Source organism: Secundilactobacillus yichangensis, from assembly GCF_016861565.1.
GTDB classification, from domain to species: domain Bacteria; phylum Bacillota; class Bacilli; order Lactobacillales; family Lactobacillaceae; genus Secundilactobacillus; species Secundilactobacillus yichangensis.
The window spans coordinates 57672-115342 of record NZ_BOLK01000001.1 but is presented as its reverse complement, the minus strand read 5'-3'; the positions used below and the strand labels follow the sequence as shown (position 1 = coordinate 115342).

The following is a 57671-nucleotide window of genomic DNA, read 5'->3' as shown; positions in this document are numbered from 1 at the left end:
TCTGCACGGTGAAGGCGGCTATTCTCACCAGAACCGGCCAATGCTCTACGTTGTTGTCAGTCCCAGCGAGCTACACGACCTGCAAATGATTGTCGGTGAAATTGACAAGAACGCCTTCATGACGATTTTTGATGTTAATGAAGCGATTGGCGAAGGCTTTACCTATTCCCGCCCCAGTCACGGGCTATTTAAACACGCTCGTTAGTGGCGTGTTTTTTGTTTTGATTCATAATTTAAAGTAACTTTTTATTATTAACTTATTTAAAAAAGATCGCCTCTTCAGCGATCTTCATTGTTCGTTTTAGAAATCATTTTCCTCTTCAGTTTCCAGCATTTCCGCCATTTCGGCATCATCTGGAACGACTTTAACGTAAGCTTTCAGCACTTTCAGCATTTCATCACGCTCACCCATTTCACGGAAGAAATAAACTGCGGGCTTCAAGAAGTCAGCCTGATCCATAAAATACGGTGCCGCCGCCTGATAATACCGGTCCGCTTGGTCATACTGCTCTAACCTGGCGTAAGACGTTGCCAAATTCCAGTACAGCTGCGGATCCAGGTTATCCTGCCCCACATAATCCGTGAGAAAGTCCACGTTATCCTGAAAACGGCCCTGCTTGACGTAAAGATTAGATAATTTAATGACAATATCCAAATCATCAGGGTCCAAATCGTGGCCCTTTTTCAGGTAGGTCTCAGTCAGCGACTCATTCTCCACCCTAGCGGCAATATCAGCCGCATACGACCACAACTTCTCATTATACTGGTCAACGCCCAGACCTTCTTGGAGCGCCTTTAAGGCATCGTCTAGCCGGTTTTCAGCTACCAGTGCCTGCCCAAGATAAGGATAAAGACTGGTGTATTGCGGGTCAGCATCCTTAATTTCTTCGAACAATCGAATGGCCGGTTTATAATCTTTTAACTGCAGATAGGTAAACGCCGTCTCAAATTTCACATCAGGCGTCATATCAGCCGAATGGATTTGTTTCAAGTAGCCAATGGCCTGCTCGAACCGACCAGCATTGGCATATGCCACACCGATTCGTTCAACTAAGTTCACCGAACTAAATTCAGGGATTCCCTGCTTGATCAAGCCAAGGTACAGCGGAATGGCCTTCTTAAATTCACGCATCACAAAGTACAGCTCCGCCAAAGCAAACTGAATGGCCGGCTCTTCCGGTGCTAGCTTGAGTGCTTCTAACAACTTCTGTTCGCTGACTTCGAACAGTTCCTGCGTCTGGTATAAGTCGGCGGCCACCATCAGTGAGCGGACGTACGCCGGTGAATCCTTGGAAACTTCATTCAAAAGCATTAGAGCTTCGTCATTTTTATCATCATCAATGAGAACGTCAGCCAAGTTGACCCGTAAATCATCTTCATCGGGATAACGTTCTAGTAATTTTTCGTAAATTCGCCGTGACTGGTTCAAAAAGCCCAGCGAATAAAGTTCCTCAGCTAGACTGTAAAGTGTATCGTCATCATCATGGCGCAAAGCGCTGGCATAAGCTTTTTTAAACTGATCAAGTTGACCGCGTTCCAGCTGGTCAAGGGCTTGCTGTGAGTAACTCATTTTAACCCTCCGTTTCGTTCATTCATGAGACTATATGTTATCACTTTAGGAATCGGCAAACAAGCATGGCACTTATTTTCACGTATTATTGACGCAAAATAAAAAGCCAACCCTCATCGGATTGGCTTCCACCGTCAATAATAAATTATTTAACAGCGTCCTTCAAAGCTTTACCAGGCTTGAATGCTGGTACTTTGCTTGCAGGAATTTGAATTTCGGCACCCGTTTGTGGGTTACGACCCTTACGAGCTGCACGTTCGCGAACTTCGAAGTTACCAAAGCCGATTAATTGTACCTTTTCGCCCTTAGCCAAAGTTGCTTGAACTGAGTCAAATACTGCATCTACTGCTGCGGTTGCATCCTTCTTAGTTAAGCCGGTTGCAGCTGCGACATCGTTAACAAGTTGTGCTTTATTTGCCATGAATGATTCGCCTCCTTGGATAATATATGATGAGTACAAAATCATCTCATCTAGCCGATCAACAAGTCAATCAGGCCACTGAAATAATAACGGCATTCCGTATCATTTCTGATTCCAAGATAGCACACAAAGCCTATCATAGCAAGGTTTTTTACAGTTTCTGACCAATAATTATGTCAAAAAGGTGATTTTTTACGTACAAGCCTGAAAAATGAGCGCAAATCGGCCTGAATCAGCGCCTAGCCTACTTTCGGTGACGTTCAATCAGATGAATTGGCGTCCCGGAAAAATCGAAGTGTTCACGAATCTGATTTTCGAGGTAGCGTTCGTATGAAAAATGCATCAGATCCGGATCATTGACGAACAAAACAAAAGTTGGCGGCTGAATGGCCACTTGAGTCGCGTAGTAAACCCGTAAACGACGGCCATTATCATTTGGCGTTGGGTTCATGGCAATAGCATCCATGATGACTTCGTTCAACGTTGACGACTGTACGCGTTTAGCATGGTTACCAGCAACGGTTTTAATCATGGCTGGCAGCTCACTCAAACGCTGATGAGTTTTCGCCGACACAAACACAATGGGCGCATATGCCAAATACTGAAATTCTTCTCTAACGTGCACTTCAAAGTCGTGCAGTGTTTGATTATTCTTCTTTAGGGTGTCCCACTTGTTTACCACAATGATGATTCCACGGCCAGCTTCATGTGCGTAACCGGCAACCCGCTTATCCTGTTCACGAATACCTTCTTCGGCATTTAGTACAAACAAAACAACATCGGAATTATCGATGGCTTTCATCGCCCGCATCACACTATAGCGTTCGGTATTTTCATACACTTTACCACGTTTGCGGATCCCAGCAGTATCAACCATCGTAAATTCGGTAGAGTCAGCAACGAATTTGGTATCAATGGCATCACGGGTCGTCCCAGCAATTTCAGAGACAATGACTCGATCCTCACCCAGTAAGGCGTTTACCAGTGATGATTTGCCAACGTTTGGCCGGCCAATCAAGCTAAACCGAATACTGTCATCATCAACCTGTCCTTCTTTATCCGGAAAAGCCTTGATCACAGCATCTAACAAATCTCCCAGCCCTAATCCATGAGCGCCAGAAATAGGATACGGATCGCCAAATCCTAGCGAGTAAAAATCATAGATATCCTGACGTAATTCTGGATTATCAGCTTTATTAACAGCCAGGACAACTGGCTTGTCAGCTCGATAAAGGATCTTAGCCACTTTATCATCGGCATCGGTGATGCCCTCTTTAACGCTGACAACAAAAACAATCACGTCAGCTTCATCGATGGCCACCTCGGCTTGTTGCGTAATTTGTTTTAAAAACGGTTCGTCTCCCATGTCAATACCACCGGTATCAATCATGCTGAACGTGTTTCCGAGCCATTCGCCGTGCGCATAGATCCGGTCACGGGTAACGCCAGGCGTATCTTCAACGATGGAAATCCGATCCCCGGCAATCCGGTTAAAAATGGTCGATTTACCCACGTTTGGTCGCCCGACAATGGCAATTGTTGGCATACTCATACAACATCCCTCTTTTCTGTCTTTAAATCGTAACGGTTAAATCACAACAAAAATGTCATCTTGAAACTGGCATTCCGTTTCAAAATGACATTTTAATTGATTTAATGAAAATTTCTGTTTTGAAACATTGATTCGATTACTTGTTATCTGAATCTGAGTCCTTTTGGGCGTTCTTCAGTTGATCACCAATCAAATCACCTAAAGTAAAGCCGGCATCATCATCGTCAGTTGACATCTGAGTAGGTGCAGCTTGCTTTCTTGGTGCACGTTGTTGTTGCTTTGGTTGTTCGTGGCTTTCGCTACCAGCTGGCTTTTCTTTCAACGCTTTGATTGAAAGTGCCAAACGATGAGCGTCTGGGTGAACTTCCAAAACCTTGACCTTAACCTTTTCACCAGTTGATAAGACATCATTTGGTGTGGCAATGTGTTCGTGAGCAATTTGAGAAATATGAACAAGCCCTTCAACACCAGGGAAGACTTCAACAAAGGCACCAAAGCTTGTCAAACGCTTAACAGTTCCTTCCAGAACTGAACCTTCAGGAGCTTTTTCTTCAATACCATCCCATGGTTCTGGTAAGGTCTGCTTGATTGAGAGAGAAATTCGGTTACGGTCTGGATCAACTGATAAGACCTTAACTTTAACTTCTTGACCAACCTTCAATACATCTGAAGGCTTCTCAACACGTTCGTAAGCAATTTCAGAAACGTGAACCAAGCCATCAACACCGCCGAGGTCAACGAAGGCACCGAAGTTGGTCAAACGAGCAACTTTACCTTCAACCGTTTCGCCGGCTTTAAGGGTATCCATGATTTCTTCACGCTTAGCAGCCTTTTCTTGTTCAACCAAGGCACGGTGTGACAAGATCAAACGGTTTTCACTAGGTTCGATTTCAATAATCTTAAAGGTTAACGTCTGACCCTTAAACTGGTTCAGATCTTCAACGAAGTGATCACTGATCATTGAAGCAGGCACGAAACCACGAACACCTGCATCAACAACTAAACCGCCCTTAACCACTTGGGTAACGGGTGCTTCAATCGTTTCACCAGCCTCATACTTCTTTTGAATCTCATCCCAAACTTTACGGGCCTCAAGACGACGAACAGATAGCAAGTAACTGCCGCCTTCCTTGTCGTTACCAATCTTTGAGATAACAACTAAATCAAGGGTATCACCAACTTTGATGACATCATTGATATCTGAAACTGGTTTTGTTGAAAGTTCCTTTTGTGGTACCACACCTTCAATACCGGTGCCCTCGATACCAACGATGGCTTGCTTATCATCATCAATGGCCAATACTTCACCCTTGACGACGTCACCAACTTTCACCGTTTCAATGCTATTTAAAGCATTCAATAAATCGTTGTTCTCATTGTTATTGTTTTCACTCATACGAACTTTTCCTCCTTGCGACAACTCTAACTTATATTTTATCCGAAAATTAACAATAATACCAGTAGCATGACGAACTTTTATGCGATTTTACACGAATTCTTTTTGTTTTTGAGCAATTATGTCGCTGATTTTGTCAACCACTTCGTCAATTGACAATGAAGTCGTGTCCAATCGAATGGCATCCTTAGCCTGAGTCAGGGGTGAAATCGCCCTGGTCGAGTCCTTATGATCACGAGTTTGAATCTCCTCGCGCAGCTCGTCTATTGGCGTATGGATCCCCTTTTCGGCGTTATCTTTGAAACGTCGCTGTGCCCGCTCTTCAACACTGGCAACCAAAAAGATCTTTACTTCGGCTTTTGGTAAAACCGAAGTCCCGATATCACGGCCGTCCATGACGATTCCGCCGGCTTCAGCAATGGCTCTTTGCCGTTCCGTTAAATCCTTACGAACACTTCCTTGCGCAGCTACGGTCGAGACGTTATTCGTCACGTCAGGCTGCCGAATAGCCATGGTCACTTCCTGACCATCAAGAAAAACTAATTGTTCGGGATTTCCTGGTTTAAATTCAATCTTCGTGGTTTTCAGCATTGCAGCCAGCGCATCAGCATCGTCTAATGCAACGTGCTGCTGCATCGCCTTTAACGTGACCGTCCGGTACATGGCACCGGTATCACAATAAACATAACGAAACCGGTGGGCAATTTTCTTAGCCACCGTACTTTTACCAGCAGAAGCTGGTCCATCAATTGCAACCTGTAATTTTTTGTTTGACATTATATCCACCTGTATCAACTTATTTGACGCGTACTCTCTGGTTTGGTCTTAGCGTGGTAAGACCAGGGTTTAGCTGTTTCAATCGTTCAACTGAAATACCGTTATTCACAGCTACCCGATAAATTCCTTGACCTTGACCAACAACGGCGTACTTCGAACCCGCTGCTGAGCTGGTCGAATGATGTGAAGAAGCCGACTTGGCAGGCTTAGTTGCGGTAGCTGGCTGCGCAGCGGTTGCTGATTCACTGCTTTGCTGCGTCCGTGATGCCGACGTTGTGTTGGAATCCGCAGTGCTGCCCGAATTTTGCGACTTCGAACTGGCATCAGCAGAGGCTTTTTTTGCAGAGATAGATGAAGCTGCCTTCTCCGATGCAGATTTGGCAGCCTTTTTGTGATGTGTCTGGGTAACAGAGCTGGTCTGCTCACTAGAAACACTCATTGAATTATCGGGTTTATTCATCGCACTTTGACGTGCTAGGCCGTATATCAAAGACCCCACCGCAATGATAATAATAATAGCTACTAAAATAATCGTGATCAATCGGTTGTTATGGCTTTGTCGATGCCGTTTAGTCCGGGACAAATTACCTTGGTCATCCCGGTCGTCCCCAAACGACTGGTCCCAAGGTTTTGTTTCAGATGACTGATCGTCTTTTTTTGGATCCATCATGTTACCTCCTCAAAAACTTTCATTACGAATTGTACCATAGCTGGCGCTTCTATGGGAATTTTTTTAAAGAGCACCCGACTGATGGCCGGCAAAATTAAAGAGCCGGGTTAAAATAGCCTGCCACTCAGTGTTACTGTTTTGCGGATCGTTAGCAGCGGCACTGTCCGCGGTTGAAGCAAGCAAGCCGAGTCCCTTAAAGTCAGGCTGCGGTTCATCGCTGCTGCAGCAGTGCTTAGGAAGATGATCATCTCCCTTAAGCTGATCAAAATAGGCTTGGATATAGCGTCGTTTGCACGCCGTCGTCCGCAGGTAGCCCATCATCTTCCTTAAAGCTAGCAACCGCTGTTCCCGCCGTTTAGCAAAAGCCGCTTGCAATTGATCTTCCCGGTAGCCGTGCTGTTTGTAAAACCAAATCAAATTAGCTTTCTCATCGCCAGCAATTTGGGGGGCATTTTGCTGAAAATAATAGTGAATTTCATTGTCCTGTGGAATGGTGGCTTCACTTAGGAACTGCGCAATCTGTTCATCACCAGACTGATAAAGTAAAATGGCAACGCTTTGCTCACCATCTCGCCCTGCCCGGCCAATTTCCTGCCAGTATGATTCAACATCGCTGGGCACATGATAGTGGATGACAAACCGAACGTTATTCTTATCGATCCCCATGCCAAACGCACTGGTGGCACAGATCACATCCAGCTGATCCTGCATAAACTGCTGCTGAACTTTAAACCGGGTTTCCGGATCCAAGTCAGCGTGGTAGGCTGCCACTTTGCTGTTTGTCTTAGCCGTCAGCAGTTCCGCCATTTCATTAGCTTTCTTTTTACTGGAAAAATAGACGACACCCGGCTTTTTTAGTTTGGCAACCAATTCAATCAAACGGTCGTTTTTATCGTTTTGAGTATCAAAGCGTTCAACCGACAGAAAGATATTCTGCCGGTCCACAGGTTCCACAATTTCAGTGGCCTGCGGTAACTGCAATTTTTGTTTGATATCATCCCTGACGTGCTGAGTTGCCGTGGCGGTTGCCATTAACGTTAGCGGATCTCCCAGCTGATGGCGAATCTGCCCCAGCAGCAGGTATTCTGGCCGGAAATCCGGACCCCACGTGGAAATACAGTGGGCTTCATCTACCACCAATAGTCCGATCTGGACCCGTTGAAAGGCACTGAGTATTTGGTCTTGGCTAAGCATTTCCGGTGAAACAAATAAGAATCGGTATTCACTCAAGTGCCGTAAAACCCAATTCTTTTCCGAGTAAGTCATCAAAGAAGTCAAAGCCGCCGCCCGCTTTTCACCCTTGACAGTCAAGGCGGTCACTTGATCCTGCATTAGGGAAATCAGTGGTGACACGATCAGCACCAACTTTTGTGTGACCACACCATACAGTTCATAAATTAAGGTTTTCCCGGCCCCCGTCGGCAGAACGGCAAGTGTATTCTGACCCGCTGATAGTGCTGTTAAAGCATCTAGCTGACCAGCACGAAAATCAGTGAATCTGAAATGCTGTTTAAGGGTCTGATACAGTTGTTCAGTGCTTATCATCAATTTGTTTACTCCTTAAAATTTCCAACAGCCGAAACTGCCAAAACTCAACCTGCAAATCCTCAACTTGTTTAAACTGCCATTCATCAAGCGGTACAGCGCCCAACCGGTCCTGCATTTGGGCAACCAGTTTAGGCTGTAAGACCCGCTGAAAGTTGAACTGTTCTTTCGGCAGCATAATCGCCGCCTCCAGTAGATGTTCCCGCACGGTGCTAAGTTTCAGTGCCCGTTTCTGACTGATGGTCTGCAGTGACTCGCCAGCCATAAAACTACGCAAAGTCAACGCTGCACTTTCACTGATCAGTGGCGTTTTTAGTCCTGAAAGCAGTGCGTGAACACTGCCATTGTCAGTCTGAGAAACGCGCTTAGCTAACTGACAAATCAAATCAACTTCCATTAATTTGGCTTCAGATTCCCCCAGGCCAAAATCACGGGCAACCTGCGTCAGTGTTTCACCTGGCTGCTGATGTCCAACGAGTAAACGGCTCATAAAAGTCGCTTGTTTACTGGGCAATTGCGTGAAAAAGGTCTGCCAGAAGGCCTGAAAATCACCTTGCAGGCCGCTGTTGTGATAGTGGCTGAACCACCGCTTGATCGTCTGCTTAACTTGCCAAGAAACCTGGAGCGGATAGTACTGGTTATTTTGATAGCTTTGTTCTGAAACCACCTGGGTTGCCAGCAAAAGCCGTTGCCAAAACGTCGCAACATCAATCACCAGCCGAATATTGAAATACTGTGGCTGGTACCTACTTTGAAGCACTCGTCGCTGCTCGGCAGCTCCCCTATCAGTCAGTTGGGCATTGGTCTGGTCAACGATTACCCAACCCCGTTCGTTTAATTCAGCAACCGATTGATTCATTGTTTCTCTAGTCAGTCCTTTCTCGTAGCCTAACCAAGAGAGCTGATGATAACGCATTCCCCAGTACAAGGTAGAAACTGTCCGTTTACCAACGAGAATATTTTCAATCACGCGTAAACGTCTTGGGGCTGTCGGTGATAAAAACGTTATTAATTGTGTGGCATCCATCGTCGATTTCCCCCCGCTCAATAGTCTGCATTCATTTTCCCACACTGCAAATTTACTGTCTAGTACAACAAAACAGGATGGCACGCATTGGCCATCCTGTCATTCATATTTTGAGTTTAATTGATTTACAGCAGCTTTGACTGGTGCCGTAGAAAAGTCTTCATGCGATCAGCGACAACCACGAAAACTGCCCCGACTAGTACGCCCTTAATCAAATTGAACGGTACCACCCCGAACAGAATCATTTGAGAAAGCGGAATCGTGATCTTCATATGCAGTACGGCCATATAAACCGGTATGAGTACTGTCACGTTCAATATCGCCATAATGACGGATAGGCTTACCGTACCAGCAATAGCCGCTAAGGTGAGTCGGGTTACCGTCTTATACTTCCGAACGTACTTTAAGACGTAGTAGATTGGCAGCATAAAACTTACTGAAGCTACAAATCCGGCTGCAACACCAATAAAATTAGCAATGTCGACACCCGTCATCAGCCAGTAAAGCAGCCCTTTAATGGCCGCAATTAAAATGCCGCCCACCGGTCCAAACATAATCATCCCTAATAATATTGGAATATCAGAAAAATCAACCTTCATATAAGAAACAAACGGTAAAATTGGAAACGAAATAAAGTAGAGCAAAAACGAGATTCCAGCAAACAACGACATGATAACGACCTGGCGAATGCTAAATGGTTGACTGTGTTCCATTAAATATACCCTCCAAAACTGGTCATCTTCAAATGAAAACGCAAACAAAAAAGCCGAATCAATTTTCTCCAGAGGAAAATTAATTCGGTTTCACAATCATTTGTGTTAACCCAATCTTCTTTATACCAGACTTTACTGTCGGTTTCGGAGTTACACCGAATCAACTACTCCTAAAAAGTAGGTCGCGGACTATTACCGCCGGTCGGGAATTACACCCTGCCCTGAAGATGAACCACTCTATTTAATTTACTTACTCCAAGTGTACGAGATAAGCTTTAAAAATGCAAGTTATTTGTCCAGCTGTGCCAGGCGCTTAAGCTCCTTGACTTCTTCGGGGTTCAGCTCACGAAATTCACCAGGTAAAACGCCTTTGAGAGTCAAAAACGCATAGGTCTCCCGCTTCAGTTTCATAACGGGGTGACCGATGGCTTGCAGCATCTTCTTGACCTGATGGTTCTTGCCTTCATGAATGGTCAGCGAAACAATCGCCGTTTTTCGGCCATCATCGCTGGACAGTAACTTGGACTTGGCAGGTGAAGTGTGCTTACCGTCGATGTTAACGCCCTTACGCAGGTGCTTCAATTCTTCGTTAGTTGGAATACCTTCAACTTTAGCAACGTAAGTCTTGTCAACCTCATACTTTGGGTGCGTCAGCTGGTTAGCCAATTCACCGTCATTGGTCAGCAGGATCAAGCCCGTTGTATCGTAGTCCAGACGGCCTACCGGGTAAACCCGTTCCTTGATTTCATCATCTAGCAGATCAATGACCGTTTTACGGTGCTTATCGTCTGAAACCGTTGAAACCACCTGTCGAGGCTTGTTCATTAAAATATAAATCGGCATTTCCGTTTGGATTGGCATTTCATCCACGGTAATGTGATCATGTTTACTGACCTTAACGCCTAATTCGGTCACCGTTTCGCCGTTAACTTTAACGTGACCGGACGTAATCAGTTTTTCTGAACTGCGTCGTGAAGCAACGCCAGCATGTGCCATAACTTTTTGCAATCGTTCCATGTAATTATTTATCCTCCGAGTTTATCTGTTCGTTAAATCGTTTTAAAAATAAATCGCCATTCTGTTCGTCGTCTACTGTCGTTTGGGCTTCTGGCAGCGGTGGCAGATCTGCCAGCTGCTTGAGGCCAAAATAGTCCATAAAGTAATCCGTAGTTTTATAGAGTTTGGGACGCCCTGGCCCCTTTTTGCGGCCTGATTCGGTGATCAGCTGCCGTAATAATAGCTTGTTTAGTGTGCCGGAGCTTTGAACCCCGCGAATCTCGTCAATTTCCACACGGGTTATCGGTTGATTATACGCAATAATTGCTAAAACTTCTAGTGAGGCCTGCGACAGGCCGGTGGAACTGGGGGCTTCAAAGTACTGGCTGACAATGTTAGCTAAACTCTCCTTGGTCGCCAGCCGAACCGTATCATTGGCTTTCAAGATTACTAATGCCGAATCCGGATCACCGGCATACTTCTGGTTTAACTTAGATAACGACTGATTAACCGCCGGTACCATTGAATCGGTTAAATTAGCCAATTCCTGAACCGTTAGTCCTGACTCGCCGCTGACGAACAGCAGGGCTTCTAATTGCTGTATCTTACTCATTCTTCTTCTCCCAATTTTGCTGGTTTAACCGTAATCGGCATAACTCGACTAGGCTGATCCACTGCTACTTCGTGCTGCTTAGTCATTTCCAGCAATGCCAAAAACGTCGTCACCAGTTCTTCCTTGTTGGGTTTTTGATCAAACAGCTGACCGAACGGCACGGCTACTCGCACTTTACTGAGTTTGAATCGCAGAGTATGGATCTGCCCCTTAACCGTGTACTGTTCATCCCGAATCAGCCGCATCGGCAATTCCGGCTGTCGCTTTCGCTGGGTCAGTTCTGCCAGAACCCGTCGCAGATTGGTCACGGTTAACCCTGGTGCCAGCTTGCCCAATTTAACACCAGCTGGTACTGCCATTTCCGGTCGGGTATAAAACTTTTGCCGGGCAGCCGCCTGCTGTTTGAACCAGCCAGCTGCCTGTTTATAACGCTGATACTTCACCAATCGCTTAACCAGATCATCCTGCATTTCTTCCAGGCTGGGCTCGTCTTCTTCATCAGCAGGCGTTTCATCTGCTGGCAGCAAAAGTTTCGCCTTCATCTTCATCAGTGTGGCCGCCATCACAAAGTAATCACCGGCCACGTCCAGCTGATGATCCTGCATTTGTCGAAGCGCGGTCATATATTGATCGGTAATTGAGACGATGGGAATATCGTAAATGTCGATGGATGATGACTTGATCAGATGCAAAAGCAGGTCCAGGGGGCCTTCAAAGTTCTGCACGTGAATCAATACTGGCTGTTCACTCATGGCTGGCCTCCCATTTAGCAACAATGTGAGTTGTTTCAAGTGTGCCCATGATTCGCTGTTCCGGATACATATCCTGCAGTTCAGTTAAAATTGTGTTGGTGTTGCCCGCGTTACGAACCGCTGGTGTTAAAGCAATCAACCTGATCACAACAAAATGCGGACGCAATTCAACGCCCACAATCCCAGAAAAATCCTGGTTAGCGTCCTTCCACAAAAGTAACTGTCTGGCATCACTATTTTGATACCACTGCAGTTCTGCTTGCAGACGGTCGATCTTTTTTAATGCGGGCGCAAAAGAGAGCAACCCCATTGCCACTTTTTCATAATCATTACGATATTTAAGTAACAAACTGATCCCTCCCGTAAAGTTACGCTCTTGGATGAGCTTTACGATAAACTTCTGTTAAATGTTTCTTTGAAATATGGGTATAAATCTGAGTGGTAGAAATGTCGGAGTGTCCCAGCAGTTCCTGAACGATTCGCAAATCAGCCCCATTCTCCAGAATATGGGTAGCAAAAGAGTGCCGCAGCGTATGGGGGGTCACGTGTTTCCGAATTCCTGCCACACTGACATAGCGCTGAATCTTCTGCCAAATACTTTGACGGCTTAGGCCGCTGCCATGCGCGTTCAAAAATAAGTAGGGCGACGTCCGCTGTTTCAGTAATAGCGGCCGGCTTTGGTTCAAGTAGCGGTTGATCCAGTCAATGGCCACGTCCCCAATGGGAATGATGCGCTCCTTATTACCCTTACCGATCGTCTGAATAAGCCCCATTTCCAAATGGAGCTCACCCATTTTCAAGTGAACCAGTTCACTGACCCGCAAGCCGGTAGCGTACATCACTTCTAGAATGGCCCGGTCACGGATTCCATACTTATTACTGGTATCGGGTGCTGCCAATAAGGCATCGACTTCCGCCACCGTCAGTACCTGGGGCAATGGCCGGCCCTTCTTCGGTGCCCTGATTTCCACCATAGGATCCACGGTAAGCTGTTCATTTTGCACCAAATACTGGAAAAAGTGCCGCAGGGTGGAGACCATCCGGGTGACACTATTCCGTGCTTTGCCGCTATTTTGCTGCTGCTTTAAAAAATTAAGAATTGTCAGTTGATCTACCTTGGCAACGTCAGTAATCTTTTGCTGATTCAAAAATTGCCGGAATTCTTTAAGATCCAGACGGTACGAACTGATGGTGTTAGCAGCTAAACCACGTTCAATCCGCAAATCATGCAGAAAATCTTCAATCTGCTCGTCCATTTTGATCACGTCCCGCTTCAGTCAACCACAGGTACCCGTCATGTTCTTCAGCAAACCGCTGCTTCATTAAATGACCCACTGCCCGTTTGAACTGACCCTTGCTGATGCCGAAATAATCTTTGATATCAGCTGGATCACTCTTATCGGTAAAAGCGACTTTACCTTCCGGTGCATGCTGCAGGGTTGCTAACAGCATCAACGCATCGTCTGGAATGGCTTCATAAGCCCGTGGCCGTAACGATAGTTTTAAGGTCCCATCAGGAAATTGACTAATGACCCGGGCGTTTAATTGCTGCCCTAAACGGGGTTCTTGATCCCGTTCTTCAGGCGGAATGAAGCCAAGGTTGTAATCGCTGGTCAGTACCATGGTACCCGTTAATTTTAAGCGATAAGCCGTTGCCACAACGTCCTTATTGGTCAACTTAGACGTTACGGGCTGAGAAATAACGCGATAAAGAGCTTCATCGCCTAAATCGCCCCACATCCGGCCCTTCTTATCAAGCGTGATGGACAGCATTAAACGGTCACCGCGTTGAGGCCAAAGTCCAGCAATCTCAGGTAAATTATCCAGTGAAACCACGATGTCTTTATTAGGTAGACCAATATTGACGAAAACACCAAGTCCGTGCTGAACCCGAACTACTTCACCAAAGCCGTAATGGTCAACTTGAACCTTTGGTGCGTCCCGTGTGATTTGCAATTGATGCTGTTCGTTTTCATAAGCAAAACCTTTGAACTCACCGCCCAGCTTTAATGGCTTTTTGATCTCTGCTTTATCAAGTCGAAATGTCAGTCCACTGACCTGAACAAAATACTGTTTGTCATTTTCATCAGTTACTTCGCCGCTTATAACTCGACCAAGCAACTGGGTTAATTCATTATTCATTTTAGTATCCCCGTTCGTTCTCTTATATTACACATCTTTTGACATTATCGCACATATTGACCGGCGGTGGTAGTTTATTCTCAGCTCACCCAATTCCGGATGGTGCTTAAATGGTAATGGCAATCTTTTTTTAACGGCTCAATCTGAAAGTTCATAACCACTAAAAAAAGCCTAGCCCTAAGGCCAGACTTTTTAAATATCAGCTTAATTGAGTTGATTAAAGTGCGTTTGAAGCACCGTGATAAACGACACCGCGACGTGAGTCAACAGTGATCAATTCACCATCAGAAATCTTTTCTGAGGCACCTTCAGCACCAACGATAACTGGAATCCCCATTGAGATACCAACTACGGCTGCGTGTGAAGTTAAGCCACCGTTTTCAACGATAACGGCGCTGGCCTTTTCGATAGCTGGCAAGTAATCCTTGTCAGTATTCTTAGCAACCAGAATGCTGCCTTCAGTAGTCTTGCTGTTAGCTTCTTTAGCGTTTGATGCTAAAACAGCTTTACCAATAACAGTGTCATCGCCGACACCTTGGCCGCGAACTAACTTTGAGCCGATTAATTGAACCTTCATCAAGTTAGTTGTACCGCGTTCGCCAACGGGAACACCGGCAGTGATCAAGATCAAGTCGCCTTCCTTAGCTAAGCCGGTTTCAACAGCTTTAGCAGCTGCTAAATCAAACATAGCATCGGTGTTAGCTGGCTTTTCAGCAACGATTGGGTAAACACCCCAGTTAACCATCAAACCACGACGGGTACGATCGTCAAAGGTAACGGCCAAGATGTTTGCATCTGGACGGTACTTGCTGATCATCCGAGCAGTGTAGCCTGATTCAGTAGCGGCAACAATGGTCTTAACACCCAAGCTCTTAGCAACACGGGCAACTGAAGCGCCAATTGATTCAGTAACGTCAGCGTTAGCTAAGTCCATGTGGTCAGTACCAAAGTCCTTCAAAGCATTTTCAGCCTTGATGTCGATCCGGTTCATAGTTGCAACGGATTCTACTGGGTATTCACCGTTAGCACTTTCACCAGAAAGCATGGTTGCATCAGTACCATCAAAGACGGCGTTAGCAACGTCAGATGCTTCGGCACGAGTAGGACGTGGGTTTTCTTGCATTGAATCCAACATTTGAGTAGCAGTAATCACTGGCTTGCCCAAGATGTTGCACTTACGGATCAAGTGCTTTTGTACCAATGGTACGTTTTCAGTTGGAATTTCAACACCCATGTCACCACGAGCAACCATCAAACCATCAGAAACCTTGATGATATCGTCAAAGTTGTCGATACCTTCTTGTGATTCGATCTTAGGGAAGATTTGGACGTGTTCCATGTGCTTTTCTTCCAATAATTCACGAATGTCCATAACGTCTTGTGGCTTACGGACAAATGATGCAGCGATAAAGTTGATTTCATGGTCCAAACCGAAGCGGATATCTGATGAATCCTTTTCGGTGATCCCTGGTAAGTTGATTGAAACGCCAGGTGCGTTAACACCCTTACGTGAACCAAGCACACCATCGTTTTGCATGGTACCAACTAATTCCTTCTTAGCATCGTCCTTTTCATCAATGACCATGTCAAGCAGACCATCGTCGAATAAGACGTGACCGCCAACGCTAACATCATCGAATAAGCCAGGATATGTGACCGCGATCTTATCCTTAACACCTTCCAAGGAGTCGTCCATTGAAATCCGGAGCTTGTCACCAGTGTGATATTGGATCTTACCGTCCTTTTGAACGGTTGTCCGAATTTCAGCACCCTTGGTATCAAGCATAATACCAACAGTCTTGCCAGTAATCTTTTCAGCTTCGTGGACCTTGTTTAAACGGTCTAAATGTTCTTCATGGTCACCATGAGAAAAGTTAAACCGGAAAATGTTCGCGCCGGCCTCAATAAGCTTTACGATTGTGTCAACATCGGTACTAGCGGGACCAAGTGTACTTACGATCTTGGTTTTCTTCATAAGAAAAATCTCTCCTTTGAGTTTAAGACTGATCCGTTGATCGGCCACTTTGTGATAGCCATCACAATTAGACCAGTCCAATTTGGAATCCGACTGTTATTTTAGCACTTTTCAAATTTGTTGTCTGCGGTGTTTCTTCAAAAACTGACGATTTCCGTCATAAAAGCGTTTTCATGGCTTTTCTTTAGATAAATTTAACCTCAAACTTTAATGTTTTACTTGTAACACTACGTTATGATCACCCAAAATTTGCTCTAATGGGACTACCAATTGCTCACTGGCTGGCAACCAATATTGCCGGTTTAAAATTCGTTTGCTGTCGTCTTTGACCCGGTAAACAATTACCGGTGTCTGACCCTCATGCTGCTTTAAAAACCCGGTTAGCTGATTCATGATTGCCGGTACATCCGCCGATTCAGTTAACCTCAAAAACCAGCGGCTGCCCTGCAACTCTTTAGTCTGAGAAACTTCAGCTTTAGAGGGTTTTACCGTCGATGCCTGCTGAATTGAATCAGCTACTACCTGCAGGCTGCCCCGGTTGGCTTCCGTTTTCCCGTTGACCACAATAACCTGTTCCTTTTCTAGCCAGCTTGCAATCTGCCGGTAAGTGTTCGGAAAGACTGTAATACTGGTTTCTCCCGTCAGGTCACTAACGGTCAAAAAGGCCATTTGGTCACCGCGCTTGGTCCGAATCGTCCGAATTCGAGTGACGTAAACCACTAGCGTTACGTGCTGGTCGACACTCAGATCGCCGATTGAAACCGCGCCGCGCTGCTGAGCTAAATCAGTATATTGTTCCACCGGATGACCCGATAAATAAGCCCCCAGGTATTCGTTTTCCTTCTCTAACCGTTCGTTCAACGGAAAATCAGGTTGATGATCAATCTTAGGTGCCAGCGCTTCGAACAGATCCACACTGTTACCACTGAGTTCCACGCTGCTTAAGAATTCTGGCAAGCTGGCAATCAGCTCAGCCCGGTTATAGCCAAATTCATCGAAGGCCCCAGAGTATACTAAACCTTCAATCAAGTCTTCCTTCAGCCATTTTGGATCCAGCCGCAGCAGAAATTGATGCAGTGACTTAAACTGGCCGTTGGTCTGCCGTTCGGTAATGATACTTTGCAGCAGATCACGGCGCATCCCTTTAATAGAAGCTAGGCCAAAACGAATCTGGTTTTGCTCCAGTCGAAAATAAGCACCGCTATGGTTAATGTTAGGCGGTAAAATCTTAACTTGGTGCCGCTTTGCTTCCATTAAGTATAGTTTGGTTTTCGCGCTATTATTCAAAACGGAATTCAATAACGCGGTAAAGAAGGCTGCTGGATAATGGGTTTTCAGGTAGGCTAACTCAAAGGCCATCTTACTATAAGCTACCGCGTGAGACCGGTTAAACCCGTAGTTAGCAAACCGGTCAATATACTCAAAAGTCGCCTCAGCTACCTTCACCGCGTGACCCTTAGCTGCGGCTCCATCCGTAAATCGCTTGCGCATGGCTTCCATGGTAGCTTGCTTCTTTTTGCTCATGGCCCGCCGCAATAAATCGGCTTGACCCAAAGTAAAACCGGCCATCGTTGAAGCAACCTGCATCACCTGCTCCTGATAAACGATGATGCCATACGTAGGCGCTAAAATCTCTTTCAATGAATCATCGGGATACGTTACCGGTTCTTGTCCCAACCGGCGTTTAATAAAGTGGTCGATATTTTCCATGGGACCTGGCCGGTACAGAGCGTTTACAGCCGCGACCAGTTCAAAGGTATCCGGGTGCAAGCGTCGCAAAACGTTCTTGATTCCGCTGGATTCGAATTGGAAGACACCGTTGGTATCACCCCTTTGAAAGAGTTCCAAAGTGTCCTTATCATTCAAATCAATTTGACTAATCTTTAAATCATACCCAGTTTGGACTTTAACGTACTTCAAAGCTGCCGCTAGTAGACTCAAATTCCGCAGACCCAAGAAATCCATTTTCAACAGGCCGACCTGTTCCACGTAGTCCTTGGTGTACTGCGTCATGAGCATGGTCTCTGAACCGTTTTGTACCGGTACGATATCGGTGAGCGGCTTATCGCTCAATACAACCCCAGCCGCATGAGTGGAATAGTGCCGCGGCAAGCCCTCTAGCTTCGAAGCCGTTTCAAACAGCAGCTTGTTAGTCGGCGAATCTGCCACCATGTTTTGCAGGGGCTGTGACTGCGCGTAAGCCTCTTTAAGAGAAATGTGCAGCACGCTGGGAATCGTTTTACTCCACTCGCTAAGTTCGTACGGCCGCAAGCCAAAGACCCGACCAACGTCACGAATGGCTTGCTTCGTCGCTAGCGTTCCAAAGGTGATGATCTGACCTACCCGCTGATGACCGTACTTTTGGTGAACGTATTCCAATACTTCCTCACGGCGATTATCCGGAATATCTAAATCAATATCAGGCATTTGTGCCCGTTCTTCGTTCAAGAAACGTTCGAATAATAAATGATATTGCAATGGGTCAACATCGGTAATTCCCAGTACATAAGCGACCAAGGAACCGGCAGCTGATCCACGGCCGGGACCAGTGGTAATACCGGCCCGTTTGGTAAACTGCATCACGTCCCAGACGATCAAAAAGTAATCATTAAACCCCATCCGGTCAATAACATCCAGTTCGTGAGCCAACCGTTCTTGATAGGGTTTAACAGCCGTCACCTGATTTTCCTGCAGCCGTCTAGACAGTCCCGCTTGGCACTGTGCTAGTAAATAAGCTTTCGCTGACTGCTGATCAGGGGTTTGAAATTTGGGCAATTGGGGATGCTGAAACTTCAGCTGGACCCGGCAGGCTTTGGCAACCGTTTCAGTTAACTGAGCGGCGGCTTTTAAGCCTAAGCCTTCATAAACACTGTCAAACTCAGCAGCCGGCCGCAGCCAATACTGGCCGGTCTTCTTCTGCGCTTCTGCCAGGTTGCTGATGGTAGTACCATCCTTAATGGCATTTAAAACACCGACTGCAAACCGGTCGTCAGCATCCAAATACCGTACTTCCGGCAAGGCAACAATCTTAACCCGTGCCTCAGCAGCCAACTTGGTCAGTAGCTGTCGAACAGTCATCGACTGTGTGGGGGCGATGCCAATGAGCAAACTGTTATCGTCCACTGGCCGGCTTAACCGTGCCAGCAACTGGTTCACATTTTTCTGTTCGCCCTGGTCAAGCCAGTATTGCAGCTCGCTTTCGCTAGGTAAAATGACCACCAGATCACTAAGCCATCTCGCCACTTGCGCCACCGTTACCGGTTCACGGTCTGGACGCGTTTGTAAAAACGAGGAGATCGCCATTAAATGCTGATATCCAACTTGATTTTTCGCCAGCAATACCATTGGAAAGGTCTGCTCGGTGGCAAAAATACCGGCCAGATCAGCCGTTAGACCGATTATCGGCTGGACGTGATACTTCTGACAGGTTTGATAGAACTCTACCGTTCCGTACATGACGTTGCGGTCCGTCAGTGCCAACGCCTGATAACCGCGCTGAGCAGCGGTTTTTACCAGTTCGTCCAGTTGGTTGGTACTCTGCAGCAGGCTGTAGCTGCTAATGACTTGTAGTGGAACAAACGCCATGATCAATCGGCTTCCTTTCTCGTTATCTTCCGGACTCCATTATAACAGAGTAGCCCATTTTAAGACTTTCATTTTGGTTGAACATATGCTAAAATTTGCTTTGATTGCGAGGTGTCTACAATGAAAGCATTAGAAGCAAACTTGGTTGTTATTTTTTGGGCAATCATTTTTGGTGAAGTCATTGGTTACATTGGTGGTCAATTGGAAGTCATGACCTACGTCCCGGCTGAAATCGGGGTAGTAGCAACCATCGCTGCATTGATCTTCACCAATGGCGTCAAATTAGTTGCCAATTCAGATACAAAAGCGAGAAAATAATTATAATTGAAGATTTAGGGATGATCCTAAATTCAGCAAAAGCAGCATGACAATTTGCTCAGATTGTCATGCTGCTTTTTTGCTTTGTAACAACCTCGTTTCCGAACCACCCGCTATTATTGCTTGCCACCTTTTATTTAGCCAGATGATTCCGATTGAAAACACTTTTATATTTAAGCAATTGATCAAAAATAAAAAGACAATAATCATTAAAATAAAATGAGTTCATCCCCTGTGAATGATGTTTTACAGTCCTGAATCATATTTTTTAGCGACTAATCTGGCTGATATATGGGGATTTTTCTAATTTATCAATAGATTAATGCATACATTAGAATTGCCATCAAACTATTATCTTGGCAATCATCGTATTCTTAATCACTTTATCACAAGCTATTTTCAGACTTTTAAAAAATTTTTTAACGCTTTTATAATCACCAGCAAACGATTCTTTGTGATTTTACCGGCCTCTTGACCATTCACTTAATAGTTTGTGAACCGTAAACACCGCTGATGATGTTCTAAATATTGTCCTTCCATCAGCCGTTTTAAAGTATTTGTGAAATATTTTTTAGCTGATTTAAAGCTAAATAAATATAACTTAACTACTCCTGGCCGTTATCTCAACAACACTTAGCTAGAAAATCATTTTAAAATTTTTATAAGCCATTTCTCTGCTTCATCTCGTTATCATTCTCATAACCTTAAAATCATAATTCTTATGGTTTGATAAGTGAGCAAGGCTCGTGCTACCATAACCTCGAGTTGAGAACCTAGGCTTGAAAGGAGTATGAATAATCATGAAAATTGGTGTTCCTAAGGAAATAAAAGATCAAGAAGAACGTGTTGGTGCAACTCCTAGCACGGTAGCTAATTTAGTCCACGCAGGTCATGAAGTGATTGTTGAAACTGGTGCCGGTATTGGTTCTGGCTACCCCGACAGTGCTTACACTGCCCTTGGTGCCACTCTGGGTACTGCTGATGAAGCTTGGGACAGTGAAATGATCATTAAAGTAAAGGAACCATTACCGCCTGAGTACCACTACTTCAAAAAGGGCATGATCATCTACACTTATCTGCACCTTGCCGCGGATCGTGAACTCACAGACGCACTTCTTAAAGCTGGTGTAACTGGGGTCGCTTACGAAACTATGGTTGGCCGCGGTGGCGGTTTACCGCTGCTCTTCCCAATGAGTGAGATTGCGGGACGGATGTCCGTACAAGTCGGTGCCCACTTCTTAGAGGAACCGCATTCTGGTAAAGGTGTTTTACTTGGCGGCGTGACTGGCGTTCATCGTGGTAAAATCACGATCATCGGTGCGGGGACCGTTGGCTTCAACGCTGCTAAAATTGCCGTGGGAGTTGGCGCTAACGTTACGATTCTGGATATCAACGCGCAGCGGCTGGCTCAAGTAGACGATATCTTCTCTGGCAAGATTCAAACTTTGATCTCAAACGCCCACAACATCGCGCAATCAGTTAAGGAATCCGACTTAGTCATCGGTGCCGTACTGATTCCTGGTGCAACGGCTCCCAAACTGGTTACTGAAGAAATGGTTGATAGCATGGAAGATGGCTCAGTAATCGTCGACGTGCCAATTGACCAAGGCGGTATCTTTGAAACCAGTACTCACGCTACCACCCACGATGATCCAATCTACATTTCTCACGGCGTGGTTCACTATACTGTTGCTAACATCCCTGGCGCTGTTCCAAAGACGTCAACAGATGCCCTGACCAGCGCAACTGTTGCCTACGCGGTTGAAATTGCCAACAAGGGGATTGCACAGGCTGCGGCTGATAATTCCACCATCTACACTGGTATTAATACCATCGATGGCACCATTGCCTCTAAAGCAGTGGCGGACAGTCTCAAACTGCCATACACGGAATACCAACCTGCAGTTTCCACTGGCAGATAAGGTTGTGAGCCCTTATGGGAAATAAAATTGACATTAACTTGGTGTTAAAAAACGCCAGTAAAAGTGAAGAAGAGCGAACACTGAGCCTGTTTGATCTTTCAATTCTCGGAATTGGTGCGATTATTGGAACTGGGATCCTCGTTTTGACTGGGATCGTAGCATCCACAGACGCTGGTCCCGCCGTCATCTTCTCATTTCTCATTGCGGCATTGGCTAGCGGTTTAATCGGTCTTTGTTATTCAGAATTAACAACGAGCATGCCAAATTCTGGAAGCGCTTACGTTTACGCTTGGGTCTCGATTGGTCAACTTGGTGCCTTCTTTGCTGGCTGGACATTGATTGGTGTCTATATCACAACCACTGCCACGGTGGCCAACGGCTGGACCGGGTACCTTAACTCGTTTCTTAGAGAAATTGGCATCGATATGCCAAGCAATCTGCTGGCTTCCCCTTTCGCAGGCGGAATGATCAATCTGCCAGCGGTGATCATGATCGTGCTCATCACCTTCATCCTCACTAAGGGGACCAGCGAAAGTAAATGGATCAATAACACCTTAGTACTGATCAAACTGGCGATCATCATTCTCTTTATTTCAGTCGCCGTCTTTAACGTTCGTGCCGCTAACTGGCATCCGTTCATGCCATACGGTCCAACCGGTATTTTCACGGGTGCTTCAACCGTGTTCTTCACCTACCTCGGCTTTGATGCTCTAGCAACTTCTGCTGAAGACGCCAAGAACGTGAAGAAAAATTTACCGCGGGCAATCATTATTTCACTGATTGTATCGACAACGCTGTACATTATGGTGAGTCTTATCATGACGGGGGTCGTCAGCTACAAGGAACTCAACGTGCCAGAGTCCATGTCCTTTGTGTTATTAGCTAAGGGACATACGCTTGCCGCTCAATTTGTCTCGGCTGGTGCCGTACTTGGAATTATGGCCGTTGTCTACGCATTCGTTTACGCGGGGTCAAACATCACCATGGCAATGGGGCGCGGTGGTTTCCTGCCTAAGTCATGGGCTCAAAGGAATCAGAAAAGTCATAGTCCCAATACCGCTTTGTGGCTGAACGGACTAATGGCCGCGATTCTTGCGGGACTCATGGATATCCGCAACTTAGCGATCATCGCTAACGTCGGGTCGCTTACCGTGTTTGCCTTGATTTCATTAATCGTCATTGTTCTTCGTCGCCAACAGCCGGATCTAAACCGACCATTTAAAATTCCGTTTGGCTATACCATACCGATCCTTTCGGTGCTGGTCTGCATTTTCTTGCTAGCTAATATTGCGCTTAACGCTTGGCTGATTTACTTTGGCTGGTTGGTGATTGGTTTTATTCTTTACGGTAGTTATTCGGTTCGCCACATTGACGCATTACAGGAGAATTAGTGCATTTTCAATTTTGGGGTTCTCACTCATTAATCATTATCGTTTTATACAAAAAATGGTGCTGCTTAAAAAAGCAGCGCCATTTTATTTGATGTCGTTTACTTTTCAGTTGGATCAACGGGCTGATCAGCCTTGGAACTGGTCTTAAACGTAATCCCGTTACCGTCACTGTTTAAGGTCAATTCAACGGTACTTTGAGCCGTAACTTTGCCGCCAATCAGTAGTTTAGCTAGCGGTGTCTCTACCAGGCTAGTAATGGTTCTCTGCAATGGCCGGGCACCATAGGCTGGTAAGTAACCCCGTTTAGCAAGCCAATTGGTAGCCTCTGGCGTAATCGTCAGCTTAATCTGCTGCTCAGCTAGTCGGTTGGCAAGCCGGTCGATTAGCTTCCCGACAATCTGCTCAACGTCTGCCATCGTCAGCGGTTTGAACATGATCGTGTCATCAATCCGGTTTAAGAATTCCGGCTTAAATGACCGCTGCAGCAGACTGGCCACCTGCTTTTTGGCATCGTCTGAAATGTGCCCCTGATCATCCGTACCATCCAGTAAGATGTCTGACCCTAAGTTAGACGTCATAATCAGCAGAGTGTTCTTAAAGTTGACCGTCCGCCCTTGACTATCCGTTAGACGGCCGTCATCTAAGACTTGCAATAAGATGTTAAAGACATCCGGATGGGCCTTCTCAATTTCATCAAATAACACGATGGAATACGGGTGCCGCCGAACCGCTTCGGTGAGCTGCCCACCTTCTTCGTAGCCAATGTAGCCGGGAGCTGCCCCCACTAACCGGGAAACCGATTCCTTCTCCATGTATTCTGACATGTCGATTCGAATCATTTCGTTCTCCGAGTCAAACAGATTTTCTGCTAAGGCTTTCGCCAGCTCGGTTTTACCCACCCCAGTTGGTCCCAAAAATAGGAATGAACCCAGTGGCTTGCTTGGGTCTTGAAGTCCAGCACGTGACCGTAAAACGGCGTCTGAAACGGCCTCAACCGCCTCGTTTTGACCAATCACCCGTTGATGCAAATTGTCCGCCAGGTGCAGCAGTTTCTCCCGTTCAGAAGCCACCAGCCGGTTCACGGGAATCCCGGTCATTTTGGCAACGACTGCCGCAATTTCCTTTTCCGTAACCGATTCTTCAACCAGCCAGTCCCCGGAATGATCCTTGTGTTCCATTTCGGCCAGTTCCTTTTTCAATTGGGGAATGGTCCCATGCTGCAATACCGCCGCCTTATCCAAATCATACTGGGCTTCAGCATCGTGCAGATCCCGGTTGGCTTTATCCAGCTCGGTCTTCTTCTTGCTTAACGCAGCCAGTGACTGCTTTTCATCTTCCCAGCGGGCGTTTAGGCCGCTGACCGTTTCCTTAACATCCGCTAAACTCTTCTGCACTTCTTTTAACCGTTGCTGCGAAGCTTCGTCAGTTTCCTGCTTCAACGCTGCTTCTTCCACTTGCAGGCGCATTTGCTGCCGGCGGGCCTGATCTAATTCAGTTGGTGCCGAGTTCATAGCAACCCGAATCGATGCTGAGGCTTCATCAACTAGGTCTAGGGCCTTATCTGGCAAATAACGGTCAGTGATATACCGGTCCGATAATTTGGCCGCGGCCACTAACGCGTTATCGTGAATCCGCACGCCATGGTGGATTTCGTATCGTTCACGTAAGCCCCGTAAAATAGTGATGGTATCATCCACTGAGGGTTCGGCTACCGGCACCTTTTGGAACCGGCGTTCAAGCGCCCGGTCTTTTTCCATGTACTTACGGTATTCATCCGTAGTAGTGGCACCAATCAAATGCAGCTCGCCGCGGGCCAGCATCGGTTTCAATAAGTTACCGGCATCCATGCTGCCTTCAGACTTCCCGGCACCCACGATGTTATGAATTTCATCAATGAACATGATAATGTCGCCGTTAGACTTCTTAACTTCATTTAAAACAGCTTTCAGCCGCTCTTCGAATTCGCCACGGTACTTGGCTCCGGCAATCAAAGAACCCATGTCCAGAGAAAAAATCGACTTATTCTTCAGGTTCTCCGGCACATCACCACGGGCGATCCGCTGTGCCAAACCTTCCACGATTGCGGTTTTACCGACTCCGGGTTCACCGATCAAAACGGGGTTGTTCTTCGTTTTCCGTGAGAGGATCCGGGTAACCGTCAAAATTTCCTCGTCTCGGCCGATAATCAGGTCCCGTTTGCCGCTGCGCATGGCTTTTACTAAATCAGTACCGTATTTATCTAAGGCTTGAAAGCCCTCTTCTTGGTTTTTTGACGTGATCTTTTCACCTCCACGAATTTCAGTAACTTTGTTTTTGACCTGCTGCAGTGTCAGTCCCTGCTGGTTCAGGTAGTCACCGAAACGACTGCCGCTCATTTGGATAACTGCAATAATTAAGGTATCACTGGCGATATAGTCATCACCCAAATCTTTTCGGACTTCATCAGCCTTTTGTAATAAGCGGTAAAGGTCTGGTGATAAGTTTTGGCCGTAAGTGACGTTGTCGCCTTCAACTTCACTGATTTGATCAATTTCGTGATCTAATTCAGCGTTCAGCTTGTCCATATTTAAGCCGAGTTCACTGAAAATTTGTCGGTCCAGTTGTCCAGGCTGAATTAAAAATTTAAACAGGTGTGAGACGCCGATCGATTGCTGTTTGCGATTAACGGCAATCTGTTGGGCTTCCGCAATCGCATCAGTCACTGATTGCGTTAAAATGTCTGGATTCATTAAACGATCATCATCCTTTGCTTATTTTACTGAGTCATTCATTACTTGATTCATTTTAGCATAGGTATTCAGGAAAACAAAAACAATTTGACCTTTTTTGACCAAAGTATTTTAACGGGCTTTCCGCCGACTTTTCGGCCGTTTTTTAAAGACGTCATCCGCCGGCTTGAAGCCCCAGAATTTGTGGCCGCGGTATGTCTGCTGCGCCAGTTTGCCATGCACCGCCAAATCTTTGCCGCGCTTGGTTTTAATCTGAAAAGCAATGTCCTTACCGGCTAGTAATTCGGCCACTTCCTGCTCCGAAAAGTGGTGGCCGCCCCAGACCTGATTAAAGTTAACTTCCTTGCCACTAGCGGTTTGACCGCCAGTTTTAGCTTTCTTAGGGTAGTGCTTGACCAGCTTTTCCGGATCACCTAAATTAGTCTTCAGCTTATCGGCGTTGGCCACCATGATTGGCAAATCATGGGTCACCGTTTGAGTGGCGGTAGTCAGCAGTTCGGCTGGTGCTAATTTAAACGCACCGACTTCATCCATCAAACTCATTAACCGCTTGGTCGCATTGGTACTGCTGATGATCGTCCCTTCCGTGAGAATGGCGGAAATCGTTCCCGTATTAGTCATGGACAGCGTTCCTCGCCGCTCCTTCATCAGTGCCGTGGTTCCGGCGGTGATCTGCGATAAGGTCGATACCCGGGTCGCACCAGTTCCAATATTATGGTGCTGCAGATAGTTCATCAGCCACTTCATGGTCGGCTTCACAGGTTTCTTATTAGCGCCTTCAAAAATGAACGGTGACGCGGTTTGTCCTAACTGCTTCTTAGTCGCTTCTCCCGCTTCATCCGTATCGCTGATTTGCCGGGAACTGTCGAAAATCAACTTGTAGTTCAGAGCAACCGGAACGTTAAAGGCCGTCTTAAAAGCGGGGTAGTCCTTCAGTTCCGCTGTGGTGTGATCAAACTCATAGTCTTCCCCCAGCATAGCCAGGTAGTTCTTGGCCACCACCGAGTAAATGGCAGGCCCGGACTTGCCGTACTTTGCTAAACTTCCCAACGAGCTTGGCACCTTTTCACCGGGACGGTTAGCCCCGTGATCGACACTGCCGTTGGTAACGTGCGTGAACCGCGGCTTACGGTGAGTCAGCAACTTTTGATCCACGTCGACCACGGCCGCAATCTTGGGCACCAGTGGCAGTAATTGGTAAAACTGCGCCATTGAAATCTTGGAATCATCCGTCCGCGGATAACTGACAATTTTAGCCTCATACATTTTTTGATAAGTACTCAGCACTTCCTTGGCACTGTAACCCTTAGGCGCCAGAATGGACGCCAAGTTTGAGAGATCCAGTAACTTCGGTGGTGCCGAGTGGCGCCGGACCGTCTTGACGTTGGTAATTTCACTTTCATGGTACTGTTCCAGCTCCTGTTTGGCATCTGCTTGCTTCTCATGGCGCCACTTAGCTGCTTCCTCTTCGTCTTTAAAATGCCGGGCGAAAACGTGTTCCGCGCTATCTTGGAACTTCACCTCGTAAAACGGTTTGCGCTTGTAGTTTTTGATCGCCATTAACTGCTCGTACACGTGGCGCACCATCAAAGATTTCAGCCGGCCTTCGCGCACCACCCGCACTGGATAACCGGCTTGTTTACTCACCGTAGTGGCGATCCGGGTCAACTGCATGGACAGGAAGTCCCACTTACTGCGAGCATCCGATTTTAAGTAATCCCCATCCTGCATTTGGCTAGTGATTGGCTTAATCTCACGAAAACCGCTTTGAATCGAACGGGCTTCTTCATCCGCAAAATACAGCCGCTTCACTGGTTTTTGCCACTTGATAGCATTAATAATCTCCCAGGCCAGCAGTTCACCTTCTCCTGAGGGATCCACATCGGTGGCAATCACCAGTGAATCACAGTCAGCCACCGACTTTTTAATTTCGGCTAAATCAGACTTAGTGGACTTTTTACGTCCCGTCCGCGGATTTTTTGCCATGATGGGCTGTTTTTCCCAACTAAAATCATTAATTTGCCAAGGCAAATGTTCGATCTTCCAGGAACGGTACTGCGCCGCCTTGTCCGCTGGCACCTGATCCTTAGGGTCAACAAATTCCATCAGGTGCCCGTGGGAATGAACGATTCGGTAAGTGTGACCCTCAAACTCGCCGCTGGTACCGCCCAAGGCACTGGCAAAGTTTTTGGCCGCACTGGCCTTTTCACATAAAATGGCGTACTTACACATGACCTTGCTCCCCTTCAATAACCATAATTTAAAAGAGTTTTAGCAGCCGGTTTAACTGTTAAAGCTCTTTTTGACTGTTCTATGCTTCTTTTGCGTTTAAGCTAATCATCTTTAAAATGACGTCCGTGGCTTTTGCCATGGTCTGCTCCGATACGAATTCAAACCGGCCGTGCATGTTCTCACCGCCAGCAAAAATATTCGGTGTCGGCAGCCCTAAAAACGAAATCTTTGAACCGTCCGTACCGCCCCGTACTGGCGCGATATCCGGTTTAATCCCTAGTTCGATCATCGCCTGCTTGGCCAGTTCCACCACGCTCATATCTTTTTCGATAATCTCACGCATGTTGTAGTACTGGTCTTTAAGGGTAACTTGTACCGTCCCGGTGCCGTATTTCGCATTCATTCGATCCGCAATCCCCGCAAACAGCTGCTTGCGGTCTTCAAACCGCTGCCGGTCATGGTCACGGATAATGTACCCCAGATCAGCAGTATCAACGTCACCGCTAATTTTATAGAGGTGGAAGAACCCTTCTCTGCCAGTCGTTTTTTCCGGCCGGTCGTGTTCCGGTAAGGCGTTATGAAAATCAATGGCTAACTGGTTAGCATTGATCATGGTGTCCTTGGCCGAACCGGGGTGAACGTTGGTACCGGTAATGTGCACCCGTCCATCCGCCGCGTTAAAAGTTTCGTACTCCAGCTGGCCTAATGGGCCGCCGTCAACGGTGTAGGCAAAGTCAGCCCCGAAGTCCTTGACGTCAAAATGGTCAGCACCAGTCCCGATTTCTTCGTCTGGCCCCAGGCCCACCTTGATGGTGCCGTGTTTGATTTCTGGATAAGCCGTTAGATACTCCATGGCGGTCATAATTTCTGCCACCCCGGACTTATCATCTGATCCCAGTAGCGTTGAACCATCGGTGGTGATCAGCGTTTGCCCGGCATAATTTAAGAGGTTCGGAAACACCTTGGGATCCAGCGTATATTTACCAGCTGAATCCAGTGAGATCACGGAATGGCCATCGTAGTTTTCCACGATCTGCGGTTTGATATTCTTGCCGTTAAAGTCCGCGGTATCCACGTGGGAAATAAACCCAATGGTGGGTACCTGCGCTTCCAGGTTGCTGGGTAAGGTGGCAAAAACGTACCCGCTGGGCGCGCTCACGTGAACGTCAGTCAGGCCAATTTCCGTCAGCTCAGCCGCCAAAGTTTTTAAGAAATCAACTTGGCTTTGCGTGGACGGTACCGTGGTACTGTCCTCATCAGAACGGGTTTCAACGGCCACATATTTCAAAAAGCGCGGAATCAAGTTTTCGTATTGCATGCTCGGTCACCCTTTCAAATAAACGTAAACGGATCGGTATTCAGCTTTGATGGCACGATTTCAATCTGCCACTGGTTTTCCTTGTCCCATTGTTTGAACAGTTCAGTTAAATGGGGCTTACAGATGCTTTCAATGTGGTGGCCGGGATCGATCACTGGGAAGTGTGCCGCAATCATGTCATGGCCGGTATGGTAATACACATCGCCGGTAACGTATGCGTCAGCACCCTTTTTCTGGGCAATCTTAAAGAATTTACCGCCGTCACCGCCAAGCACCGCGATGCGTTGTACGGACTTGTCCAGATCGTCAGCAACTACCCGCAAACCAGCTACGTTAAAGACCTGCTTGCAGTGCGCTGCAAATTCCCGCACCGTCATGGTTTCGGGCAGGTCACCGATCCGGCCCATGCTGAATTGATGACCCTCATGATCTAACCTGGTTAGCTCCAAGGCTGGGTGGCCGCCTGGATACACTTCGTTAACAGCTTGTACAACGGCTTGTAATTTGGCATTCGGTACCCGCATCTGAATCGCCAGTTCATCGGTACTGTTCCGTTCGCCCACGGGGCCTAACTCTGGGTCAGCTCCCTGCATTGGCGTAAACCAGGTGGTGCCGTTCCATTCATAGCTGGCACCAGAATACCGGGCCATATCACCGGCACCGGCACCAACCATCGCTAAGCGCACTGCGTCGGCGTAAACCGGCTGTACGTGGACTGTCAACAAATAGTTAGCTTCACGAACACCGTCAACCATGCCAACGGTATTCGATAACCCTAACGCCTCTGCCAACCAATCATTCATGCCGCCATCCGCACTGTCTAAATTCGTGTGAGCCGCGTACACCGTAATGTGGTGCTGCAGCAACGTGGCATACATCTGGTTTTGCGGATCTGCTAAGTCTAAATTACGCGCCGGATGAAACATCATGGGATGGTGGGCAAAAATTAAATCAGCGCCAACGGACACTGCTTCGTCCACCACTTCTGGCCGCACATCCAAGGTAACCAGTACCTTGTGACAATCAGCATCCAATGAACCCAACTGCAAACCGACTGGATCTTTCGGTTCGGCAATTGACTTCGGTGCAAACTGTTCAAACCGCTCAATTAAGGTTTTAACTTTCATCTAAAACGACCTCCTGAATTTGATCGCGTTCCTGTTTAAAGGCAGCAATTTTTTGCTGCGGGGCATTTTTCGCTTGTTTCATAGTGGCAATCACCTGATCCAGCCGGACTTGTTCCTGACGCCACTTCTGCTGGAGCACGGGACTCTTTTCCCGCAGCAGATACGGACCGAATTTAAGTTCAGCAGCCGTATAAGTGACAGGCGTATCAGTGGGATCACCCACGATAATTTCGTAAATATGACCGTCTTCTGCCAGGATTCGTTCAGCCACAATTTCATAACTGTTATCCTGCAGCCAGCGCCGGACGTTATCCTCGCCTACGTTAGGCTGTAAGATCAGTCGTTCATGGTGGGCCAGATGTGATTTACCGCTTTCCAAAATATTGGTGATCAAGGTACCGCCCATACCGGCAATCGTGACGGTATCAATGTTGTCGTCTGGGTGAATTGCCGCTAAGCCATCCGCTAAACGGGCCGTGATGACTGCCGTCAGCTGTTCATTTTCAATTTCCGTCAACGCATTGTGATAGGGTCCCTTCACAACTTCGCCGGCAATTGCCGCACTAATGACGCCCTGTTTAGCTAAATGCACCGGCAGATAGGCGTGATCTGAGCCGATGTCCGCTAAGCGTGCGCCCGGCCGAACAAAGTCGGCAACGGTTTGCAGGCGGTTGGATAAATGTGTCCCGTTCATACGTGGTTCACTCCTCTTCAATCTCGTAGTTCCATTATAGGCTAGAGCCTAAACTCAGCACAACCGGTATCGGTGCTTTTTATAATCTGGAATAGTAATGACAACAACAAAGGTGCCACAGTCAATTTTCATAACTGTGACACCCTTCTTATTTTGCAATGCTTAGTTAATTACTCATCATCGCGTTTGCGCCGTTTCAGACCAACTAGGCCTAACATGCTGGTTAATAGTCCAAGAAGCCCTAAGCCAACTTCTGAATGACTTTGTTCGTTGGTTTGCGGTAACTTCTGCTGATTAATAGCTGAAGAATTAGATTGATCTTGCGAAACTGACCCATTTTGAGCTACTAATGAGCTATTTTGAGTTGCTGTAGTGATGCCAGATGTACCAGCAGCACCAGATCCAACTGATGACTGTGAACCCTTACCACTTGCAGTATTTCTTGAAGTTGCGGTACCTGGATTGGTCGTCTTTGAAATGCCCTTACCAGGAGTCGTCGTTTTGTTGACTGCTGTGCCCGGAGCCGGATTGCTTGGAGTCGTTGGCTGAGTCGGTTCAGTTGGTTGTGTTGGTTGTTCTGGTTGTTCTGGTTGATTTGGTTGATTTGGCTGGTTTGGCTGGTTTGGTTGATCCGGCTGATTCGGCTTGATTGGCGTGTAAGTGACCACCACGTCTTCGTTATACATTGGGACATCGTGTGCGACCACGCTGCCTAATGCTTGCTGGTCAACCTTAGCTGGAGTGGCTTTGTAGCCCGTAAGATCCGGTACTGATTGTTCATAATAAGCACCTTGTGGCGTTGCAACGCTATTGCCAGTCACTTCATCAGTCACGACTTTCCAAGTAATCGTTTGAACCTGTGGCGCTGGTACAGAACCAGTGTAGCCTGGATTATCAACGACATAGTGTGTCGTGCGAGTTGAAATGGTTGTGGTGTGATCCAGCTTGTGTGCCAGTTTAATTGTCAGATTATCGCTGGTATCATTACCTGCTTTAAATGTATACGGTACCGTACCATCCTGTCCCGCTGCTAAAACATAATGCTGCGGAATTACGACTTTGTAGTTGCCTGTTTCATCAGTCTTTCCAGTAAGTGTTTCTGGTGTACCAACAATCGTATCACCATTGTCAGCGTCTTCGTAGGTAACCGTCAGGTCAGCATTACTAGCCGAATAAGTAACAGTCACACTGCTATCCACAGGCATAGTTGTAGTAACTTGATCAGTCCCTGCTGGCACATTTGCGTAATTTGGTTCATAACCTGGTACTGTTGGCGAAGTAACTTCAGGGTAGTTACCAATTGGTGTATACGTTGTCACACCAGTAACTTGATCAGTATCTGTCTTCCAGGTCAATGGCCGACTAACTGTTGCTGGATTACCTTCAGTCAAACCTGTATAAATGATTTTCCGATACGTCGTGCCAGTAAAGCCCTCTGGCAACTTCGTAGTGTGCTGATGCTTCAGTTTAATCGTTAGATTATCCGAATCATCCGTCTTCAAAGTGTATGATACCGTAGCAGCCTGGCCAGGAGCCAAGACGTAATTTGCTGGTACTTTAACAGTGTATGTCCCCGTTCTGCCTTCCGTACCGGTAATCGTTTCTGGTGTACCAACGACGGCATTGCTATTATCGGTATCGACGTAAGTAACCTTGAGACTTGCCTGACTACTAATCAACTCATACTGAACGAAATCACCGTCATAGAAGGATTGGCTAACTTGACCAAATTGTGCCGTACCATTACCAGTACCATCAATAATAGTTGGTGTTGCTTTACCAGAATCATCAGTAACCAGCTTATAACCAGCTGGAATCAAGCCTTGGTCAGTAGTAGAAAAACCAGAAAGCTGGGTTGGATAATCATTAGTAAAAGTATCCGCGCCATCAGTAAGTGTCTTGTTCAAATCAGGAAGGTCAATATACTTATCAGTGCCACTTTCATTAACATAATGGAATCGTGCCTTAACCGTCGATTGGCCGACAATCTTAAGTGATGCATCCTTTGAACTTACGCTGGCTGGAGCACCATTACCATAGAAAATGGTTTGCAAATAACCCGTTTTATTAGCTTGTGCAGCAAAATTATCAGTCGTACCGCTAATCTGAATCCTACCGGTAGAAGTGTTCGGTTGAATCCCATTAATTTGGATAATGATCGAGCGAACTTTCGACCAGTCATCAACTTGAGTTGCGGGAACATAGCCTGCTGTGTCAGGCGTCGTAGCACTAGCATTCACAGCTTGTAGCTGAGTTGAATACAGAACCGTTGGGTTAATTGCGTTGCCTTGTCCATTAACAACTGTGTAATCAGCTGGTACTTTGATTGGTCCGGATAGCTTGAATGTATATTGTGAATGCTTTGAATCGCCAACCGTTGGTAGATTAATTGCCACGCTAGCATTACTGTTCTTAGCATTGTCTGCTAAGGAAGTATAAACAATCGAATCATAGAAGTTCAGTGTTGGATCACCTTTAGTACCACTTTGACCGTTGAGAATCGCATCAGGATTCAAATTTCCTTTAGCTAATGAACTGTTAAAGAAGGAACTTGCGGTAACAATCTTCCAGTTACCTTGACCACCATCCAACAGGACGGCATTAGGATTACCCTCCACAAATGATGAATTAGTAGCAGGCGTACTGTTCGTTGTTTTAGTTTTTGGTGAAACAACATACATATAATAAGGATATGTGCCAGGCAGTGCATCCGGATTGTTAGCAAGTACAACTTCACCATATTTACCAGTTGGCTGTCCCAAATCAACCGTAGTACCAGTCCCTGAATAGTCAATTTTCACAACGGTCTGACCGTTATCGGCCTTGAATTCAGAAATCTTTGCTCCAGTTACTTGAGTTAAAGCAGCACCAGTTGGATCAAGTGTTGCTGGACCACCTGGATTATAAGAATCTTCACTGTTGATTGAGGCAATGGTAGTGGCCTTTGGAAGGACAAAATAGAAAGTTGGCTCGTAAAGATCATTTGTCGTCTGGCCACGAGTACCAATGGTGGCAATATCTAATGATCCTGCCTTGGGATTTCCAGGATCAGTCGAGTGAGCATACCGATATGAATAAGCTGGAACGACAGTTTTAGCTTCCACAACAGTTTCTGTCACTGAAGAAGTACTATTAAGCTGGTTGCCACTAGCATCGAAGCTACTATTTATAGTAGGGACAAGTTTATCCCCAACTTTAACAGGTGTCCCGTTATCGTAAGTGTTTGATAAATGACCGTAAACAATAAAGCTAGAAGGCGTACCAACACCTAAACTTGCGTCATAACCTGTATTGGCACCTGGAGCCAATTCGTTCGGCTCAAACACAGCCGTTCGAATTGCTGAATTAGAAGTTACTTTATCACCAGCTTGAACAGTCCCGGTTCTAGTCGTCCCATCATCAAGCGTTAATGTATAAGTGTAGCTGGTAGTACCTGGTAAATAAACAGTAGGTGAAACAACTGAAGCGGGTGCATGAATACTCGTTGCGTCTAATCCATCGGGAATCGTAATCTGAAACTTATTATTCGTGGAATTAGCTGCGGAATTATAAGCAAAACCAAAACTAGCTAAATACTGTGGATCGTTGGTAGGATCCGTATCCAGTACTAACTGGTTTGGTGAGGTGGAAGAATTACCTCCGGCATTTGATGCAGCGTTACTATGGCCAACATCAGTTCCACCTTGATTGGCAATTAATTGAACACTCCAAGGCCCTGCCTTACTGGTATCCGTAAGTTTATCACCATCGCCATTAAGAATTTGAGAAAAGGTAATATTCCCTTTTGCGGTCAACGTTTGGGTAGTATCCGTCTGAGCAACCTCGAAGGCACCCACTAGTTTATATGGCTGAATGTATTGGAAATTCTGATTCCCCGCCTTTGCGGGAACTGTAATGATAATATCTGTTCCCTTTCCACCCGGTTGAGTAATCGTTGAACCGTCAGTCAACCCATTTATTTGACTCGTACTATTAGTATCGAGAACAAAGCCTGTTGGAACAGGAATAGTGACAGTTGAACCACCGTAGTTATCCGCACTGTTAACACGCGGAGTGGAATTTGAATCATCCTTAACACCATCTGCCTCATTGACGCTCACACTATACACATAATTCTTATTAGGTAAAATTTGTGCAACTTCGCCCCCATTTGGATAAAGCATTGAAACTGTGCTTAAATTAACTGTCGGTTTGATGGTTTGGGTAAAGGTAATTGGTGTTTGGGCAACAGCCTCTCCTTGACCATGCTTAATTGACCAAGTAATCGTTTTGGTTACCGTTTTGCCTACGTCTTCCATAGCTTCCGGCTGTCCGCTATCATTGCCAATTAAATTTAGTTTAATTAACTGGGTAGTAGTCGAATCAGCAATAAAAGTATCAGTTACAGTGTGCGATTTATCAGGATTAGTAGTTACAACAGTGGTCCCTGCTTGACTAACTAATGGATCCGCTGACCCAAATTTATACACTGGTGTATCCGCTGGAATGTTGATGACATAAACATCACCGGCTTTAGCATTAGTTGTCAATGTTAATGTTAATGGGCTTTGGGCATTTGTGCCATAACCAATCGCAGAATCTGAAATCGTTAAAGGTGCTGTCAAAGCATCCGCCACTGCATGAATTTCCTGAGGTTGATGAGTAGCAGCGTAAACCTGTTCCGCAGTGGCCTTAGCAGCGCTCAATTGCTTATCCGTTGGATCAACTAACGTCTTAGTTGTTGCAGCTGACGCTACATCTGTCGTATTTGCCGGAGCTTCTGAGTCAGTTGGCGTACTTGCATCGGTAGTTGAAGAATCACTTGTTTTAGTATTTACATCACTTTTAGTTACAGGCAAATTTTCAGCTTTTTCACCAACGTTTGCGGAGGTTGTATCAGTAGATTTTACACTTTCAGTGGCGTTTTTATTCGTATTACTTGTTGCACTATCACTTGTATTTGCAGTGCTACTCTGATCATTGGCATTTGAATCAGTACCTGTTTTTAACGATACTGTACCTTTATTTTGATTAGCCGCCGTTGCAGCTGTATCGCTTGTCTTTACTGAAGTTAGTTCTTGTGCAGTAGCCGCTGTTGTATCAGCATAACTTGTTGTACTCCCCAATAACAAGCCGGCACCAAGAGCCAAACTAGCAAGGCTAGCATATACCCAACGTCTTCCAGCCTTATATGATTTATAATGTTCTTTTAAATTAGACTTAACTGTTCGAATGTGATTATTCTTGCCTACCATTTTGCTACCCCCTAGGTTTAATTACCAATTCTAATTATTATCATCATTAAAATTATCTAAAAATTATTCTTATTATTTAGCTTCATACTATCGAATATTTCAATCTAACAGCGGGAGCTTTTACCCTAATATCGACTATTTATAGTGAGTTTTTCGGATTCTTATGCCGTTTCCCATAACTATCCCCTTCTTTTCCTTAATTGTAAGGTTAATTTTTTCACAAGTAAAGGACATTAATCATATTTTGGTGTCCCTACTTTTTTAAAAAATAACAAAAAAATGAGAAACAGATTTACTTGAATAAATCGAACTTTTCGTACCACTTCAAATAAAAAACACCTTAATCATCGAGTCAGCTACAGCTCGTGATTAAGGTGTTTTTTATAATGCTTGTATAACTTTAATTTTTATTCAGGCTATTCCAAGAAATCCTTCAACTGCTTTGAACGTGATGGGTGACGAAGCTTGCGTAAGGCTTTAGCTTCGATTTGACGAATCCGTTCACGGGTAACACCGAAGACCTTACCGACTTCTTCCAAAGTGCGGGTCCGGCCGTCATCCAAACCGAAACGCAGACGTAGCACGTTTTCCTCACGGTCAGTTAAAGTATCCAGTACGCTTTCAAGCTGTTCTTTTAACAGTTCGTAAGCAGCGTGGTCAGCTGGACTAGTGGCATCGTCATCTTCAATGAAGTCCCCTAAGTGAGAGTCATCCTCTTCACCAATTGGGGTTTCCAATGAAACGGGTTCTTGAGCGATCTTCAAGATCTCACGAACCTTTTCCGTTGGCATATCCATTTCAGCACCAATTTCTTCGGGCGTAGGTTCACGCCCTAAGTCTTGCAGTAATTGACGTTGGATCCGGATCAACTTGTTGATGGTTTCAACCATGTGAACTGGGATCCGGATAGTCCGGGCTTGGTCAGCAATGGCACGGGTGATGGCTTGACGAATCCACCAAGTGGCATAAGTTGAGAACTTGAATCCTTTACGGTAATCGAATTTCTCAACGGCCTTCATCAGACCCATGTTTCCTTCTTGGATCAGATCCAAGAATTGCATGCCACGGCCAACGTAACGCTTAGCAATGGAAACCACCAAACGCAGGTTAGCTTCAGCCAACTCTTGCTTAGCTTCTTCGTCGCCTTGCTCGATCCGTAAGGCTAAGGCAACTTCTTCATCGGCCGTTAACAGCTTAACCCGGCCGATTTCCTTCAGGTACATCCGGACAGGATCGTTGATCTTAACGCCGGATGGTGCAGAAGTATCCTTTAATTCACTGGCGCTGACTTTCTTGGCAGCTTTAACGGCACGTGAATCTGGATCACCGTTTTCGTCAACGACACTGATACCAGCATCTTCAACCTTTTCCAGTAAACCGTCCATCTTCTTGGCGGTTAAACCAAATGGTGAAGCAATTTTATCTGACAGTTCATCATAGGTGACTTGACCCTTTTTCTTGTAATCCTTTACCAGGTCTTTAACGGCTTTGTCGTAACCCTTTTGATCAAACGTCTTGCTCGTTTTGCTCGTCTTGCTTGTCGTCTTACTGCTTTTCTTTGTTTCTTTTGCCATTAGAAAGCCCCCTAAGCTTGTTTTTGAGACTGCTTTTGTTGTTGTAGCTTAATGTACTCGATCACAAGTTGACGCACGCGGTCATCGTCACCCAACCGCCGTGCTTCTTGTAAAGCCTGTTCTGTTTCACCAATCTGTTTGGTCAACGGTGCAACATTCATGATCAACTGAATATAATCATCAATCTCGCCCTCGCTAGTTGACTCATTTAACTGCATTGATTCGATATCGATCACCAGGTTTTGTAAATGATCATCGTGAATAAAATCAACAAACTGCGCTGGTGCATAACTCTGGTGGGTCTCAAAGTACCCTTGTGCCAAGGTATAAACCAGCTGGTAATCATCGTCAACAAAACTGAATTGCGGAATACCGGTCACGCGCAGCCACACATCGTGGTCGTGGAGCATCCGGTACAGCAAAGCTCGTTCAGCTTTTTCTACCGGCGTACGTTTGACTACCTGCTGCTGTTGTGTCTGCGGCTGGCTTTGCCCGGGACTAGCGACCGGTCTGGCTTGCCGCTCAGGTGTTTTCTGAGCTGGTTTTACCATGGCCAATTGCTGGCGCAGACTGCTCTTTTCCAGCTGAAAACTATCAGCCAGCTGAGTCAGATAAACGTCTTGTTCAACCGGTGATTTCACCGTTGCCAAGATGGCGAGAATCTCATTGAGATATTGCAGCCTGCCAGTATCCGTTTTTACATCGTACTGGGTCTTCAAATACCGCATCTCAAATGCTACCGGCGTTTCGCGGGCGGATTCCAACGCACTAGCAAGTTTTGCTTCGCCGTACTTTTGACGATATTCGTCAGGATCCATTCCCTCAGGCATCTGAATGACACCTAACGTTAAACTGGAATTATCACGTAAAATGGATAACGCTCGTTGCGTCGCCTTTTGACCTGGCGTATCACCGTCATAACAAACGTAAACTTGCTTGGTGATCCGCTGAATCGCGTAGATCTGTTCTTCCGTCAAACTGGTTCCCATGGAAGCCACGCCATTATCCACACCTGACTGGTGGGCTGACATGACATCCATGAACCCTTCAAACAGGATCAAGTTGCCCTGCTTTCGCACGGCTCCCCGCGCTAAGTCAAAGTTAAACAGCACTTTGCGTTTATTAAACAATTCGGTTTCCGGACTGTTTAAATACTTTGGCTGGTCCGGCTGCTGCTTCAGCATCCGGCCAGAAAAGGCAATTTCCTGGCCTGACTGGTTGCGGATGGGATACATGATCCGATCCACAAACCGGTCACGTAATTCGCCATCCTGATTTTCAATGAACAGACCGGAATGCCGCAACGTCTGATAATCAATCTTACGGGTGTCAAAGAACGGCTTCAGCAGTTGCTTGCTAGGAGCATACCCCAGACCGTAATCCGAAATCGTTTGATCGGTCAAACCGCGTTTATGCAAATAATCTAACGCTGGCTGACCCATTTCCGTGTTCATTAAAATATGCGTGTAAAGCTTCGTTGCGTCCTGGTGCAGTTTAATCAGCTGATTAGTCGGTGACTGCGGGTCACCATGCTGACCGGCACCGGTTGCCGCGTTAACGATTTGCTCGTCAAGCGAAACGTGTGAAAATTCAGCAACTTTAACCACTGCTTCTTGAAAGCTGAGATTTTCCAGCTCCATCAGAAACTTGAAGACGTTACCGCCTCGACCGCAACTGAAACAGTGAAAGATTTGCTTATCTTCAGTGACTGAAAAAGAAGGTGTCCGTTCTTCATGAAATGGACACAGACCAAAGAAGTTCTTCCCTTGCTTCTGCAATTGGACATATTGACTAATAAAATCCACGATATCAGTTGCATCGCGGACTTGTTCAATTACCTGTTCGGGTATTCTCGCCAACGGCGCAACCCCCTTCATTTAACAACCAAATCACTTATAAAACGTCGGTAATAACCTGCGGATAAATTGTCAAAACGAATTCATAATCATTATCAATCTTTCTTTTTTGCAATCTACCGCGTACGTAGTTATATCATATCAAGTTAAGTGTATATGTGCAACTAAAACACCCTCATATGTAGTCAATTAAAAAGAGCACATTTGACTTGATTATGCGAACATGTGTTTGTATAATGAATTTAACTTTAAAAGGTGGTGTTGAAGATGACCAAATTCATTAACTTAACTGGCACACTGATGGCAGACCCAAAGGTAATCAAGCAAGTGCCTACAATGCTGTATATTCCTATTCTAACAGTTGATGGGCAAACATTACACTGTATTGTGGTTCAGCATGCCTTAGACTTCTTATACCGGGCACATGCGAACGCCAAGATTGCCGTCTATGGCCACTACAATCAGCGCCACCAGTTCGTGATCAATAAATATTTTGTTCGGGCACAAGTATCGTGACTCGCAAAAGGTTGGTTTGAGACAATTCTTTTGCCATCAAGCATTTTATGCCAGCCTGTTTCCAGGCAAGACAATCATGATATTTCTAAAGTCATTAAAAAAGCCGACTGCAGCTTTAAAAAGTTGTAGTCGACTTCAGTCCGTTATTTAGTTTCCCCAATCGCCAAACTGTACCAAGCCATCTTACCATCCGGTGTTTCATCAATCTCCTTAAGTGGAATATTGTTAATGTTGTAAATGCCTAGCTTATAGTTAGTCAGCTGGTTTCGCTTAGCCTGGGTGTAACCTTCCTCATCCAGCAGTTTCTTAACACCCGCGATTTTGGTATCGTTTGAAGCAGCCCGATTGTCATAGAGATACTTAGATATTTGATTGAACGCGATAATATTCTGATAACCCTTAGTTGAAACTGCGTCATCATCGCCGTCGTCACCATCTACAAGCGTTCGGTAGCCGTAGTTATTAGCTGCAATCTGCGACATGCCCAAATCAACCGGTGTGTTTGGAAACAGCTCCATAATCGAACGGGTCAGCTTTTGATAATTACTGTCCTTAATGTACTCCAGATAATCGGCTGTACTGGTAAAATCGTTCGGATAGACGATATCCGTATTTGCGTGATTAATCGTCTTACCAGGAGCAATCAAACTCCAAGCCACATAACCAAAGACCATTTCTCTTTTATTCTTGGTAGTGATTGGAACTCCCACATAAGCGTACCAGGTTTCCTTACCATTGTGTTTCAAACGAATCGAATGGCGCCGAGAAAGATTAACGTTAGTATAATCTTTCAAGTTCGCGCGTACCTTAGTGTGCGACCAATCCCACAAATAAGCATTCTTGTTGGCACTGATAACGTGATAGTCACCACCGCCATAAGTCGGCTCACTATAGCGCTTACTGGTAACTTGATAGCCCTTGCTGTTATACCCTTTAGACAGATAGCCTGCCCAAACCCAACCCCGTTTACTTTGGGGAAAATTGGAGACATAGACATACTTAGAATGTCCTCTTGTCCCCGTGGCCCCTTGGTACCAGGTATAAGTCGGGTAGTTTTTTAAATTATACAGTTTCTTGGTATGTGTATCGTTCCACATATAAACCGACTTTTTGGCCGACTTCAAGTGGTACGCAGTCACTTTAGTATAGCGGTTATATTCAAAATTATTGTCTAAGTTCAAATTTTTATATGACGTTTTCCACATAGACGCAAGCGACTGCGTAGCTCCATGCGCTGGCACAGCCGTCAAACTCAGCAAGCCTAGCGTAGCTGCAAAACCAGCCAAAGTAATCTTAATTTTTCTGCGCATTTGGATCTTCCTCCCTAATTAATCCCCGAATAATTGCTATGAATAGGAATTCATCAACAGCTTGAGTATAGTCTAGACCGCTGATATCAAGCAAAGGTTTTGCAACTTAATTATTTAAAATTTAAAAATCAGCAAAAACCGCTCTGAACGATTAGTCCAGAACGGTTTTCTAACTTCACTTAATACTATTCAGCTTTCCCTACTGCCAAATCATACCAGGCCAGCTTACCATCAGCAGTCTGATCATTTGATGAATTGAATGGGATATTGTTAACGATGTAAATACCCAGTTTATAATCCGTCATTGAATTCCGCTTAGCCTGAGTATATCCTTCGGCATCCAGTAGTTTTTTGACACCGGCAATCTTCGTGTCATTGGAAGCCGCACGATTATCATAGAGGTATTGGGACACTTTATTGAACGCAATAATATCCTTGTAACCCTTGGTTGGAATCGCGTCGTCATCTTCTTCACCATCAATTGTTGAGCGGGAATCATAGTTGTTCGCGGCAATCTTTGACATTCCCAGATCAACGGGGGTATTCGGGAACAGCGCCATGATCGAACGGGTGAGCTTTTGATAGTTGCTATCCTTGATGTATTCCAGATAGTCAGCAGTGGTGTTAAAACCGTTTGGATAGACAAAATCCGTATTGGCGTGGTTGCTGGTATTGCCAGCCGCTAACAGACTGGTGGCCACATACCCTGACACATCACCCTTTTTAGTCTTAACTGTTACATAGGCATACCAAGTTTTCTTACCGCTATGCTGCATAAGCACTGAATTACGCTTAGAAAGATTCTGATTGGTATAATCCTTCAGGTTCAAACGAACCTTGGTGTGCGACCAATCCCATAGGTAAGCATTCTTGCTAGGATCAGCAACGTGAAATGGTCCGCCAGCGTATGTCGGCTGAGTATAACGTTTGCTGGTAACCTGATAGCCTTTGCTGTTATAACCCTTGGATAAGTAACCAGTCCAGACCCAGCCCACTTTAGTCTGTGGAAAATTAGTGACCCGGACATACTTGGAATTACCCTTCGTCCCCGTAGCCGTTTGGTACCAGGTATAACTCGGATAGCTCCTTAAATTATGGAGCTTCTTGGTGTGCGTATCATTCCACATATAAACCGACTTCTTGGCCGACTTTAAATGGTATGGTGTCACCTTGGTATATTCATTGTACATAAAAGTGCTATCTAATTTGACGTGTTTAAACGCTGCGTTCGCTGAAACCGCAATTGACGGTGCATCCGCGTGAGCTGACACAGCCGTTAAACCTAATAGGCCTAACGTCACTGCAAAGCCAGCCAGCGTCGCTTTAAATCCTGTTCGCATTTTAAAAGTCCTTCTCCCTAAATAATTGCTAAAAACGACCCACCTGATGATTTAAGTATAGCAACGCTACTCACTGCAGACAAGCGCTTGACAAGGGGTGTGAAAAAATAACATAAAGTGAACTTGTAAGTGTCCTCAGTCCGCTTCACAAAGTTAATGTTTGTAATCAAAAAGGGCGTTTAGAATGCTGATCATTCCAAACGCTCCTTTATTTGTCCCTACTCAAGTTTAATTTGAGTTAGTTTTCTTTTGTACATAGTAAGTGACAACAGAACCCTTGCTGACATTTTGAGCTCCTGGCTGTGAACCAAACCCGTCATCTTCTGAATAAGCAGGTATATAACCAGCAGGTATGTTCATATATTGAGTTGATTGGCTTGGTGCGGTATCGAATTCATAGCCAAAGTCCATCGTCGTTTTACCGACCGTTGTCCCAAATGGAACGATCACAGAGCCAACTTTTTGACCGGTACTTCTTTCAACATAGTTGACCGTCACGCCGTCCTGCGCGCTAACGGGAGCAATCTTTTTTAAGGAGCCGTCTCTAATGACACCGGCAATTCGCCGATTAGAAAGGTCTTGGACACTTAACCAGCGGTCGCCTTGGCGCGTCCGCGTCTCAGCAGCATTGATCACAAACACATCGTTAGCATAGTCAGCTGACGAAACCTTGTTAGGCATGTTAATTTCCACTTCAAACGGACCGGTCTCGAATGGTGTCGAGTAAACCTTTGCGGTACCATCATTGGCAGTACCCGGATTGGCTAAATGGTAGAACCCAGTCGCCTCATCCTTAGTTAAGGGACTTGGTGTAACCGTCCTAAAGGAAGTAACACCCCCAGCGGGTACTGTATGAGCAGCATCCTTATACCGAACGTAGCCAACGCTAATGTCTGTTGTTTTACCATTATAGATCCAGCCTTGCACTTTATGATCGAAGGTTGCAATTTTAAGGTAGACACTGTGTCTATTCGTAGTCGCCGTTCGCAGGTACATAAAAGAATCCATCCCGCGTTTTGAAGCAGCGTATTGTTTAAGTTGAGCCGTTGTTTTGACGACTTTGGCGCCCTTAGTTGTCCCAGGCTTATTGTAAAGTGCCTTCTTACCCGTCACGTTCAGGTAAGTACTTGATATAACCAGTGGATATGATGTTTTAATGACTTTAGCATAGCTCTTCGCTTGAGCAGTAATCGAACTAGCGCCAATCCCGCCAGCAAGCAAACCCACCGTGAGTAATCCCGTTAACCATTTATGTTTGAGCATTGCTTTTCCTCCCTGTAGGATCGATCAAATTCATTTCACGAGTTAATTCTAACATTTTTAACGACTACCAGAAAAATTATGCACAAAAAACCAGCTTGAGCCTCCGCCGCTCAAGCTGGTATTTGATTTCAGTTTCATTAATAGCGTAACTTAATTATATCACTTTTAACATCATTGTCGAGCAACACTGCCAGACTGTGCTAGAAGTGCTTTAGACCAATTGTTTACTTAACGATCAACTGGTTGAGGTCGCCAAGGTGCAAGATCAAATCGGATAACTGACTTAACTGGCTAAGACGATTATTCTTAACCTTCTCGTCATCGGCCATAACCATGGTTGCGTCGAAGTAGTCGTTAATGACGGTCTTCAAAGCGGCCAAAGCATCGTAGTAAGCGGAAATATCCATGTCTGGTGCCTGTTTAGCAACCTTATCAACGGCATCGTGAAGCTTTGGTTCACTGTCGTTATCAAATAAGCTGGTATCAACGGCAGTCAGCTTGCTCTTATCTGCCTTCTGCGCAATCCGCAGAACCCGGGTTAAGGCTTCAATCGTGCCCTTAAAGTCATCGTCGTTTTGATGATCGCTCAATACTTGAGCAGTGGTGAAGTTGTCCAGCAGGTCGGTGTTTGGTCCACCGATGACAGCATCCACGATATCGTGCTTAACTTTTTCACCCAGTAAGGTGACTTTAATCCGGTCACGCAGGAAGTCGCCAACGGCTTTGACTTGAGCCTTTTGATCCAGATCAGGTGCCACGTTAGCACTAGTTTCAGCAGCAATGGCGTCTTCCACCATCTGCTGGTTAAAGTGCCACTTGTTGGTACGGATAATCCGCACGATTCCAGTCGCTTGACGACGCAAAGCGTATGGGTCGTTAGAACCGCTTGGAATCATACCAGCAGCGAAGAAGGTCAAAATACTGTCGATCTTATCGGCAATGGCTAAGACAGCACCAACGGTGGATTCTGGTAAATCGCCATCGGCTGAAATTGGCATGTAGTGTTCGCGGATTGCTTGAGCGACCACTGGGTTTTCGCCGTTCAATAAGGCGTACTTCTCACCCATGACCCCTTGCAATTCAGCAAATTCACCAACCATGCCGGTAACTAGGTCAAACTTGTAGATGTGAGCAGCCCGAACAAGGTCCTTGATCTGCGTATCGTCTAAGCCAAGTTTCTTACCCAGGTTTTCGGCAATGACAGCAACCCGTTGCATCTTGTCGTACATGGTACTGATCTTGTCGTGGAAGCTGACAGCCTTCAGCCGTTCAACGTAGTCTTCAACGGTCTGCCTTTGATCTTCTTCATAGAAGAACATGGCATCGGCCAAACGGGCTGCTAACACCCGTTCGTTACCGGCAACCACATTTTGAATGTGATCGGCATTTCCATTACGAACGGAAACAAAGTGCGGCAATAGCTTGCCGTTTTGATCCAGAACGTAGAAGAACCGTTGGTGATCACGCATAGAAGTGATCAGCACTTCGTCTGGAATGGCCAGGTACTTCTCATCAAAACCGCCGGTAAAGGCAGTTGGCCATTCAACCAAGTTGTTAACTTCCTCCAACAAATCAGGGTTCAGCTTGATCACCCAGTTATTGTCGGCAGCGATTTTTTCGATCTGAGCCTGAATCTTAGCTTTCCGCTTCTTAGCATCAGCAATGACGAATTCACTGTTCAAGGCGTCTTCGTAATCGGTGGCGTTGGCCAAGGTGATGGTCTTGCCTAAGAACCGGTGGCCGCGAGTTTTGCGGTCGGTTTTAATATCCAAGATTTGGAACGGAATGACCTTGTCGTCTAACAAAGCTACCAGCCACTTGATTGGGCGAATGTATTCAAAGTGGTAACTGCCCCACTTCATCATGGTTGGGAAAGTCATGCCAGTAACGACGTCCTTCAAACCAGCTAAGACTGATTCTACTGATTGACCAGCAATGTGTTTTTGAACGTAGACGTATTCCGTACCCTTTAATTCTTTAAAGGTGATGTCGTCCACCGTAACCCCTTGGCCGCGAGTGAATCCTTGGGCGGCTTTGGACCAGTTGCCATCCTTATCCAAGGCAATTTTCTTAGCGGGTCCCTTGACTTCTTTGTCAACGTCCGGCTGTTTGTCAGCTAAGCCACTAATTTGAATAGCTAATCGACGTGGTGTTGAAAACGGTGTGATGTCATCAAAACTGATGCGTTCATCTTTGAGGTACTTCTTGGTTTTTTGAACTAATTGTTTGATGCTTGGGGTCACAACGTGAGCAGGCATCTCTTCCAAACCAATTTCAAGTAAAAATGTATGTGCCATTACTTCTTGTCCTCCCCGTCTGCTAATAATGCTTGCCGTTTTTTCTCGTCTTTGATCAACGGGAAGCCGAATTCTTTTCGTTTAGCAACAAAGGCTCTCGCAACAGAGTGTGCCATTCGGCGAATCCGAGACAGATAACCGGCCCGTTCAGTAACGGAAACGGCACCGCGAGCGTCCAACAGGTTAAAGGTGTGTGAACACTTCAAAATGTAGTCGTAAGCTGGGTGCACTAAGCCGTTAGCAATCTGCTTTTTAGCTTCGCCTTCATAATCATCAAACATCTGCAGCAGCATCTCTTGGTTGCTCTTTTCAAAACTGTAAGTTGAGTGTTCGATTTCGGGTTCCCGGAAAATGTCACCATACATGACACCATCGCCCCATTCCAAATCGAAGACACTGTCAACGTCTTGGATGTACGAAGCCAGCCGTTCGAGACCGTAAGTGATTTCTGATGTGACAGGATCCACTTCCAGGCCGCCAACGATTTGGAAATAGGTGAATTGAGAGACTTCCATCCCATCAAGCCAAACTTCCCAACCAACACCGGCACAGCCCATTGAAGGGTTCTCCCAGTTATCTTCAACGAACCGAATATCGTGTTCCAAAGGATCGATACCCAATTCTTTTAAACTGTTTAAATACAGGTCCTGAATGTTTTCTGGTGAGGGCTTCATCACAACTTGGAACTGGTGGTGTTGATATAACCGGTTGGGGTTTTCAGCATACCGGCCATCCGCTGGCCGCCGTGATGGTTCTACGTAAGCCGCGTTCCAAGGCTCTGGGCCGATTGCCCGCAAAAAGGTGTACGGGCTCATGGTCCCGGCACCCTTTTCCGTATCGTAAGCCTGCATCAGCATGCAGCCTTGTGCGGACCAATATTGCTGCAAGGTCAAGATGATTTGTTGCATTGACAATTTCTTGGTCAAAACTATATCCTCCTATTGTGTGACGGCAATGATGAGAGACAAACGGCACAAAAAAACGTCCCAATGTAGTCTGATAGACCTACATAGGGACGAAAGTTATATTTCGCGGTTCCACCCTACTTCTGGGTGACCCCAGCAGCTTCGTTTGCATCAGCTCGAAAAGTGCCAATTGATTCACGGTCACTTCGGCTTGCACCTATTCCGAAGTCGCTGTTTGACCGTTAAACCAACCCTCTTTTTTCATTGCCAATCACTATTCAATTCCCCATTATTTTAAGCGTCTGCAAAATAAAAGTCAATCTCAACTAACGAATTACTTTAAGTCCAGCTCCCCCTGCTTTAAAGAAAGCAGAATTGCTAAAACAATGAAAATAAACGATCCAGTAAAAGCCACGTGCATACCCGAAATAAATAATTGCGGCTGATTTGGTAGATACGTAGTGACCTTAGTGTGGGCGATAAAACTCATGACGCTGAATAGTACCGTGGTGGATAACGCAGTGCCGGACACCATGCCGACATTCCGTGCCAAGGCGTTAATACTGCCGGCACTGCCAAGCTGGTCCTTGTCCACTACGGACATGACGATATCGCTGTTTGGGGATTGAAATAAACCGGTGCCAGTCGCCATGATCACCGTGATGGCACCGTAGACCCACAGCGAGCTGTGAAGGTCTAAGAACCAGTAACCTAATTGCGACAGCGCCACGGTACTCAGTCCCAGCGTCACAATTTTGGCAGGGTTAAAGCGGTCGGCTAACACCCCACCGATTGGCCCCGCAATCATCGTTACCACTGGAAAGATAATCATCAGTAAGCCGGCCTGCCCAGCACTTAAACCGCGGGCATCCTCTAAATAAAATGGCATGAGAACAACCGTAAAAAAGTTGGATAAGAAAATTAAAATAGCGGCGCCGATACCATAGGAGAACGGCTTAATTTTGAAAATACTCAGTGGCATTAAGGGTGCAGTACTGTGGCGTTCAGCACTGATAAACCAAACGACTGAAACCACGGCAATCACGTAACCAGATAGCGGTACCGCAGTGAAATACCCCACCTCTTGTCCCCAGAAAATGGCGAGAAACAGACTGACGATCAATAGCGCAAAAGAAACCGAGCCCGGCCAATCGATTTTTCTATCCGCTGATTCTGGCATCGATTTAGGCAAGACAATTTGACCAAGAATAATCGCAAAAATGCCTAGTGGAACGTTGATCCAAAAAATGTATCCCCAGCTAAAATGAGACAGCACTAGTCCGCCAACCCCTGGGCCGGCAACTGCACCAAAGGACACGAAGGTGCCAATCAATCCCATGGCTTTGCCACGTTCCTTTAGATTAAACGTTGCGGTAGTGATGCCATAAGTGTTAGATAAAGTCATCGCCGAACCAATCCCCTGTATCACCCGGCCCAGCAGTAAAAGCTCAAAGGTCCACTGCAGCCCTGAAATGAAAGACCCAATGATAAAAATGGCTGTGCCAATTCGAAAAACTTTAATTTTACCGTACATATCACCTAATTTACCGAAAAATAGCAATAACGCGCTAACCACGATCAAATAAATGGACACCACCCATTCAATTTTATTCATGGGAATGACCAGCTGCTTCGCCATCACTGGCATGGCAACGTTAACGATGCTGGAATCCAAGTTGCTCATAAAGGCAAAAATCCCGATAGAGAGCAGGATCCACCACCGTCGTGGCTGAGTTTCGCTCATTTTGACAACCCCCAATCTACTCTTATTGGCCTGATTATAACTGGTATTTAAGATTTAGGGTGCGTTAAAGCTCACGTTAAAAAAGACTTTTATGATAAACTATACCAATTTTATAATTTATCACACAAAAATCAGTTGCTTTCACAAACTGTTTTATCTTAATTGCTTATTTTGTGAATATAGTTAAGCGCTCTTTAATTGCCATAAAGCTATTTTGAAATTAAAATCACAAGCTAGACTATTGTAAAATGCTCCAATGAAGTGTATTTTTAATATCGTATCAAAGTTCATTTTTGGGTTTACCAATTTATTTATGACAATTTTTCTTACGAATTAAAAGGAGGAATTTTCAAATGGCTTATGCAACTATTAATCCCTATAACAATGAAGCCGTCAAAGAATATGCTTATACTACTGAAGCTGAATTACAGGCTGCGCTAGCAACTGGTCACGCGCTTTACAAACAAAACAAAAAGCAGCCGGTAGCGGAACGGGCCGCTATTTTACACAACGTTGCCGCTAAGTTACGTGAACATTCCGCAGAACTAGCACGAACCTGCACCATCGACATGGGTAAACTACTTCGCGAATCCGAAGGCGAAGTTGAACTATGCGCCATTATCGCCGACTGGTTCGCTGACCACGGTGAAGAAATCCTGACCCCTGAAAAAATTGATACCATTGCTACGGGTGAAGCTGAAATTCGTCATTCAGCAACGGGTATCGTCATGATGGTAGAACCATGGAACTTCCCTTACTACCAAATTATGCGGGTGTTCGCGCCGAACTTTATCGTGGGTAACCCAATGATTTTAAAGCACGCTGCCAATACACCTGCCAGTGCACAAATGTTCGCCGACGTGGTTGCTGAAGCCGGCGCGCCAGAAGGATCACTAACTAACCTCTTCCTGTCATACGATAAAGTCACCGAGGCCATTGAAGATCCACGGGTTCAAGGTGTCGCACTGACTGGTTCAGAACGGGGCGGTACTGCGGTTGCTGGTGCGGCCGGCAAGAACCTCAAGAAGAACACTATGGAACTTGGTGGGATGGACCCATTTATCGTGCTAGACGATGCCAACATGGACGACGTCATTGACATTGCATGGCGTGCCCGTCTCTATAATGCTGGTCAAGTATGTACTTCATCCAAGCGTTTCATCGTGATGGACAACGTTTATGACCAATTTGTTGACGGCTTAAAGGAGAAATTTAGTAAAGTTGTCCCTGGCGACCCGCTAGATCCTAAGACTTCATTGGCGCCAATGAACCGTGAAAAGGCCAAGAATAAACTGCAAAAACAAGTCGATGATGCAATTGCCGCCGGCGCAAAAGTGGTTTACGGCAACGAACCGATCGACTTGCCAGGCCAATTCTTCATGCCAACCATTTTGACTGACATCGACAAGGATAATCCCGCGTACTCAGAAGAAATGTTTGGCCCAGTTGCCGCTGTTTACAAGGTTCATTCTGAAGAAGAAGCTATTGAATTAGCTAACGACAACCCTTATGGTCTAGGCGGAATCGTCTTTGCCGGCGATGCCGACCACGGCGCAGAAGTAGCCGCTCAAATCGAAACTGGAATGGTTTTCGTTAACAACTTCATGGTGACCTTACCAGAACTGCCATTCGGTGGCGTTAAGCTTTCCGGTTACGGCCGTGAAATGAGTCATATCGGTGAAATGGCCTTTGTTAACGAACAACTGATCGTTAAAACTGACAAACCAAACTTGGATAACGTTGCCGGTGGTTTAGTAGCAACTGATCCAGCTTAATTCATTACAATCCTGATCCACAAAAACGCCTGCAATCAATATAATTGCAGGCGTTTTTTACTCATTTTTTTGATTATCTAACGGTTTCCACTTCATCATCTGATCTATGAAACGCTTAGACCTAGGGTAGACCCCAATCGTATCTGCATAGATCATATCCAAAGCTCGACGTAAATGCTGCTTAGTCTCTTCGTGAACGCTAATGGTTTTCAGCTTAGTTAAATCAATTGCTGAAAACTGGCGCAGGTAATAAATCGTTCGTTGATCTAAATCTAGCCGGTTGGGGTCTAAATGCCAGTGTGCCTGGCATAAAAGCCCCCCATAGGATTCAGAATAGTCAAAGGGGAGATCCGTCCGACCGCAAATGACGCATTGCCGCAAATTCGGTTCTACCCCAAACAAACTCATCATCTGAACTTCAAAGATATTGCTTATAATGGCTTCATCTAAACCATTATTGATCAGTGACAGAGCGTGAAACAGACGCTGATACCAGCCCCCGAGGAGCTGATTGTCTGGAATCGCCATGTCCAGCAGCGACATGATGTAAGTAGCGTAGGCATTTTTAGAAATATCCTGACCGATATTGGTAAAGTTAGCCGTATCCTTAGCCGCATTAATAAATGACAGTCCTGGCTCACGAATATCACCGGCATACACGCCATAAGTAAATGGCAGCAAATCAGCCGTCATTTTAAACCCGCGCTTCTTGGCACCACGGATAAAAAACATCCGCTTACCAGCCTCTTCGGTGAAAAACTTAATCAGCATATCTCGTTCGCGATATTCTTTTTGATACATGACAATGCCATGAAAATTCATGAGTTGTCCAGTCATCGTATCACCACACTCTAATAATCGTCTTTACGGTACCCGTATGATTGCAAGGCTGATGATTTGTCACGCCAACCCGGAACAACCTTGACCCAAAGTTCAAGGTAAACTTTATCGCCCAACAGATTTTCAATATCCTGACGAGCCAGCGTCCCAATCTTCTTTAGCATGGAACCGCCCTTACCGATTAGAATTCCCTTTTGAGTCGGCCGATCAACAATGATGGTCGCCTGAACATGAATTTTCTGTTCGTTTTGACGACTCATTTTGTCAACCACTACCGCAACTGAATGCGGAATTTCCTGACGGGTCAACTGAAAAATCTTTTCCCGAATCAGTTCGGAAACGACGAATCGCTCCGGATGGTCAGTGACCTGATCGTCAGGATAGTACTGAGGCCCATGTGGCAGCTTGCCAACCAACTCGTTTAACAGTTCTTCAACGTTGTTGCCTTCCAAAGCAGAAATTGGCAATACTTCCTGCCACTTAAGGGCATCTTTATACTGATCAATCACAACTAACAAGTCATCAGGGGTGATCTGATCAATTTTATTAACAACTAAATAAACCGGCTTTTTAACTGTTTTCAGGCGGTCAATAATGAAATTGTCGCCGGCACCGCGCCGCTGTTCTGCATTGACCATCATGATCACCGCGTCAACTTCATTTAAAGAAGACAACGCTGACTTCATCATGTAGTCGCCCAGCTCGCTCTTCGGTTTATGAATCCCTGGCGTATCAATAAAAACAATTTGCGCATCGTCCGTTGTGTAGATTCCCTGAATCTTGTTACGTGTTGTTTGTGGTTTGTCGGACATGATGGCAACTTTTTGACCCACCACCCGATTTAGTAAGGTTGACTTGCCGACGTTTGGCCGACCAACAATGGCCACGAAACCACTTCGATAATTTGGATTATCCAAAATGTACTTCCCTCCTATAAGTGAATGTTAAATTTCTGTATCAGTTCTGGAATAAAAATCAGACAGCCAATCACCACCGCAAAAATAGCCGCAATCAAAACACCGCCAGCGGCAACGTCCTTAGCTTTTTTGGCTTCATCATGGTAGTGATGGTCAACAATCAAATCAACGATGGACTCGACTACGGTATTCAAAACCTCAGCCACTACCACCACGAAAATAGCCAAAGTGATCCAAAGCCACTCGTTAGTAGTCAGTTGCAGCCAAATCCCCATAATCACCGCAATGGCAGCCAAAATAATGTGTTTACGAAAATTACGTTCGGTAGACACAAGGCTATAAACCCCGTCTAAAGCGTGAATCAGCGATTGAAAGAAGTTATGGTTTTTATTTACTTGTTTATCGTTTAAGCCCATATGCGTCGAGTATATCCCTTTGTAGTTTGAACATCACTTTTTCGTCTTCAGGCTCCATATGGTCGTAACCGTTAAGATGAAGGAAACCGTGAACAACTAAAAAGCCCAGCTCACGTTCGTAAGAGTGTTCCAAATATTCTGCTTGTTCGCCAACCTTATCAACTGAAACAAAGATATCGCCGATGTTTTCCGGAATTTCTTCCTCTAGTTCTTCATCCATTACAATTGGAAATTCGTCATCTTCAGCACTGTCTTCAATGGCAAAGCTAATGACATCCGTTGCCCGGTCAACGCCACGGTATTCGCGGTTAATTTCTTGAATGCGGTCATTGTTAACAAACGTCACTGACATTTCGGTGTTTTCCTTAAGTTTAATGTACTTGCCAGCGTACTCCAGTACGTCTTTGACTAATTTAACGTGTTCTTCTGGAACGCCATTTTTAGTTTCATCGTAAATTTCTAAATCCATGTTTTATACTCGTCCTTATTTATTTTCCACAGCTTCATAAGCATTAATAATTGCGGCAACCACTGGGTGGCGAACCACGTCGTCAGCCGTAAACTGTACAAAGTCAATGTGATTCACATTCTTCAGAATTCCCATGGCCTGAACCAGCCCGCTTTGGCTATGCCGCGGTAAATCAATTTGCGTAATATCGCCGTTAACAATCATCTTTGAACCGAAACCAAGCCGGGTCAAAAACATCTTCATTTGCATATTCGTCGTGTTTTGAGCCTCGTCTAAAATAACAAACGCACCATCTAAAGTACGGCCACGCATGTAGGCCAACGGCGCAATTTCAATCACGCCGCGTTCCATTAAACGGTTGGTGTGTTCTGCTCCAAGGATGGCGTACAAGGCATCGTAGATTGGCCGCAGGTAAGGGTCAACTTTATCCTTCAAATCACCTGGCAAAAAGCCAAGGGACTCACCCGCCTCAACGGCAGGTCGGGTCAGAATAATTTTTTCAACGTCGCCGCGCTTCAAAGCAGCAATGGCCATCACCACTGCTAAATAGGTTTTACCAGTACCAGCGGGACCAACACCAAAGGTCACGTCATTATGCTTAATTGCGTCAATGTACTGCCGTTGGCCGTAATTTTTTACCCGTACGGCACGGCCCTTAGCATCCTTAATCAGGGTTTCGGTATACAGATCCAAGAAGTATTCCAGAGTGCCCTTGTCAGCCATCTTCATGGCACTCATGACGTCGGCACTATTCAGCTGAATGCCTTGCTGGATCAGCTTATCCATATTCTTTAGGATGTCCATGGCCTTTTGGACCTGAAACGGTTCACCGGCAACCTTAATGGAATTGCCAAATGGATGAATGGTTACGTTTAACCCTTCTTCTAAGAGCGAAACGAACTGATCCTGCGCACCCAAAATAGCGACTCCCTGTTCTGGATTTGCTAAGATATATTCTTTTTCAGTTTGCGTATTGTCAGCCAAATACAATTGACTCCTTTACATTAAATTAGATTTCTTAGACCATTATACGACAAAGCTGTCAGAAAAGCTCGACCAAGTGTGATGTAAGCGATTGGAGCGCCATTTTCAGGTTCAAAGTGAGCCATTCATTTATCAGAATATAACAAAATTATCATCCCAAATATAACATATTTGCGGTATCATATTCCCTAGATAGGAGGGATGTTACCTTGAAAATTCTTGGCATTCTTGGGGCTCATCGACACGACGGTTTGACAGCTCGTATGCTCTCGACAGTTTTGGAGAACGTACCAGCACCTCATACCACCGAAACAATTTACTTGGAGGACTATGATTTTCACCCTGATCAGGCTGGCAAGCGTGACCCAGTTTTAGATCAGCTGACCGCTAAGCTATTAGAAAGTGACGTCTGGGTACTGGCTGCTCCCACTTACTGGGGTGGCCTAGCAGGTAAAATGAAAGACTTTCTAGACTGCATGCGCGGTCGTCTGGTTCGCTTCGATCATAAGGGTGGCACTCATCCGGACCGCTTTGAAAATAAGCACTATCTCAGCATCACCAGCTGCTACGCCGGAACGTTTGAAAACTTTGTCTCCGGAATCACCGACACTAGTTTCCGGACCATCGATAAGATCATGTCCGCTGCGGGTTTGATCAAGATCAACGAACTGGTTCTACCAGGAACCTTATTCATGAAGCAGATTCCAGCGGGTAAACTAGCTGAATGCAAGCGACTGGGAAGCAAACTGATCACTAAACCGAAACGAGATGATAATACATTGAAACGTTATATCGAACTTTTTTGCATGGTTGCCGTCATGGCTTTCTTAACAATGGGCATCCAATTTTTGTTCCACTTAATTTCTGCCGGGGAATTCTGGGTCGTTTATGCTAGTTTCGTACTGATCTTCTTTATGTTACTGGCCAGCATTTTGCACTTCTTCACCGTTGTTAAGCATCGGCGCCGGTAAGCATTATTGTATTTAGCAATTATATATTTGTATATGCCAAGTAACCGCTCATTTTACTGAATGGGCGGTTAATTTTTATTGCGTTACAGCAATAATTTGCTGGCGTAACCGTTGCGCAGCTGTTAGCGGAGCGTTGGCTTTCATAATTGCGGAAACAACGGCTACACCGTCAACACCTGCTGGTTTAACCGTTTCAACATTAGCAGCGTTTAAACCGCCGATAGCATAAACTGGAATATCAACTGTTTGCTTAATCGCCTTAAGCGTATCAACACTGGTTCGAACCGTCTCAACGTGAGTGGTCGTTGGAAAAATGGCCCCTACTCCAAGATAATCAGCACCCTGTTCGACCGCTGATCGTGCTTGTTCAAGCGTTTTCGCGGTCGCTCCAATAATCGCATCCGGACCCAATATCTGCCGGGCAGCTTCGACGGGTAAGTCCTTTTGTCCAAGGTGCACTCCCGCAGCCTTCACCGCCTGCGCAATATCTAACCGATCATCAATGAGTAACGGTATTTGATACTTGTCAGTGATTTGTTTAACAGCGTAAGCCCGCTGGAAATATTGCAAACTAGTTAACTCTTTTTCACGTAGTTGAACAAGATCAACCCCGCCCTGACACGCTTCGTCAATTATTCTCAGAAACTCCGCCTCCGAATAATTTAACGCATCCGTCACTAAATACAGCGGTCGATTACTAATTTTCATAATTGCCTCCCAATTAGCTGAATTTCTAATACTCGCCAACAGTCTATCGAAAATTTCCGCACTTGTCACGTGAATATTCTTGCTTGACTTCCACAACGTTCTAGCTTATAAATATAACCAATGAGTCCGAAAAGTGACTCAATTTTAAAAATTAAATAACGTTAGTTCGTCTGGGGTGCCAATTGGCTGAGATTAAACCCATCGAACCTGATGTAGTTTGTACTACCGAAGGAAGACAACTTTTACTGAATTTATCAGCCCAAAGACCTTCCTGCATGAAAGGCCTTTTTTCGTGCAGGAGTGGTTAATAAACCGGACTTGATAACGTATCCCCTTCCTCGTAGACAAACGGAAAGGGGCTTTTTTATGGTTACTGTAAACGGCGAGCCACTAGCAGACGCTGCTGGTCAAAGCCTACTCACGTTTTTACAACAGCGCAAGACGCCTGTCGATAACGTTGTTGTGGAGTTAAACGGGACGATTATTCATCGGCCTGAATACGAACAGACACTTATTAAACCGGATGACAAACTGGAACTCATATCGTTTGTCGGTGGCGGTCGTTAAGGAGGAATGCGCATGCAGCCAACTATTCAAGGAATGGCCATTGCAGATGTTTATCAAGGGATGAAGGACCGCAACGTTGTAAATTCCACCGATCGCTTAGCCAAAGCTCACGTAACCATTGCCGGTGCTGGCGGTTTGGGTTCCAACATCGCCATCGCGCTAGCGCGAATCGGAGTCGGGTATTTGACCCTGATCGATTTTGACCAAGTTGAACTGAGTAACTTGAACCGACAGCAGTTTAAGCTCAGTCAAGTGGGCATGGACAAGGTCACCGCTCTCAAACAAAACCTGCAGGAGTTCAACCCCTTCGTCACTATCGACACTCTAGTCGAAAAAGTAACTCACGATAACGTAGCGAAATTCTTCGCTGATGCCGACATTATCTGTGAAGCATTTGATAACCCCAGTGCTAAAGCCATGCTACTAGACGCAGCCAGTGAATTTTTCCCTGACAAGCCCATGGTCATGGCAACTGGGATGGCGGGCACACACAGTTCCAACTCCATTGTCACCAAACAAG

46 protein-coding genes and 2 riboswitches (2 of these 48 cut by a window edge) are annotated in these 57671 nt (G+C 45.7%); of the genes, 9 read left to right on the top strand and 37 right to left on the bottom strand.

What is annotated here, in order from left to right; all coding sequences use genetic code 11:
* On the top strand, positions 1-205 hold the end of the coding sequence (locus tag JUE95_RS00510) for a YitT family protein (RefSeq protein WP_235995066.1). 641 nt of this gene lie to the left of the window's left edge; 205 of the gene's 846 nt are visible here — the last part of the coding sequence; the start codon falls outside the window, past its left edge; the stop codon is at positions 203-205.
* Positions 206-301: 96 nt separating this feature from the next.
* On the opposite strand, the gene JUE95_RS00505 is transcribed toward JUE95_RS00510, so the two are convergent.
* The 17 genes from JUE95_RS00505 to dnaE all read right to left on the bottom strand — a co-directional run bounded on the left by JUE95_RS00505 (position 302) and on the right by dnaE (position 19734).
* Positions 302-1570, bottom strand: coding sequence for a tetratricopeptide repeat protein (locus tag JUE95_RS00505; RefSeq protein WP_203648393.1), 1269 nt, complete (start codon positions 1568-1570; stop codon positions 302-304).
* Between the two features lie 145 nt (positions 1571-1715).
* Positions 1716-1991: a non-specific DNA-binding protein Hbs gene (gene hbs, locus JUE95_RS00500; RefSeq protein ID WP_054655222.1), complete on the bottom strand. Its 276-nt coding sequence runs from the start codon at positions 1989-1991 to the stop codon at positions 1716-1718.
* A gap of 244 nt (positions 1992-2235) precedes the next feature.
* Positions 2236-3543 carry a ribosome biogenesis GTPase Der gene (gene der / locus JUE95_RS00495; protein ID WP_203648392.1) on the bottom strand — a complete coding sequence of 436 codons (1308 nt, stop codon included), beginning with the start codon at positions 3541-3543 and terminating at the stop codon, positions 2236-2238.
* Between the two features lie 136 nt (positions 3544-3679).
* Positions 3680-4939: a 30S ribosomal protein S1 gene (gene rpsA / locus JUE95_RS00490; protein ID WP_203648391.1), complete on the bottom strand. Its 1260-nt coding sequence runs from the start codon at positions 4937-4939 to the stop codon at positions 3680-3682.
* A gap of 90 nt (positions 4940-5029) precedes the next feature.
* Complete coding sequence (gene cmk, locus JUE95_RS00485) at positions 5030-5716, bottom strand: (d)CMP kinase (protein WP_203648389.1); 687 nt, start codon at positions 5714-5716, stop codon at positions 5030-5032.
* Between the two features lie 19 nt (positions 5717-5735).
* Positions 5736-6383, bottom strand: coding sequence for a LysM peptidoglycan-binding domain-containing protein (locus tag JUE95_RS00480; RefSeq protein ID WP_203648388.1), 648 nt, complete (start codon positions 6381-6383; stop codon positions 5736-5738).
* Between the two features lie 66 nt (positions 6384-6449).
* Positions 6450-7931: a RecQ family ATP-dependent DNA helicase gene (locus JUE95_RS00475; RefSeq protein ID WP_203648386.1), complete on the bottom strand. Its 1482-nt coding sequence runs from the start codon at positions 7929-7931 to the stop codon at positions 6450-6452.
* Positions 7918-8958 (bottom strand): helix-turn-helix domain-containing protein, encoded by a 1041-nt coding sequence (locus tag JUE95_RS00470; protein WP_203648384.1) that lies wholly within the window; start codon positions 8956-8958, stop codon positions 7918-7920. Before JUE95_RS00470 ends, JUE95_RS00475 begins: the two co-directional genes overlap by 14 nt.
* A 125-nt stretch (positions 8959-9083) precedes the next feature.
* The gene (locus JUE95_RS00465) at positions 9084-9671 is read right to left on the bottom strand and encodes an ECF transporter S component (protein WP_203648382.1); all 588 of its coding nucleotides are present in this window, start codon (positions 9669-9671) and stop codon (positions 9084-9086) included.
* Positions 9672-9780: 109 nt separating this feature from the next.
* Positions 9781-9904, bottom strand: a riboswitch (FMN riboswitch).
* Positions 9905-9959: 55 nt separating this feature from the next.
* Positions 9960-10688, bottom strand: a complete 729-nt coding sequence (locus tag JUE95_RS00460) for a pseudouridine synthase (protein ID WP_203648380.1) — start codon at positions 10686-10688, stop codon at positions 9960-9962.
* A gap of 4 nt (positions 10689-10692) precedes the next feature.
* Positions 10693-11280, bottom strand: a complete 588-nt coding sequence (gene scpB / locus JUE95_RS00455; RefSeq protein WP_203648378.1) for an SMC-Scp complex subunit ScpB — start codon at positions 11278-11280, stop codon at positions 10693-10695.
* Complete coding sequence (locus tag JUE95_RS00450; RefSeq protein ID WP_203648376.1) at positions 11277-12032, bottom strand: segregation and condensation protein A; 756 nt, start codon at positions 12030-12032, stop codon at positions 11277-11279. Before JUE95_RS00450 ends, scpB begins: the two co-directional genes overlap by 4 nt.
* Positions 12025-12381 carry an N-acetyltransferase gene (locus JUE95_RS00445; RefSeq protein ID WP_203648368.1) on the bottom strand — a complete coding sequence of 119 codons (357 nt, stop codon included), beginning with the start codon at positions 12379-12381 and terminating at the stop codon, positions 12025-12027. The genes JUE95_RS00450 and JUE95_RS00445 overlap by 8 nt, the downstream gene beginning before the upstream one ends.
* A 19-nt stretch (positions 12382-12400) precedes the next feature.
* Positions 12401-13288, bottom strand: a complete 888-nt coding sequence (gene xerD, locus JUE95_RS00440) for a site-specific tyrosine recombinase XerD (protein WP_203648366.1) — start codon at positions 13286-13288, stop codon at positions 12401-12403.
* A complete protein-coding gene (locus tag JUE95_RS00435; protein ID WP_203648364.1) occupies positions 13272-14174 on the bottom strand; it encodes a CvfB family protein in 903 nt (300 codons plus the stop codon). The genes xerD and JUE95_RS00435 overlap by 17 nt, the downstream gene beginning before the upstream one ends.
* Positions 14175-14391: 217 nt before the next feature.
* Positions 14392-16149 carry a pyruvate kinase gene (gene pyk / locus JUE95_RS00430; protein ID WP_203648362.1) on the bottom strand — a complete coding sequence of 586 codons (1758 nt, stop codon included), beginning with the start codon at positions 16147-16149 and terminating at the stop codon, positions 14392-14394.
* A gap of 207 nt (positions 16150-16356) precedes the next feature.
* Positions 16357-19734: a DNA polymerase III subunit alpha gene (gene dnaE / locus JUE95_RS00425; RefSeq protein WP_373305648.1), complete on the bottom strand. Its 3378-nt coding sequence runs from the start codon at positions 19732-19734 to the stop codon at positions 16357-16359.
* A gap of 120 nt (positions 19735-19854) precedes the next feature.
* Between dnaE and JUE95_RS00420 the strand changes: the two genes are divergently transcribed.
* The 3 genes from JUE95_RS00420 to JUE95_RS00410 all read left to right on the top strand — a co-directional run bounded on the left by JUE95_RS00420 (position 19855) and on the right by JUE95_RS00410 (position 23365).
* Positions 19855-20052, top strand: coding sequence for a YjzD family protein (locus JUE95_RS00420; RefSeq protein ID WP_203648360.1), 198 nt, complete (start codon positions 19855-19857; stop codon positions 20050-20052).
* Between the two features lie 800 nt (positions 20053-20852).
* Positions 20853-21974, top strand: coding sequence for an alanine dehydrogenase (gene ald, locus JUE95_RS00415; RefSeq protein ID WP_203648358.1), 1122 nt, complete (start codon positions 20853-20855; stop codon positions 21972-21974).
* A 14-nt stretch (positions 21975-21988) separates the two neighbouring features.
* Positions 21989-23365, top strand: coding sequence for an APC family permease (locus JUE95_RS00410; protein WP_203648356.1), 1377 nt, complete (start codon positions 21989-21991; stop codon positions 23363-23365).
* 98 nt (positions 23366-23463) lie between these two features.
* Here the strand turns inward: JUE95_RS00410 and clpB are convergent, their stop codons facing one another.
* The 8 genes from clpB to dnaG all read right to left on the bottom strand — a co-directional run bounded on the left by clpB (position 23464) and on the right by dnaG (position 40150).
* A complete protein-coding gene (gene clpB / locus JUE95_RS00405) occupies positions 23464-26094 on the bottom strand; it encodes an ATP-dependent chaperone ClpB (protein ID WP_203648354.1) in 2631 nt (876 codons plus the stop codon).
* A gap of 111 nt (positions 26095-26205) precedes the next feature.
* On the bottom strand, positions 26206-28326 hold the full coding sequence (locus JUE95_RS00400) for a DNA topoisomerase (RefSeq protein WP_203648352.1): 2121 nt from the start codon (positions 28324-28326) through the stop codon (positions 26206-26208).
* 79 nt (positions 28327-28405) lie between these two features.
* Positions 28406-29644, bottom strand: coding sequence for a peptidase T (gene pepT / locus JUE95_RS00395; protein WP_203648351.1), 1239 nt, complete (start codon positions 29642-29644; stop codon positions 28406-28408).
* A 14-nt stretch (positions 29645-29658) separates the two neighbouring features.
* Positions 29659-30771: a Nif3-like dinuclear metal center hexameric protein gene (locus JUE95_RS00390; protein ID WP_203648350.1), complete on the bottom strand. Its 1113-nt coding sequence runs from the start codon at positions 30769-30771 to the stop codon at positions 29659-29661.
* Complete coding sequence (locus JUE95_RS00385) at positions 30761-31465, bottom strand: tRNA (adenine(22)-N(1))-methyltransferase (protein WP_203648348.1); 705 nt, start codon at positions 31463-31465, stop codon at positions 30761-30763. Before JUE95_RS00385 ends, JUE95_RS00390 begins: the two co-directional genes overlap by 11 nt.
* A gap of 170 nt (positions 31466-31635) precedes the next feature.
* Positions 31636-36699: a KxYKxGKxW signal peptide domain-containing protein gene (locus JUE95_RS00380; protein ID WP_203648347.1), complete on the bottom strand. Its 5064-nt coding sequence runs from the start codon at positions 36697-36699 to the stop codon at positions 31636-31638.
* 416 nt (positions 36700-37115) lie between these two features.
* The gene (gene rpoD, locus JUE95_RS00375) at positions 37116-38273 is read right to left on the bottom strand and encodes an RNA polymerase sigma factor RpoD (RefSeq protein WP_203648346.1); all 1158 of its coding nucleotides are present in this window, start codon (positions 38271-38273) and stop codon (positions 37116-37118) included.
* A gap of 11 nt (positions 38274-38284) precedes the next feature.
* On the bottom strand, positions 38285-40150 hold the full coding sequence (gene dnaG / locus JUE95_RS00370) for a DNA primase (protein WP_203648345.1): 1866 nt from the start codon (positions 40148-40150) through the stop codon (positions 38285-38287).
* Positions 40151-40396: 246 nt separating this feature from the next.
* Here dnaG and JUE95_RS00365 point away from each other — a divergent pair, with 246 nt between their 5' ends.
* On the top strand, positions 40397-40645 hold the full coding sequence (locus JUE95_RS00365; protein ID WP_203648344.1) for a hypothetical protein: 249 nt from the start codon (positions 40397-40399) through the stop codon (positions 40643-40645).
* A 143-nt stretch (positions 40646-40788) separates the two neighbouring features.
* On the opposite strand, the gene JUE95_RS00360 is transcribed toward JUE95_RS00365, so the two are convergent.
* From JUE95_RS00360 to JUE95_RS00335, 6 genes are all read right to left on the bottom strand, one after another.
* Positions 40789-41955 carry a hypothetical protein gene (locus JUE95_RS00360; RefSeq protein WP_203648342.1) on the bottom strand — a complete coding sequence of 389 codons (1167 nt, stop codon included), beginning with the start codon at positions 41953-41955 and terminating at the stop codon, positions 40789-40791.
* Between the two features lie 185 nt (positions 41956-42140).
* Positions 42141-43295 (bottom strand): hypothetical protein, encoded by a 1155-nt coding sequence (locus tag JUE95_RS00355; protein WP_203648340.1) that lies wholly within the window; start codon positions 43293-43295, stop codon positions 42141-42143.
* A 228-nt stretch (positions 43296-43523) separates the two neighbouring features.
* Complete coding sequence (locus JUE95_RS00350; protein ID WP_203648338.1) at positions 43524-44558, bottom strand: GW dipeptide domain-containing protein; 1035 nt, start codon at positions 44556-44558, stop codon at positions 43524-43526.
* 224 nt (positions 44559-44782) lie between these two features.
* Complete coding sequence (gene glyS, locus JUE95_RS00345; protein WP_203648336.1) at positions 44783-46855, bottom strand: glycine--tRNA ligase subunit beta; 2073 nt, start codon at positions 46853-46855, stop codon at positions 44783-44785.
* Entirely contained in the window at positions 46855-47781 is a 927-nt protein-coding gene (glyQ, locus tag JUE95_RS00340; protein WP_089087908.1) for a glycine--tRNA ligase subunit alpha, read from the bottom strand. The genes glyS and glyQ overlap by 1 nt, the downstream gene beginning before the upstream one ends.
* Positions 47782-48094: 313 nt before the next feature.
* Positions 48095-49504 (bottom strand): MFS transporter, encoded by a 1410-nt coding sequence (locus JUE95_RS00335; RefSeq protein ID WP_203648334.1) that lies wholly within the window; start codon positions 49502-49504, stop codon positions 48095-48097.
* Positions 49505-49857: 353 nt separating this feature from the next.
* Between JUE95_RS00335 and JUE95_RS00330 the strand changes: the two genes are divergently transcribed.
* Positions 49858-51279 (top strand): NAD-dependent succinate-semialdehyde dehydrogenase, encoded by a 1422-nt coding sequence (locus JUE95_RS00330; protein WP_203648332.1) that lies wholly within the window; start codon positions 49858-49860, stop codon positions 51277-51279.
* 57 nt (positions 51280-51336) lie between these two features.
* Here JUE95_RS00330 and recO read toward each other — a convergent pair whose 3' ends face one another.
* The 5 genes from recO to JUE95_RS00305 are packed head-to-tail and all read right to left on the bottom strand — an operon-like array spanning position 51337 to position 54905.
* Entirely contained in the window at positions 51337-52116 is a 780-nt protein-coding gene (gene recO / locus JUE95_RS00325) for a DNA repair protein RecO (RefSeq protein WP_203648330.1), read from the bottom strand.
* A gap of 14 nt (positions 52117-52130) precedes the next feature.
* Positions 52131-53036 carry a GTPase Era gene (gene era, locus JUE95_RS00320; RefSeq protein WP_203648329.1) on the bottom strand — a complete coding sequence of 302 codons (906 nt, stop codon included), beginning with the start codon at positions 53034-53036 and terminating at the stop codon, positions 52131-52133.
* 14 nt (positions 53037-53050) lie between these two features.
* The gene (locus JUE95_RS00315) at positions 53051-53452 is read right to left on the bottom strand and encodes a diacylglycerol kinase family protein (RefSeq protein WP_203648327.1); all 402 of its coding nucleotides are present in this window, start codon (positions 53450-53452) and stop codon (positions 53051-53053) included.
* Positions 53436-53921 carry an rRNA maturation RNase YbeY gene (ybeY, locus tag JUE95_RS00310; protein ID WP_203648325.1) on the bottom strand — a complete coding sequence of 162 codons (486 nt, stop codon included), beginning with the start codon at positions 53919-53921 and terminating at the stop codon, positions 53436-53438. Before ybeY ends, JUE95_RS00315 begins: the two co-directional genes overlap by 17 nt.
* Positions 53922-53936: 15 nt before the next feature.
* Positions 53937-54905: a PhoH family protein gene (locus JUE95_RS00305; RefSeq protein ID WP_203648323.1), complete on the bottom strand. Its 969-nt coding sequence runs from the start codon at positions 54903-54905 to the stop codon at positions 53937-53939.
* A gap of 209 nt (positions 54906-55114) precedes the next feature.
* Here JUE95_RS00305 and JUE95_RS00300 point away from each other — a divergent pair, with 209 nt between their 5' ends.
* Complete coding sequence (locus JUE95_RS00300) at positions 55115-55876, top strand: flavodoxin family protein (protein WP_203648321.1); 762 nt, start codon at positions 55115-55117, stop codon at positions 55874-55876.
* 75 nt (positions 55877-55951) lie between these two features.
* Here JUE95_RS00300 and thiE read toward each other — a convergent pair whose 3' ends face one another.
* Positions 55952-56584, bottom strand: a complete 633-nt coding sequence (gene thiE / locus JUE95_RS00295) for a thiamine phosphate synthase (RefSeq protein WP_203648319.1) — start codon at positions 56582-56584, stop codon at positions 55952-55954.
* A gap of 161 nt (positions 56585-56745) precedes the next feature.
* A riboswitch (TPP riboswitch) is annotated at positions 56746-56835 on the top strand.
* Between the two features lie 115 nt (positions 56836-56950).
* Between thiE and thiS the strand changes: the two genes are divergently transcribed.
* Together thiS and thiF are read left to right on the top strand one after the other, a co-directional pair.
* A complete protein-coding gene (gene thiS, locus JUE95_RS00290) occupies positions 56951-57151 on the top strand; it encodes a sulfur carrier protein ThiS (protein WP_203648317.1) in 201 nt (66 codons plus the stop codon).
* Positions 57152-57163: 12 nt separating this feature from the next.
* Positions 57164-57671: the 5' portion of a sulfur carrier protein ThiS adenylyltransferase ThiF gene (thiF, locus tag JUE95_RS00285; RefSeq protein ID WP_373305644.1), read on the top strand. 137 nt of this gene lie beyond the right edge of the window; only the first 508 of its 645 coding nucleotides appear in the window; it begins with the start codon at positions 57164-57166; its stop codon lies off the right edge, out of view.

Bases quoted from the DNA above. Each gene is read 5' to 3' on its own strand.
- JUE95_RS00505 (WP_203648393.1), bottom strand. From the start codon at position 1,570: ATGAGTTACTCACAGCAAGCCCTTGACCAGCTGGAACGCGGTCAACTT.
- hbs (WP_054655222.1), bottom strand. From the start codon at position 1,991: ATGGCAAATAAAGCACAACTTGTTAACGATGTCGCAGCTGCAACCGGC.
- der (WP_203648392.1), bottom strand. From the start codon at position 3,543: ATGAGTATGCCAACAATTGCCATTGTCGGGCGACCAAACGTGGGTAAA.
- rpsA (WP_203648391.1), bottom strand. From the start codon at position 4,939: ATGAGTGAAAACAATAACAATGAGAACAACGATTTATTGAATGCTTTA.
- cmk (WP_203648389.1), bottom strand. From the start codon at position 5,716: ATGTCAAACAAAAAATTACAGGTTGCAATTGATGGACCAGCTTCTGCT.
- JUE95_RS00480 (WP_203648388.1), bottom strand. From the start codon at position 6,383: ATGGATCCAAAAAAAGACGATCAGTCATCTGAAACAAAACCTTGGGAC.
- JUE95_RS00475 (WP_203648386.1), bottom strand. From the start codon at position 7,931: ATGATAAGCACTGAACAACTGTATCAGACCCTTAAACAGCATTTCAGA.
- JUE95_RS00470 (WP_203648384.1), bottom strand. From the start codon at position 8,958: ATGGATGCCACACAATTAATAACGTTTTTATCACCGACAGCCCCAAGA.
- JUE95_RS00465 (WP_203648382.1), bottom strand. From the start codon at position 9,671: ATGGAACACAGTCAACCATTTAGCATTCGCCAGGTCGTTATCATGTCG.
- JUE95_RS00460 (WP_203648380.1), bottom strand. From the start codon at position 10,688: ATGGAACGATTGCAAAAAGTTATGGCACATGCTGGCGTTGCTTCACGA.
- scpB (WP_203648378.1), bottom strand. From the start codon at position 11,280: ATGAGTAAGATACAGCAATTAGAAGCCCTGCTGTTCGTCAGCGGCGAG.
- JUE95_RS00450 (WP_203648376.1), bottom strand. From the start codon at position 12,032: ATGAGTGAACAGCCAGTATTGATTCACGTGCAGAACTTTGAAGGCCCC.
- xerD (WP_203648366.1), bottom strand. From the start codon at position 13,288: ATGGACGAGCAGATTGAAGATTTTCTGCATGATTTGCGGATTGAACGT.
- JUE95_RS00435 (WP_203648364.1), bottom strand. From the start codon at position 14,174: ATGAATAATGAATTAACCCAGTTGCTTGGTCGAGTTATAAGCGGCGAA.
- pyk (WP_203648362.1), bottom strand. From the start codon at position 16,149: ATGAAGAAAACCAAGATCGTAAGTACACTTGGTCCCGCTAGTACCGAT.
- dnaE (WP_373305648.1), bottom strand. From the start codon at position 19,734: ATGGCGTTTGTTCCACTACAAGTCATTAGCAGCTACAGCCTGCTGCAG.
- JUE95_RS00420 (WP_203648360.1), top strand. From the start codon at position 19,855: ATGAAAGCATTAGAAGCAAACTTGGTTGTTATTTTTTGGGCAATCATT.
- ald (WP_203648358.1), top strand. From the start codon at position 20,853: ATGAAAATTGGTGTTCCTAAGGAAATAAAAGATCAAGAAGAACGTGTT.
- JUE95_RS00410 (WP_203648356.1), top strand. From the start codon at position 21,989: ATGGGAAATAAAATTGACATTAACTTGGTGTTAAAAAACGCCAGTAAA.
- clpB (WP_203648354.1), bottom strand. From the start codon at position 26,094: ATGAATCCAGACATTTTAACGCAATCAGTGACTGATGCGATTGCGGAA.
- JUE95_RS00400 (WP_203648352.1), bottom strand. From the start codon at position 28,326: ATGTGTAAGTACGCCATTTTATGTGAAAAGGCCAGTGCGGCCAAAAAC.
- pepT (WP_203648351.1), bottom strand. From the start codon at position 29,644: ATGCAATACGAAAACTTGATTCCGCGCTTTTTGAAATATGTGGCCGTT.
- JUE95_RS00390 (WP_203648350.1), bottom strand. From the start codon at position 30,771: ATGAAAGTTAAAACCTTAATTGAGCGGTTTGAACAGTTTGCACCGAAG.
- JUE95_RS00385 (WP_203648348.1), bottom strand. From the start codon at position 31,465: ATGAACGGGACACATTTATCCAACCGCCTGCAAACCGTTGCCGACTTT.
- JUE95_RS00380 (WP_203648347.1), bottom strand. From the start codon at position 36,699: ATGGTAGGCAAGAATAATCACATTCGAACAGTTAAGTCTAATTTAAAA.
- rpoD (WP_203648346.1), bottom strand. From the start codon at position 38,273: ATGGCAAAAGAAACAAAGAAAAGCAGTAAGACGACAAGCAAGACGAGC.
- dnaG (WP_203648345.1), bottom strand. From the start codon at position 40,150: ATGAAGGGGGTTGCGCCGTTGGCGAGAATACCCGAACAGGTAATTGAA.
- JUE95_RS00365 (WP_203648344.1), top strand. From the start codon at position 40,397: ATGACCAAATTCATTAACTTAACTGGCACACTGATGGCAGACCCAAAG.
- JUE95_RS00360 (WP_203648342.1), bottom strand. From the start codon at position 41,955: ATGCGCAGAAAAATTAAGATTACTTTGGCTGGTTTTGCAGCTACGCTA.
- JUE95_RS00355 (WP_203648340.1), bottom strand. From the start codon at position 43,295: ATGCGAACAGGATTTAAAGCGACGCTGGCTGGCTTTGCAGTGACGTTA.
- JUE95_RS00350 (WP_203648338.1), bottom strand. From the start codon at position 44,558: ATGCTCAAACATAAATGGTTAACGGGATTACTCACGGTGGGTTTGCTT.
- glyS (WP_203648336.1), bottom strand. From the start codon at position 46,855: ATGGCACATACATTTTTACTTGAAATTGGTTTGGAAGAGATGCCTGCT.
- JUE95_RS00335 (WP_203648334.1), bottom strand. From the start codon at position 49,504: ATGAGCGAAACTCAGCCACGACGGTGGTGGATCCTGCTCTCTATCGGG.
- JUE95_RS00330 (WP_203648332.1), top strand. From the start codon at position 49,858: ATGGCTTATGCAACTATTAATCCCTATAACAATGAAGCCGTCAAAGAA.
- recO (WP_203648330.1), bottom strand. From the start codon at position 52,116: ATGACTGGACAACTCATGAATTTTCATGGCATTGTCATGTATCAAAAA.
- JUE95_RS00315 (WP_203648327.1), bottom strand. From the start codon at position 53,452: ATGGGCTTAAACGATAAACAAGTAAATAAAAACCATAACTTCTTTCAA.
- ybeY (WP_203648325.1), bottom strand. From the start codon at position 53,921: ATGGATTTAGAAATTTACGATGAAACTAAAAATGGCGTTCCAGAAGAA.
- thiE (WP_203648319.1), bottom strand. From the start codon at position 56,584: ATGAAAATTAGTAATCGACCGCTGTATTTAGTGACGGATGCGTTAAAT.
- thiS (WP_203648317.1), top strand. From the start codon at position 56,951: ATGGTTACTGTAAACGGCGAGCCACTAGCAGACGCTGCTGGTCAAAGC.